This window comes from Geodermatophilus sp. SYSU D00965 (assembly GCF_054050075.1).
Map to the genome: position 1 here is coordinate 1 of NZ_JBJGYQ010000009.1, position 55618 is coordinate 55618.

55 protein-coding genes (1 of these 55 cut by a window edge) are annotated in these 55618 nt (G+C 74.5%); 35 read left to right on the forward strand and 20 right to left on the reverse strand.

From position 1 onward, the window contains the following. Nucleotides 1-235: 235 nt before the first annotated feature. The 5 genes from dnaK to ACI789_RS10060 are packed head-to-tail and all read left to right on the forward strand — an operon-like array spanning nucleotide 236 to nucleotide 4985. Nucleotides 236-2113 carry a molecular chaperone DnaK gene (gene dnaK, locus ACI789_RS10040; protein ID WP_457008539.1) on the forward strand — a complete coding sequence of 626 codons (1878 nt, stop codon included), beginning with the start codon at nucleotides 236-238 and terminating at the stop codon, nucleotides 2111-2113. Next, complete coding sequence (gene grpE, locus ACI789_RS10045; RefSeq protein WP_457008541.1) at nucleotides 2110-2823, forward strand: nucleotide exchange factor GrpE; 714 nt, start codon at nucleotides 2110-2112, stop codon at nucleotides 2821-2823. The genes dnaK and grpE overlap by 4 nt, the downstream gene beginning before the upstream one ends. A 19-nt stretch (nucleotides 2824-2842) precedes the next feature. Beyond that, nucleotides 2843-4042 (forward strand): molecular chaperone DnaJ, encoded by a 1200-nt coding sequence (gene dnaJ, locus ACI789_RS10050; protein WP_457008543.1) that lies wholly within the window; start codon nucleotides 2843-2845, stop codon nucleotides 4040-4042. Further along, complete coding sequence (locus ACI789_RS10055; RefSeq protein WP_457008545.1) at nucleotides 4039-4497, forward strand: heat shock protein transcriptional repressor HspR; 459 nt, start codon at nucleotides 4039-4041, stop codon at nucleotides 4495-4497. The genes dnaJ and ACI789_RS10055 overlap by 4 nt, the downstream gene beginning before the upstream one ends. Continuing rightward, complete coding sequence (locus ACI789_RS10060; protein WP_456916441.1) at nucleotides 4494-4985, forward strand: MarR family winged helix-turn-helix transcriptional regulator; 492 nt, start codon at nucleotides 4494-4496, stop codon at nucleotides 4983-4985. Before ACI789_RS10055 ends, ACI789_RS10060 begins: the two co-directional genes overlap by 4 nt. Nucleotides 4986-5062: 77 nt before the next feature. Here the strand turns inward: ACI789_RS10060 and glcF are convergent, their stop codons facing one another. From glcF to aceB, 4 genes are read right to left on the reverse strand one after another with little or no spacing between them, the layout of a single operon-like run. After that, nucleotides 5063-6421 carry a glycolate oxidase subunit GlcF gene (gene glcF / locus ACI789_RS10065; protein ID WP_457008547.1) on the reverse strand — a complete coding sequence of 453 codons (1359 nt, stop codon included), beginning with the start codon at nucleotides 6419-6421 and terminating at the stop codon, nucleotides 5063-5065. After that, nucleotides 6421-7692, reverse strand: a complete 1272-nt coding sequence (locus ACI789_RS10070; protein WP_457008549.1) for an FAD-binding oxidoreductase — start codon at nucleotides 7690-7692, stop codon at nucleotides 6421-6423. The genes glcF and ACI789_RS10070 overlap by 1 nt, the downstream gene beginning before the upstream one ends. Next, entirely contained in the window at nucleotides 7692-9251 is a 1560-nt protein-coding gene (locus ACI789_RS10075; protein WP_457008551.1) for an FAD-linked oxidase C-terminal domain-containing protein, read from the reverse strand. The genes ACI789_RS10070 and ACI789_RS10075 overlap by 1 nt, the downstream gene beginning before the upstream one ends. Before the next feature lie 30 nt (nucleotides 9252-9281). Further along, nucleotides 9282-10892: a malate synthase A gene (aceB, locus tag ACI789_RS10080; protein WP_457008553.1), complete on the reverse strand. Its 1611-nt coding sequence runs from the start codon at nucleotides 10890-10892 to the stop codon at nucleotides 9282-9284. Between the two features lie 231 nt (nucleotides 10893-11123). Between aceB and ACI789_RS10085 the strand changes: the two genes are divergently transcribed. Together ACI789_RS10085 and ACI789_RS10090 are read left to right on the forward strand one after the other, a co-directional pair. Beyond that, nucleotides 11124-11594 carry a MarR family winged helix-turn-helix transcriptional regulator gene (locus tag ACI789_RS10085; RefSeq protein ID WP_457008555.1) on the forward strand — a complete coding sequence of 157 codons (471 nt, stop codon included), beginning with the start codon at nucleotides 11124-11126 and terminating at the stop codon, nucleotides 11592-11594. 53 nt (nucleotides 11595-11647) lie between these two features. Next, the gene (locus ACI789_RS10090; RefSeq protein ID WP_457008557.1) at nucleotides 11648-13246 is read left to right on the forward strand and encodes an MDR family MFS transporter; all 1599 of its coding nucleotides are present in this window, start codon (nucleotides 11648-11650) and stop codon (nucleotides 13244-13246) included. An 85-nt stretch (nucleotides 13247-13331) separates the two neighbouring features. Here the strand turns inward: ACI789_RS10090 and ACI789_RS10095 are convergent, their stop codons facing one another. Next, a complete protein-coding gene (locus tag ACI789_RS10095) occupies nucleotides 13332-13772 on the reverse strand; it encodes an OsmC family protein (protein WP_456916434.1) in 441 nt (146 codons plus the stop codon). A 77-nt stretch (nucleotides 13773-13849) separates the two neighbouring features. After that, the gene (locus ACI789_RS10100) at nucleotides 13850-14293 is read right to left on the reverse strand and encodes a MarR family winged helix-turn-helix transcriptional regulator (RefSeq protein WP_457008560.1); all 444 of its coding nucleotides are present in this window, start codon (nucleotides 14291-14293) and stop codon (nucleotides 13850-13852) included. Between the two features lie 200 nt (nucleotides 14294-14493). On the opposite strand from ACI789_RS10100, the gene clpB reads away from it, so the two are divergent. The 3 genes from clpB (at nucleotide 14494) to ACI789_RS10115 (ending at nucleotide 18780) form a co-directional block, all read left to right on the forward strand. Then, nucleotides 14494-17079: an ATP-dependent chaperone ClpB gene (gene clpB / locus ACI789_RS10105; RefSeq protein WP_456916432.1), complete on the forward strand. Its 2586-nt coding sequence runs from the start codon at nucleotides 14494-14496 to the stop codon at nucleotides 17077-17079. A gap of 196 nt (nucleotides 17080-17275) precedes the next feature. Further along, nucleotides 17276-17905, forward strand: coding sequence for a hypothetical protein (locus tag ACI789_RS10110; RefSeq protein ID WP_456916431.1), 630 nt, complete (start codon nucleotides 17276-17278; stop codon nucleotides 17903-17905). 218 nt (nucleotides 17906-18123) lie between these two features. Next, entirely contained in the window at nucleotides 18124-18780 is a 657-nt protein-coding gene (locus tag ACI789_RS10115) for a fasciclin domain-containing protein (protein ID WP_457008563.1), read from the forward strand. On the opposite strand, the gene ACI789_RS10120 is transcribed toward ACI789_RS10115, so the two are convergent. Then, the gene (locus tag ACI789_RS10120; RefSeq protein WP_457008565.1) at nucleotides 18781-19245 is read right to left on the reverse strand and encodes a TspO/MBR family protein; all 465 of its coding nucleotides are present in this window, start codon (nucleotides 19243-19245) and stop codon (nucleotides 18781-18783) included. 33 nt (nucleotides 19246-19278) lie between these two features. Between ACI789_RS10120 and pyrE the strand changes: the two genes are divergently transcribed. The 6 genes from pyrE to ACI789_RS10150 all read left to right on the forward strand — a co-directional run bounded on the left by pyrE (nucleotide 19279) and on the right by ACI789_RS10150 (nucleotide 24839). Continuing rightward, a complete protein-coding gene (gene pyrE / locus ACI789_RS10125) occupies nucleotides 19279-19881 on the forward strand; it encodes an orotate phosphoribosyltransferase (protein ID WP_457008567.1) in 603 nt (200 codons plus the stop codon). A 49-nt stretch (nucleotides 19882-19930) separates the two neighbouring features. Continuing rightward, the gene (locus ACI789_RS10130) at nucleotides 19931-21322 is read left to right on the forward strand and encodes an FAD-binding oxidoreductase (RefSeq protein WP_457008569.1); all 1392 of its coding nucleotides are present in this window, start codon (nucleotides 19931-19933) and stop codon (nucleotides 21320-21322) included. Nucleotides 21323-21355: 33 nt separating this feature from the next. Further along, on the forward strand, nucleotides 21356-22708 hold the full coding sequence (locus tag ACI789_RS10135) for an FAD-dependent oxidoreductase (RefSeq protein ID WP_457008571.1): 1353 nt from the start codon (nucleotides 21356-21358) through the stop codon (nucleotides 22706-22708). Continuing rightward, nucleotides 22705-23304, forward strand: a complete 600-nt coding sequence (locus ACI789_RS10140; RefSeq protein ID WP_457008573.1) for a pentapeptide repeat-containing protein — start codon at nucleotides 22705-22707, stop codon at nucleotides 23302-23304. The genes ACI789_RS10135 and ACI789_RS10140 overlap by 4 nt, the downstream gene beginning before the upstream one ends. 78 nt (nucleotides 23305-23382) lie before the next feature. Then, on the forward strand, nucleotides 23383-24417 hold the full coding sequence (gene fbaA, locus ACI789_RS10145) for a class II fructose-bisphosphate aldolase (protein ID WP_457008575.1): 1035 nt from the start codon (nucleotides 23383-23385) through the stop codon (nucleotides 24415-24417). Beyond that, nucleotides 24417-24839, forward strand: a complete 423-nt coding sequence (locus ACI789_RS10150; protein ID WP_457008577.1) for a DUF3151 domain-containing protein — start codon at nucleotides 24417-24419, stop codon at nucleotides 24837-24839. Before fbaA ends, ACI789_RS10150 begins: the two co-directional genes overlap by 1 nt. A gap of 46 nt (nucleotides 24840-24885) precedes the next feature. Here ACI789_RS10150 and ACI789_RS10155 read toward each other — a convergent pair whose 3' ends face one another. Next, nucleotides 24886-25668 (reverse strand): TSUP family transporter, encoded by a 783-nt coding sequence (locus ACI789_RS10155; protein WP_457008579.1) that lies wholly within the window; start codon nucleotides 25666-25668, stop codon nucleotides 24886-24888. A 66-nt stretch (nucleotides 25669-25734) separates the two neighbouring features. Between ACI789_RS10155 and ACI789_RS10160 the strand changes: the two genes are divergently transcribed. Continuing rightward, a complete protein-coding gene (locus tag ACI789_RS10160; RefSeq protein WP_457008581.1) occupies nucleotides 25735-26340 on the forward strand; it encodes a hypothetical protein in 606 nt (201 codons plus the stop codon). Nucleotides 26341-26686: 346 nt separating this feature from the next. Then, the gene (locus tag ACI789_RS10165; protein WP_456916419.1) at nucleotides 26687-26830 is read left to right on the forward strand and encodes a GPGG-motif small membrane protein; all 144 of its coding nucleotides are present in this window, start codon (nucleotides 26687-26689) and stop codon (nucleotides 26828-26830) included. Between the two features lie 13 nt (nucleotides 26831-26843). Here the strand turns inward: ACI789_RS10165 and ACI789_RS10170 are convergent, their stop codons facing one another. The 3 genes from ACI789_RS10170 to ACI789_RS10180 form a co-directional block, all read right to left on the reverse strand. Next, nucleotides 26844-27653: an ATP-binding cassette domain-containing protein gene (locus ACI789_RS10170; protein ID WP_457008583.1), complete on the reverse strand. Its 810-nt coding sequence runs from the start codon at nucleotides 27651-27653 to the stop codon at nucleotides 26844-26846. After that, nucleotides 27650-28714 carry an ABC transporter permease gene (locus ACI789_RS10175; RefSeq protein ID WP_457008585.1) on the reverse strand — a complete coding sequence of 355 codons (1065 nt, stop codon included), beginning with the start codon at nucleotides 28712-28714 and terminating at the stop codon, nucleotides 27650-27652. The genes ACI789_RS10170 and ACI789_RS10175 overlap by 4 nt, the downstream gene beginning before the upstream one ends. A gap of 130 nt (nucleotides 28715-28844) precedes the next feature. After that, on the reverse strand, nucleotides 28845-29462 hold the full coding sequence (locus ACI789_RS10180) for a hypothetical protein (RefSeq protein ID WP_457008587.1): 618 nt from the start codon (nucleotides 29460-29462) through the stop codon (nucleotides 28845-28847). A gap of 67 nt (nucleotides 29463-29529) precedes the next feature. On the opposite strand from ACI789_RS10180, the gene ACI789_RS10185 reads away from it, so the two are divergent. After that, the gene (locus ACI789_RS10185) at nucleotides 29530-30819 is read left to right on the forward strand and encodes an adenylosuccinate synthase (RefSeq protein ID WP_457008589.1); all 1290 of its coding nucleotides are present in this window, start codon (nucleotides 29530-29532) and stop codon (nucleotides 30817-30819) included. 69 nt (nucleotides 30820-30888) lie between these two features. On the opposite strand, the gene ACI789_RS10190 is transcribed toward ACI789_RS10185, so the two are convergent. Then, complete coding sequence (locus ACI789_RS10190) at nucleotides 30889-31923, reverse strand: glycerophosphodiester phosphodiesterase family protein (protein ID WP_457008591.1); 1035 nt, start codon at nucleotides 31921-31923, stop codon at nucleotides 30889-30891. Between the two features lie 113 nt (nucleotides 31924-32036). Here ACI789_RS10190 and rsgA point away from each other — a divergent pair, with 113 nt between their 5' ends. Further along, a complete protein-coding gene (gene rsgA / locus ACI789_RS10195) occupies nucleotides 32037-33101 on the forward strand; it encodes a ribosome small subunit-dependent GTPase A (RefSeq protein ID WP_457008593.1) in 1065 nt (354 codons plus the stop codon). A 46-nt stretch (nucleotides 33102-33147) separates the two neighbouring features. Next, the gene (gene purD / locus ACI789_RS10200) at nucleotides 33148-34404 is read left to right on the forward strand and encodes a phosphoribosylamine--glycine ligase (protein ID WP_457008595.1); all 1257 of its coding nucleotides are present in this window, start codon (nucleotides 33148-33150) and stop codon (nucleotides 34402-34404) included. Nucleotide 34405: 1 nt separating this feature from the next. Here the strand turns inward: purD and ACI789_RS10205 are convergent, their stop codons facing one another. Then, nucleotides 34406-35815, reverse strand: a complete 1410-nt coding sequence (locus ACI789_RS10205) for an AI-2E family transporter (RefSeq protein WP_457008597.1) — start codon at nucleotides 35813-35815, stop codon at nucleotides 34406-34408. A gap of 104 nt (nucleotides 35816-35919) precedes the next feature. On the opposite strand from ACI789_RS10205, the gene purB reads away from it, so the two are divergent. The 7 genes from purB to ACI789_RS10240 all read left to right on the forward strand — a co-directional run bounded on the left by purB (nucleotide 35920) and on the right by ACI789_RS10240 (nucleotide 42660). Continuing rightward, nucleotides 35920-37227: an adenylosuccinate lyase gene (gene purB, locus ACI789_RS10210; protein ID WP_457008599.1), complete on the forward strand. Its 1308-nt coding sequence runs from the start codon at nucleotides 35920-35922 to the stop codon at nucleotides 37225-37227. A gap of 2 nt (nucleotides 37228-37229) precedes the next feature. Further along, entirely contained in the window at nucleotides 37230-38087 is an 858-nt protein-coding gene (locus ACI789_RS10215; RefSeq protein ID WP_457008601.1) for a phosphoribosylaminoimidazolesuccinocarboxamide synthase, read from the forward strand. Continuing rightward, on the forward strand, nucleotides 38087-38845 hold the full coding sequence (locus ACI789_RS10220; protein WP_457008603.1) for an alpha/beta fold hydrolase: 759 nt from the start codon (nucleotides 38087-38089) through the stop codon (nucleotides 38843-38845). Before ACI789_RS10215 ends, ACI789_RS10220 begins: the two co-directional genes overlap by 1 nt. Nucleotides 38846-38988: 143 nt before the next feature. Beyond that, on the forward strand, nucleotides 38989-39228 hold the full coding sequence (purS, locus tag ACI789_RS10225; RefSeq protein WP_456912457.1) for a phosphoribosylformylglycinamidine synthase subunit PurS: 240 nt from the start codon (nucleotides 38989-38991) through the stop codon (nucleotides 39226-39228). Nucleotides 39229-39242: 14 nt separating this feature from the next. Then, the gene (purQ, locus tag ACI789_RS10230) at nucleotides 39243-39914 is read left to right on the forward strand and encodes a phosphoribosylformylglycinamidine synthase subunit PurQ (RefSeq protein ID WP_457008605.1); all 672 of its coding nucleotides are present in this window, start codon (nucleotides 39243-39245) and stop codon (nucleotides 39912-39914) included. After that, a complete protein-coding gene (purL, locus tag ACI789_RS10235) occupies nucleotides 39911-42277 on the forward strand; it encodes a phosphoribosylformylglycinamidine synthase subunit PurL (protein WP_457008607.1) in 2367 nt (788 codons plus the stop codon). Before purQ ends, purL begins: the two co-directional genes overlap by 4 nt. Further along, a complete protein-coding gene (locus ACI789_RS10240) occupies nucleotides 42277-42660 on the forward strand; it encodes a sterol carrier family protein (RefSeq protein ID WP_456916405.1) in 384 nt (127 codons plus the stop codon). Before purL ends, ACI789_RS10240 begins: the two co-directional genes overlap by 1 nt. A 67-nt stretch (nucleotides 42661-42727) precedes the next feature. Here ACI789_RS10240 and ACI789_RS10245 read toward each other — a convergent pair whose 3' ends face one another. Beyond that, complete coding sequence (locus ACI789_RS10245) at nucleotides 42728-42865, reverse strand: MFS transporter small subunit (protein ID WP_457008610.1); 138 nt, start codon at nucleotides 42863-42865, stop codon at nucleotides 42728-42730. Further along, nucleotides 42865-44280, reverse strand: a complete 1416-nt coding sequence (locus ACI789_RS10250) for an OFA family MFS transporter (RefSeq protein ID WP_457008612.1) — start codon at nucleotides 44278-44280, stop codon at nucleotides 42865-42867. The genes ACI789_RS10245 and ACI789_RS10250 overlap by 1 nt, the downstream gene beginning before the upstream one ends. 208 nt (nucleotides 44281-44488) lie before the next feature. Between ACI789_RS10250 and ACI789_RS10255 the strand changes: the two genes are divergently transcribed. Beyond that, nucleotides 44489-45577: an S-(hydroxymethyl)mycothiol dehydrogenase gene (locus tag ACI789_RS10255; RefSeq protein ID WP_457008614.1), complete on the forward strand. Its 1089-nt coding sequence runs from the start codon at nucleotides 44489-44491 to the stop codon at nucleotides 45575-45577. Next, nucleotides 45574-46182 carry an MBL fold metallo-hydrolase gene (locus ACI789_RS10260; protein WP_457008616.1) on the forward strand — a complete coding sequence of 203 codons (609 nt, stop codon included), beginning with the start codon at nucleotides 45574-45576 and terminating at the stop codon, nucleotides 46180-46182. Before ACI789_RS10255 ends, ACI789_RS10260 begins: the two co-directional genes overlap by 4 nt. A 66-nt stretch (nucleotides 46183-46248) precedes the next feature. Here the strand turns inward: ACI789_RS10260 and ACI789_RS10265 are convergent, their stop codons facing one another. Continuing rightward, a complete protein-coding gene (locus tag ACI789_RS10265) occupies nucleotides 46249-46893 on the reverse strand; it encodes a DUF5701 family protein (protein WP_457008618.1) in 645 nt (214 codons plus the stop codon). 152 nt (nucleotides 46894-47045) lie between these two features. Between ACI789_RS10265 and purF the strand changes: the two genes are divergently transcribed. Together purF and purM are read left to right on the forward strand one after the other, a co-directional pair. Further along, nucleotides 47046-48599, forward strand: a complete 1554-nt coding sequence (gene purF / locus ACI789_RS10270; RefSeq protein ID WP_457008620.1) for an amidophosphoribosyltransferase — start codon at nucleotides 47046-47048, stop codon at nucleotides 48597-48599. Then, nucleotides 48596-49669, forward strand: a complete 1074-nt coding sequence (gene purM, locus ACI789_RS10275; RefSeq protein WP_457008622.1) for a phosphoribosylformylglycinamidine cyclo-ligase — start codon at nucleotides 48596-48598, stop codon at nucleotides 49667-49669. Before purF ends, purM begins: the two co-directional genes overlap by 4 nt. 104 nt (nucleotides 49670-49773) lie before the next feature. Here the strand turns inward: purM and ACI789_RS10280 are convergent, their stop codons facing one another. From ACI789_RS10280 to ACI789_RS10290, 3 genes are all read right to left on the reverse strand, one after another. Beyond that, nucleotides 49774-50001, reverse strand: coding sequence for a DUF3073 domain-containing protein (locus tag ACI789_RS10280; protein ID WP_456916397.1), 228 nt, complete (start codon nucleotides 49999-50001; stop codon nucleotides 49774-49776). A 188-nt stretch (nucleotides 50002-50189) separates the two neighbouring features. Next, on the reverse strand, nucleotides 50190-50678 hold the full coding sequence (locus ACI789_RS10285) for an ester cyclase (protein ID WP_457008624.1): 489 nt from the start codon (nucleotides 50676-50678) through the stop codon (nucleotides 50190-50192). Nucleotides 50679-50823: 145 nt separating this feature from the next. Then, a complete protein-coding gene (locus ACI789_RS10290; protein ID WP_457008626.1) occupies nucleotides 50824-51888 on the reverse strand; it encodes a Glu/Leu/Phe/Val family dehydrogenase in 1065 nt (354 codons plus the stop codon). Between the two features lie 111 nt (nucleotides 51889-51999). Here ACI789_RS10290 and ACI789_RS10295 point away from each other — a divergent pair, with 111 nt between their 5' ends. Further along, nucleotides 52000-52962, forward strand: coding sequence for a substrate-binding domain-containing protein (locus ACI789_RS10295; protein WP_457008628.1), 963 nt, complete (start codon nucleotides 52000-52002; stop codon nucleotides 52960-52962). Between the two features lie 292 nt (nucleotides 52963-53254). Further along, a complete protein-coding gene (locus ACI789_RS10300; RefSeq protein ID WP_457008630.1) occupies nucleotides 53255-54544 on the forward strand; it encodes a M23 family metallopeptidase in 1290 nt (429 codons plus the stop codon). Nucleotides 54545-54613: 69 nt separating this feature from the next. On the opposite strand, the gene ACI789_RS10305 is transcribed toward ACI789_RS10300, so the two are convergent. Then, on the reverse strand, nucleotides 54614-55147 hold the full coding sequence (locus ACI789_RS10305; protein ID WP_457008632.1) for a hypothetical protein: 534 nt from the start codon (nucleotides 55145-55147) through the stop codon (nucleotides 54614-54616). A gap of 52 nt (nucleotides 55148-55199) precedes the next feature. Between ACI789_RS10305 and ACI789_RS10310 the strand changes: the two genes are divergently transcribed. Next, nucleotides 55200-55618, forward strand: the 5' end (the start) of a protein-coding gene (locus ACI789_RS10310) for an MBL fold metallo-hydrolase (RefSeq protein WP_457008634.1). 448 nt of this gene lie beyond the right edge of the window; the window shows 419 of its 867 coding nt (coding positions 1-419); the start codon lies at nucleotides 55200-55202; its stop codon lies beyond the right edge, outside the window.

Consider the following 55618-nt stretch of genomic DNA (forward strand, 5'->3'; position numbering starts at 1 on the left):
GTCGTCGCCGTCCTCGCGGTGGGCGGCGTGGACGGCGACGACCGGGCGCGGGTCGTGGCGCTGCGGGACGACGGAGCCGAGGGGGCCGGGAAGTCGACGAGGGGGCCGGGAACACGGCCGCCGTGGCTGCCGTTAGGCTGGGCAGGAAAGTTGAGTGGACCCCGCGCAAGTCGGGTACTCGACTCCCAGGCACCCAGAGAACCACCCCGGTACACACGGAAGAGAGGCCAGCTCCATGGCTCGAGCGGTCGGTATCGACCTCGGCACCACCAACTCCGTCGTCACCGTCCTGGAGGGCGGCGAGCCGACGGTCATCGCCAACTCCGAGGGTTCGCGCACCACCCCGTCCGTCGTCGCCTTCGCCAAGAACGGCGAGGTCCTCGTCGGCCAGTCGGCGAAGAACCAGGCGGTCACCAACGTCGACCGCACCATCCGCTCCGTCAAGCGGCACATGGGCACCGACTGGAAGTCGCCGGAGATCGACGGCAAGCGCTACACGCCGCAGGAGATCAGCGCCCGCATCCTGCAGAAGCTCAAGCGGGACGCCGAGACCTACCTGGGCGAGACGGTGACCGACGCGGTCATCACCGTCCCTGCCTACTTCGAGGACGCCCAGCGCCAGGCCACCAAGGAGGCCGGTGAGATCGCGGGCCTCAACGTCCTGCGCATCGTCAACGAGCCGACCGCCGCGGCGCTGGCCTACGGGCTGGACAAGGGCGAGACCGAGCAGACGATCCTCGTCTTCGACCTCGGTGGTGGCACCTTCGACGTCTCCCTGCTGGAGATCGGCGAGGGCGTCATCGAGGTGAAGGCCACCGCCGGCGACAACCACCTCGGTGGTGACGACTGGGACGAGCGGATCGTCAAGCACCTGGTGCAGACGTTCAACGCCTCCAACGGCATCGACCTGTCCAAGGACAAGCTGGCCATGCAGCGCCTCCGGGAGGCTGCCGAGAAGGCCAAGATCGAGCTGTCCGGCGCGCAGTCGACCAACGTCAACCTGCCCTACATCACCGCCGGCGCCGAGGGCCCGCTGCACCTCGACGTCACGATGACCCGGGCGGAGTTCCAGCGGCTCACCCAGGACCTGCTCGACCGGACCAAGGCGCCGTTCAACCAGGCGATCCGGGACGCCGGCATCTCGGTGAGCGAGATCGACCACGTCGTCCTGGTGGGTGGCTCGACCCGCATGCCGGCCGTCACCGACCTGGTCCGCGAGCTGACCGGCGGCAAGGAGCCCAACAAGGGCGTCAACCCCGACGAGGTCGTCGCCATCGGCGCCGCCCTGCAGGCCGGCGTCCTCAAGGGCGAGGTCAAGGACGTCCTGCTGCTCGACGTCACCCCGCTGTCCCTCGGCATCGAGACCAAGGGCGGGATCATGACCAAGCTCATCGAGCGCAACACCACGATCCCGACCAAGCGCTCGGAGATCTTCACGACGGCCGACGACAACCAGCCGTCCGTGCAGATCCAGGTCTTCCAGGGTGAGCGCGAGATGGCCGCCTACAACAAGAAGCTCGGCATGTTCGAGCTGACCGGTCTGCCGCCGGCGCCGCGCGGCGTCCCGCAGATCGAGGTGGCCTTCGACATCGACGCGAACGGCATCGTGCACGTGTCCGCCAAGGACCTCGGCACGGGCAAGGAGCAGTCGATGACCATCACCGGTGGCTCGGCCCTCCCCAAGGACGACATCGAGCGGATGATGCGCGACGCCGAGGCCCACGCCGAGGAGGACAAGCGCCGCCGCGAGGAGGCCGAGACCCGCAACCTGGCCGAGTCGCTGCAGTACCAGACCGAGAAGTTCCTGGCCGAGAACGGCGAGAAGATCCCGGCCGACAAGAAGGAGGAGCTCGGCGAGGCCCTCACCGAGCTGCGCTCCGCCCTCGGCGGCTCGGACATCGCGGCGATCAAGGCCGCGCAGGAGAAGGTCGCCCGCATCTCGCAGGAGGTCGGCGGGGCGCTCTACGCCCAGCAGGCCGAGGCGCAGAACGCGGCCGGCGCGGCCGGCGCCGGCGCGGGAACCCCGGGTGACGCCGGTACGTCCGGTACGACGACGAGCGACGACGACGTCGTCGACGCCGAGATCGTCGACGAGGACAACGACCGCCGATGACGGGCAGGGAAGAGGAGCCGCGGGTCGTCATCCGCGACAAGCGGCGCATCGACCCGACCAGCGGTGCCGTGCGGGAGCCGGCCGGCGAGCAGCCGGCCGGCGCCCGCACGGGCGTACACGGACCGACCTCGACCGCGCCGGGCCCGGCGCAAGGGGAGCAGATGAGCGAGCAGGAGACCGTCGCCGGCCAGCCGGTGGCGGAGGACGACCTTCCCCGCCAGCTGGCGGAGCGGACGGAGGACCTCCAGCGGGTCACCGCCGAGTACGCCAACTACCGCCGCCGGGTGGACCGGGACCGCCAGCTCGTGGTCGACCAGGCCGCCGAGCGGTTCGCCGCGCAGCTGTTCCCGATCGTCGACGACATCGAGCGGGCGCGCGACCACGGCGACCTGACCGGTGCCTTCAAGGTGGTCGCCGACCGCGTCCTCGGCCTGCTCGACGGGCTGGGCGTCGAGGCGTTCGGCCGGTCGGGTGACGCGTTCGACCCCGCGCTGCACGAGGCGGTCATGCACGACACCTCGCCCGAGGTCGACGTCCCCACGGCCACCACCGTGCTGCGGCAGGGTTTCCGCCGCGGGGACCGCGTGCTGCGGACGGCGATGGTCGCGGTCACCGACCCGGAGACCCCGGCGCCGGCGGCCTCGCCGGACGGCGCGGCGGCCGAGACCGCCCCGGCGCAGCCGGGCGACGGCGCTCCGGCGTCCGACTGATGCAGAGAGGGGGCGCCCGATGAGCACCCGGGACTTCATCGAGAAGGACTACTACGCCGCTCTCGGCGTCTCCCAGGACGCCGACGCGGCCGCGATCAAGAAGGCCTACCGCCAGCTGGCGCGCGACCTCCACCCGGACAAGAACCCCGGCAACGCCGAGGCCGAGGCCCGGTTCAAGGAGGTCTCCGAGGCCTACGACGTGCTGTCCGACACCAAGCGGCGGGCCGAGTACGACGAGGCCCGCCGGCTGTTCGGTGCGGGCGGGGCCGGAGCGCGGGCCGGCTTCCCCGGCGGAGCCGGCGGCGGTCAGCCCTTCGACCTCGGCGACCTGTTCGGCGGCGCCACCGCCGGCAGCGGCGGACGCGCGGGCGCCGGCGGGCTGGGCGACCTGTTCGGCGGCCTGTTCGGCGGCGGCGGGGGAGCGGGCTCGGCGCGGGCCCGCAGCCAGGCCGCGTCCGGCCCGGCCCGCGGTCAGGACGTCGAGACCGAGGCGACGCTCTCGTTCGACGAGGCCGTCCTCGGCGTGACCGTGCCGCTGCGCATGCAGAGCCCCGGCACCTGCCCGACGTGCGCCGGCAGCGGCGCGCGCCCGGGCACCTCCCCGCGCACCTGCCCGGTGTGCCAGGGAGCCGGGGTGACCAGCCGCAGCCAGGGCGCGTTCGCCTTCTCCGAGCCGTGCCGCAACTGCCGCGGCACCGGCACGGTGATCGACGACCCGTGCCCGACCTGCGCCGGCAACGGGGTGACCACCCAGACCCGCACCATCACCGTGCGGATCCCGGCCGGGGTCAAGGACGGCCAGCGCATCCGGCTGGCCGGCAAGGGCGCACCGGGGCGGCGCGGCGGGCCGGCCGGCGACCTGTTCGTCGTCGTCCACGTCTCCGAGCACGAGCTGTTCGGCCGCAAGGGCAACGACCTCACGATCACCGTGCCGATCACCTTCTCCGAGGCCACGCTCGGCACCACGCTGACCGTGCCCACGCTCGACGGCAACGTCTCGCTGAAGGTGCCCCCGGGCACCGCCAGCGGTCAGACGCTGCGCGTGCGCGGCCGGGGGGTGCCCGGCAAGGGCCGGGCCGGCGACCTGCTGGTCACCGTCGAGGTGGCGGTGCCCAAGCGGCTGTCCCCGGCGGCCGAGGACGCCGTCAAGGTGCTCGACGCCGAGCTCGGTGACCCGCGGCCGCGGATCACCGCCGCGGTGAAGGGAGGTACCCGGTGACCGCACCTCCCGACGGGGGGCGTGAGCGGCAGCAGGCCGGCCGGTCCGTCGCCGAGGACGCCCCGGTGTTCGTCATCTCCGTGGCCGCCGAGCTCGCCGGCATGCACGCGCAGACCCTGCGCCAGTACGACCGGCTGGGGCTGGTCCGCCCGGGGCGCACGGCCGGTGGCGGCCGCCGGTACAGCCCCCGCGACGTCGCCCTCCTGCGGGAGGTCCAGCGCCTCTCGCAGGAGGACGGCGTCAACCTGGCCGGCATCAAGCGGATCATCGACCTCGAGTCGCAGGTGGAGGCGCTCCAGCAGCGGGTGCAGGAGCTGCTCACCGAGCTCGAGCTCGCCGAGGCCCGGCGGATCGCCGCCGAGGCCGCCGTCCAGGCCGGGTACGGCCGGGACCTGGTGCCGCTGCGGCCCTCGACCTCGGCGCTGGTCGTCTGGCGCCCCCGGGAGGAACGGTGACCTCGGTCGACCCGCACGAGGCGATCGTGCGCGTGGAGCGGGAGATCGGCCTGCTGCTGCGCCGCTCCCGTGCCATCTCCGCGCGGCTCTCCCGGGAGCTGCACCCCGACCTGGACGGCGCGGCCTACGGCCTGCTCGCCCTCCTCTACGACGCCGGCCCCCTGCGGGCCAGCGACCTGGTCGCCCGGCTCGGGTTGGACAAGAGCACCGTCAGCCGCCAGGTCGCCTCGCTGGTCGACCTGGGTCTGGTGACCCGGGAGGCCGACCCCGCCGACGGCCGCGCGCAGGTGCTGCGCACCTCGGAGGAGGGCACGGCGCGGCTCACCCGCATCCGGGAGGCGCGAAGGGCCCGCTGGGAGTCCGACCTGGCGCACTGGCCCAGCGAGGACGTCGCGGTGCTCGGCGACCTCCTCGCGCGCCTCAACCGGCTCGGCGAGGCGCGGGACAGCGCCGACGCCGAGAGCCGGGAGGACGTCGCCCGCCGGTGACCCCCGCCGACCGGGTCGATGACCTGCTCGGACACGGGGCTCCTTCCCTCGCTGCTGAGGGGCGGGCGGGATCGGCGTCAGGCGGCCCCGGGGACACCCAGCGCCGAGACCGGCAGCCCTCGGATGGAGGCGTCGAGGACCTCGACGGTGTGTGCCATGCCGATGCGGACGCCGCGGCGGTCGAGCGACGCGGCGACCTGCATGAGACAGCCGGGGTTGGCCGTCACCAGCAGGGACGCCCCGGTGGCCGCGATGTTGGCCGCCTTGCGGTCGCCGAGCTCGCGCGCCGGCTCGGGGTTGAGCACGTTCCAGATGCCGGCCGAGCCGCAGCAGAGGGCGGCCTCGGGGATCTCCCGCAGCTCCAGGCCGGGGATCTGCCGCAGCAGCGCCCGCGGCTGGGCCCGCACGCCCTGGGCGTGCCCCAGGTGGCAGGCGTCGTGGTAGGCGACGCTGACCTCCAGCGGGTGGCGCGGGGCGACCGGGCCGAGCTCGGCGAGGAACTCCGAGACGTCCCGTACCCGGCCCGCGAGCCGCTCGGCGCGCTCCGCGTAGTCCGGGTCGTCGGCCAGCAGCTCCGCGTACTCCTTCATGCTGGAGCCGCAGCCGGCGGCGTTGACCACGACGGTGTCCACCCCGGCGGCCTCGAAGGTGTCGATCGTCCGGCGGGCGAACCGCTGGGCCTCGTCCTCGCGGCCGTTGTGCACCGACAGCGCTCCGCAGCAGCCCTGCCGCCGCGGCACGATGACGTCGCAGCCCTCGGCCGCGAGCACCCGCGCCGTCGCGGCGTTGACGCCGGGGAAGAACTCGCCCTGCACGCACCCGGTGAGCAGGCCGACGACCGCCCGGCGGGTCCCGGTGGCCGGCACCCGCTCCGGCAGCCGCTCCCGCTTCTCCAGGGGCGGCGCCAGGCTCTCCATCACGGCCAGCCTGGGGGCCAGCCGCTCGAGCAGGCCGCTGCGGCGGATGGCCCGGGGCAGCCCGCTGCGCTGGTAGGCCCGCAACGGCCCGCGCAGGGCGCGCAGGCGCCGCGGGTACGGGAACAGCGCGAAGATCGCGTTCCGCACGGCGCGGTCCTGCGGGGTGCGCTCGTGGTTGCGCTCGACCTGTGCCCGGGTGGCCTCGATGAGCCGGTCGTACTGCACCCCCGAGGGGCAGGCCGTCACGCAGGCCATGCAGCCGAGGCAGGCGTCGAAGTGCTGCACCATCGAGTCCGTCATCGGCTCGCCCTCGAGCCCCGACTTCATCAGGTAGATGCGCCCGCGCGGCGAGTCCATCTCCTCGCCCCACAGGGCGTACGTGGGACAGGTGGGCAGGCAGAAGCCGCAGTGCACGCAGTCGCTGACCAGCTCGGCCGAGGGGGGGTGGTGCTCGTCGAAGGCGCCGGGGGTCGGCATCCCCAGGGGCACGGGGCCGGGGCGCTCCGGCGTCGTCGTCATCAGATCCCTCCCACGAACCGGCCCGGCGCCAGTCGTCGCTCCGGGTCGAACTGGTCCTTCACCCGCCACATCAGGTCGAGCGCCGGGACCGGCCCCCAGGTGTCCAGGGCCTCCTTGACCCCCGGCGGGGCGTCGAGGACCACCAGCGCCCCGCCCGCCCCGGTGCACTCGGCCCGCAGCCGCGCCACCACCGTGCCGACGGCGGCCGGTTCGGCGTCCGCGGGCAGGGAGCCGTACAGCACACCGGCGCCCCCGGAGCCGCGCAGGTCGAGGTCGAGCCCGGCGTCGGCGGCGGCCGCCCGTGCGGTCGCCAGCACGCGGGCCAGGGCGGAGAGGACGAAGGTCGCCTTGAGCGCGGTCGGACGGCCGGGGCCGCCGGCCCACGGGTACCGCGCCCAGGACGCCGGGAGGTCGGGGGTCGCGGTGGCGTCCGCGCCGAGCAGCTGCAGGGTCGTGTCGGTCCGTCCCGCGACGCCGGCCTCGATGCCCTCCAGCAGCACCGACACCGAGCCGGGGCCGCCTGCGGGCCACTCGACCTCGACGGCCGACGGGACGACCTGCGCCTGCACGACCTGCTGCACGAGGCGCTGCGCCTCCTCGGGTCGGTCGAACGGCGCGGTGACGACACTGCGGGCGGCGGGCAGCGGGTGCAGCCGGAACAGCGCCTCGGTGATCACGGCGAGGGTGCCGAACGACCCGATGAGCAGCTTGCCGAGGTCGTAGCCGGCCACGTTCTTCACGACCCGGCCGCCGGCCTTGGCGACCACGCCGTCGGCCCGGACGACGGTGATGCCGATCAGCAGGTCGCGGGCGGTGCCGAAGGCGACCCGCCCGGGGCCGCTGGTGGCGGTGGCGAGCGTCCCGCCCACGCTGGCGCCCTCCACGGTCTCGTCCAGGGCCAGGCGCTGGCCGGCCGCGGCGACGGTCCGCTGCACCGCGGACAGCGGCGTCCCCGCCTGGGCCTCGACGATCAGGTCACCGGCCGCGTGGTCCAGCACGGCGTCCATCCGGCTGACGTCGACCACGAGGTCGACCCGCTCCGGCGGCCGGCCCCAGGAGGTCTTCGTCCCCCGGCCCCGGGGGACGACGGCCAGGCGGTGCGCGGCCGCGGCCCGCAGCACCTCGGCGACCTCCGCGGTGGACGCCGCCCGGGCCACCAGGGTCGGCTGCACGCCGTCGACGGCGTCCGCGGCGGTGGCGTCGGCGACGTCCCCGCAGGCGGACGTCAGCGCGCTGCGGGCCGCCTCCAGGCCCAGTCCGACGGCGGTCATCAGAACGCCTCCGCCTTGCCGGCCGCCACCAGCGGGTGCGGGGCGCCCTTCTTCCTCCCGGGGACCTCGCCGCACAGCCGGGGCGTGGGGAAGACCTTGCCGGGGTTGGCGATGCCGTCCGGGTCGAAGGCGCAGCGGACCAGCTGCATCGTGTCGAGGTCGTCGTCGCTGAACATCCGCGGCATGTACGCGGCCTTGTCGATGCCGACGCCGTGCTCGCCGGTGATCGACCCACCGGAGTTGATGCAGAGGTCGAGGATCGCCCCGCTGACCTCCTCCGCGGCCTTCCCCGCACCCTCGACCGCGTCGTCGAAGAGCACCAGCGGGTGCAGGTTGCCGTCGCCGGCGTGGAAGACGTTGGCGACCCGGACGCCGGAGGACGCGGACAGCTCGGCGATCGCCCGCAGCACCCCGGGCAGCGCCGTCCGCGGGATGACGCCGTCCTGGACGATGTAGTCGGGGCTGATCCGGCCCACCGCGGCGAACGCGGACTTGCGGCCCTTCCAGATCAGCGCCCGTTCCTCGGCGTCGGTGGCCACCCGCATCGCGAAGGCGCCGTGCTCCCGGCACATCCGCTCGACCTCGGCGAACTCGTGCTCGACCTCCACCGCGGGGCCGTCGAGCTCGACGACGAGCACCGCGCCGGCGCCGGCGGGGTAGTCGCAGTGGGTCGCGGCCTCGGCCGCCTCGATGGCCAGGGCGTCCATCATCTCGATCGCCGCGGGCACGATCCCGGCGCCGATGATCGCCGAGGTGGCCGCGCCCGCGTCGTCGGTGGTGGCGAAGCCGGCGAGGACCGTGCGCACGTCCTGGGGCAGGCGGGTCAGCCGCACGGTGATCTGCGTCGCCACGCCGAGGGTGCCCTCGGAGCCCACCACCGCGCCGAGCAGGTCGTACCCCGGGGCGTCGGGGGCCGGCCCGCCGAGCTGCACCACCTCGCCCTGGGGCGTCACGAACTCCGCGCCGCGGACGTGGTTGGTGGTGAAGCCGTACTTCAGGCAGTGCGCGCCGCCGGAGTTCTCGGCCAGGTTGCCGCCGATCGAGCAGATCTGCTGACTGCTCGGGTCCGGCGCGTAGTAGTAGCCCTGGGGGGTGGTCGCCTGCGTCAGCGAGAGGTTGACGACGCCGGGGTCGACGACCGCCAGCTGGTCGTCGGGGCGGATCTCGTGGATGGCCCGCATCCGCGAGGTGACCACGAGGACGCCGTCGGCCCGCGGGAGGGCGCCGCCGGACAGCCCGGTGCCCGACCCGCGGGCGACGAAGGGCACGCCGTGCTCGGCACAGGCGCGGACGACGGCCGCGAGCTGCTCGGTCGTCGCGGGGATCGCGACCAGGGCGGGGGTGACGCGGTAGTGCGCCAGCCCGTCGCACTCGTAGGTGCGCAGCTCGGTGTGGTCGGTGATGAGGCCGTCCGGCGGCAGGGCGGCGCGCACCGCCCGGGTCACCGCGGCGACGGCCTCGGGGTCGCGACCGGTCTCCCCGGTGGCGCCGGTCTCCTCCGGGGCGACCGGCCCGAGGACCGGTCCCGCCGTGGTCTCCGTGCCGTGCGTGCCGCCCATGGTGGCCCTCCGCTCAGCCTGCGTCGGTGGTCAGGGCATCCGCTCGTAGGCGGGCAGGGTGAGGAAGTCGGGGTACTCGTCGGCGAGCGCCATCTCGGTGAACAGCGCGCGGGCGTCGTCCCACCGGCCGGCGGCGAACGCGTCGCCCCGGGCCTGGCGCAGCGCGTCCATCTCCTCGGCGATGACCTGCTCGACGTGCTCGCGGGTGACCTGGGTCCCGTCGGACAGCCGGACGCCGTTGTGCAGCCACTGCCAGACCTGGCTGCGCGAGATCTCGGCGGTCGCGGCGTCCTCCATGAGGTTGTTGATGCCGACGGCGCCGGAGCCGCGCAGCCAGGACTCCAGGTACTGGATGCCGACGCTGACGTTGCTGCGCAGCCCGGCCTCGGTGACCTCGCCCGGGGTGGCGCGGACGTCGAGCAGCTGCGCAGGCGTGACCTGCACGTCCTCGCGCTTCCTGTCCAGCTGGTTGGGCCGGTCGCCGAGAACGGCGGTGAACACCTCCTTGCAGAGCTCGACCATCCCCGGGTGGGCCACCCAGGAGCCGTCGAAGCCGTCGTTGGCCTCGCGCTCCTTGTCCGCCCGGACCTTCGCGAACGCCTGCTCGTTGACCGCGGGGTCCTTGGACGGGATGAACGCGGCCATGCCGCCGATGGCGTGCGCCCCGCGCTTGTGGCAGGTGCGGACCAGCAGCTCGGTGTAGGCCCGCATGAACGGGACGGTCATCGTCACCGAGTTGCGGTCGGGGAGGAGGAACTCCTCGCCCCGGGTCCGGAAGGACTTGATGACGCTGAACATGTAGTCCCACCGGCCGGCGTTGAGCCCCGCGGAGTGGTCGCGCAGCTCGTGGAGGATCTCCTCCATCTCGAACGCCGCGGGGTAGGTCTCGATGAGGACCGTCGCGCGGATCGTGCCGCGCGGGATGCCGAGGAAGTCCTGCGCCAGGTTGAAGGCGTCGTTCCAGAGCCGCGCCTCGAGGTGGCTCTCCATCTTCGGCAGGTAGAAGTAGGGGCCGCGGCCCTTGTCGATCTGCTTCTGGGCGCAGTTGACGAAGTAGAGGGCGAAGTCGACGAGGCTGCCGGAGGTCGGCTGACCGTCGACGGTGATGTGCTTCTCGGGCAGGTGCCATCCCCGGGGGCGGACGACGATGGTCGGCAGCTCCTCGTCGGGGCGCAGCGTGTAGCTCTTGCCCTCGGGTGAGGTGAAGTCGATCGTCCGGTCCAGCGCGTCCTTGAGGTTGAGCTGGCCGTTGACGACGTTCTCCCACAGCGGGGTGTTGGCGTCCTCGTGGTCGGCCAGCCACACCTTCGCGCCCGAGTTCAGCGCGTTGATCGTCATCTTCCGGTCGGTGGGGCCGGTCATCTCGACGCGGCGGTCGACCAGGCCGGGCGCGGGGTCGGCCACCTGCCACGAGTCGTCGTCGCGCACGTGGGCGGTCTCGGGCAGGAAGTCCAGGGTCCCGCCGGCGGCGAGGGCCTCGACCCGCGCCCGGCGGGCGTCGAGCAGCTCCAGTCGCCGGGCGTTGAGCTCCCGGTGGAGGAGGGCGACCAGTTCGAGCGCCCGCGGGGTGAGGACCTCGTCGAACCGCTCTCCCCACGGGCCGGTGACCTCGAGGCCGGACACGTCCGCGATGGTGCTCATGGCGCTCCCTGTGGGTCGCAGTCCTGGAGGCGGAGACCCCGCCCGGTACCGGGGGGACGGCCCCTCCCGCTGGGTGCCGGGAGCCCCGGCTCAACCGAACGTAGTGACGCGGCTCACGCCCGGTCAAGGAGCGGCGGTGCCGAGGGTGCGCGCCGTCACATCAAGTTGCAGGCTGCAACCATATAGATGTATGGTTGCCGTCTGCAAGCACCATCGTGGCGAGGAACTCCCGTGCCCATCACCCCCGATACCTGCGACCGGCTGACCGCCGGCGTGGCCCGCATCGTCCGCACCGGGCGTCACCTGAGCGCCCGGGCCGCCGACGCCGTCTACGGCGACCTGCCGTCCTTCGGCTGGGCGCTGCTCGTGCCCCTGGAGCAGGACGGCGAGCAGCGCTGCAGCGCCCTGGCCGCGCGCGCCGGCATCGACGTCTCCGTGGCCAGCCGGCAGCTGGCCGCCCTCGAGCGCTCGGGCTACGTCGAGCGCCGTCCCGACCCCGACGACGGGCGGGCGAGCCTGCTGCACCTCACCGAGGCCGGCGCCGCCGCCCTCGCCGGCACCCGGGCGGCGCGCTCGGAGTGGGCGACGACCGCCCTGGCCGCCTGGGACGAGGACGACGCGCAGCAGCTGAGCGCGTTCCTCGAGCGCCTCGCGGCCGACCTCGAGCGCTCGTCCGCGTCCCCCGGGCGGGTGGCGTCGTGACCACCGGCCCCGCCACCTGCCCGCCCCGCTCCCTCGAACCGTCCAGGAGAACCGTGACCAGCACCCTCGAGCCCCGCACCGCCGGAGCCGCGCCCGCCGTCGAGACGGCGCCCGCCGAGCAGCAGGGGCGGATGTCGCACCGGCAGATCCTCGAGGCGCTGTCGGGCATGTTGCTCGCGATGTTCGTGGCGTTCCTGTCCTCGACCGTCGTCTCCAACGCCCTGCCGACGATCATCACCGACCTGCGCGGCACCCAGGGGCAGTACACCTGGGTGGTCACCGCGACCCTGCTGGCGAGCACCGCCAGCACGCCCATCTGGGGCAAGCTCAGCGACCTGTTCAGCAAGAAGCTGCTGATCCAGATCTCGATCGTCGTCTTCATCGCCGGGTCGATGCTGGCCGGTCTCGCGCAGTCGGTGGACACGCTCATCGCCTGGCGGGTGCTCCAGGGTCTCGGGCTCGGCGGCATCCAGGCGCTCGTGCAGATCGCGATGGCGGCGATGATCAGCCCGCGGGAGCGCGGCCGGTACTCCGGCTTCATCGGCGCGGTCATGGCGGTGGCCACCGTCGGCGGCCCGCTGATCGGCGGCGTCCTGGTCGACACCGAGTGGCTCGGCTGGCGGTCGGTGTTCTACGTCGGCGTCCCCTTCGCCGTCGTCGCCCTGGTCCTGCTCCAGCGGACCCTGCACCTGCCGGTCACCAAGCGCCACGTCCGGATCGACTACCTCGGCGCGACGTTCCTGACCGCCGGCGTCTCCGCGCTGCTCATCTGGGTCACCCTGGCCGGCGGGACCTTCGCCTGGTGGTCGCTCGAGACGGCGCTGTTCGTGGCCGGCGGGCTGCTGGCCATCGCGGCCTTCGTCGTCACCGAGCTGCGGGCCGCCGAGCCGATCGTCCCGCTGCGGCTGTTCCGGGACCGGACGACGACGCTGGCGATCGTCGCCAGCATCTCGATCGGTGTGGCCATGTTCGGCTCGTCGGTCTTCCTCGGGCAGTACCTGCAGATCTCCCGCGGCTACTCGCCCACCGCGGCCGGCCTGCTCACCATCCCGATGGTGGCCGGGCTGCTGCTCTCCTCGACCGTCTCGGGCCTGCTCATCACCCGCTCCGGCCGGTGGAAGCGGTTCCTGGTCGCCGGCTCGTTCCTGGTGGTCGCCGGGTTCGGGCTGCTGGCGACGATCGACCACGAGACCGACATGGTGCTGCTCGGGGTCTTCCTGTTCGTCCTCGGCGTCGGTATCGGCATGACGATGCAGAACCTCGTGCTGGCCGTGCAGAACACCGTCGCGGCCCGCGACCTCGGTGCGGCCAGCTCGGCGGTGGCCTTCTTCCGCAGCCTGGGCGGCACGATCGGCGTCTCGGTCCTCGGCGCGGTGCTCAGCTCCCGCGTCGGCGACCTGATCGCGCAGGGCCTGGCCGGCGTCCCGGGTGCCGCGCAGGCGGCCGGTTCCGGGGACGTCGGGCTGGCCGACCTCGCCGACGCCCCGCCGGCGATCCGCTCGCTCATCGCGGTCTCCTACGGCGACGCGACGGGCCGGGTCTTCCTGATCTCCGCCGTCATCTCGGTCGTGGCCGTGCTGGCCGTCCTCGCCATCCGCGAGGTGGCGCTGCGGACCGAGAGCGGCGAGGAGCGCCTGCGCAGCGGCCGTTGAGCGACCGACGGACGGCGGCCCGGCCCCTGCGAGAGGGAGCGGGCCGCCGTCGTCTGCGCCGGCCCGGTGGCGGGGCCGGGGCCTCCTAACTCTCCAGGGTCGCGTCCAGCGTTACCTCGTCGACGCCGGCCAGGGCCTTGCTCACCGGGCAGCCGGCCTTGGCGGCCTGGGCGGCCTTCTCGAAGCCGGCGGCGTCGAGCCCCTCCACCTCACCGCGGACGGTGAGCGCGATCTTCGTGATGTGCGGGCCGCCGTCCTTCTGGCCGAGGGTGACGTCGGCGGTGATCTCCAGGGACTGCGGCGTGCCGCCGGCCTTGCCGATCTCGTTGGACAGGGCCATCGCGAAGCAGGACGAGTGGGCCGCCGCGATCAGCTCCTCGGGGCTGGTCGTGCCGCCGGCGTCGTCCGCCGCGCGCTTGGGGAACGAGACCTCGTAGGTGCCGACCTTCGAGCTGGACAGCTCGACCTGGCCGGACCCCTCCTGCAGCGTGCCGTTCCAGGCGGTGCGAGCAGTGCGGGTGGGCATGGCGTTCCTCCTCCTCGGACGGGTGTCGAGGAGCCGCTACCCGGGTCGGTTGTCGGCAACCACCCGGGTGCGCCGGGTCAGTTCCTGTTGACCCGCTCGGTGACCACGTTGAGCTTGGCCCGCAGGTCGGCGAACTCCTCGCGGTCGAGGTCGAGTGCGCAGATGATCTCCCCGGAGATCGACTCGGCCTTCTCCCGCAGCGCCCGGCCCGCGTCGGTGAGGGCGATGGACACCGAGCGCTCGTCCTCCACCCGCCGGTGACGGGTCACCAGGCCTGCGGCGGTGAGCCGCTTGAGCAGCGGCGAGAGCGTGCCGCTGTCCAGGGACAGACGCGCGCCGAGCTGCCCGACGGTCTGGTTGTCGGTCTCCCAGAGCAGCATCATCACGAGGTACTGCGGGTAGGTCAGCCCGATCGCGTCGAGGAGCGGGCGGTAGCGCGCCGTCATCGCGCGGGACGCGGCGTAGAGCGCGAAGCACAGCTGGTCCTCGAGGACAGCGCTCGGTGCCGGCAGTCGGGTCACGCGCAAGATTCTAGGCCGCTCACCCGGGGGCTACCGGGGGTTGCCCCCGCAGTGACCTCGGAGGAGGGGGTCGTCCGGCTCTTGCGGCGAGGACGCGCAGCCAGGTTGAGTGGAACAGACTCAACTCCGCGTACGTTGGATCAGGCGACAACCCCGGCCGGGTCCCCGGCCGCTCCCGGAGAGGACCGTCCCCACCGACCATGCAGAGCAAGCTCACCACCCGTTCGCAGGAGGCGATCGCGGCCGCCCAGCGGCTGGCGGTCGACCGCGGCCAGGCGGCCCTGGAGCCGCTGCACCTGCTCGTCGCCCTCCTCGAGCAGTCCGACGGCATCGCCGCCCCGCTGCTCAAGGCCGTGGGAGCCGATGCCGCCGACGTCCGCGCCAAGGCCGAGGCCGCCATCCGGCGGATGCCCAGCGTCAGCGGCGCGACCGTGCCCGCACCCTCCCCGTCCCGCGAGCTGCTGCGCGTGCTCAACGCCGCCGGTGAGCAGGCCAGCGCCCTGGGCGACGAGTACGTCTCCACCGAGCACCTCCTGGTCGGCCTCGCCGAGGTCGAGGGGGAGGCCGCCACGGTGCTGAAGAGCGCCGGCGCCACCCGCGACGCGCTCCTGGCCGCCTTCCGCACCGTGCGCGGCAACCGCAAGGTCACCAGCCCCGACCCGGAGGGCACCTTCCAGGCGCTGGAGAAGTACGCCGTCGACCTGACCGCGCGGGCGCGCGAGGGCAAGATCGACCCGGTCGTCGGCCGCGACACCGAGATCCGCCGGGTCGTGCAGGTGCTGTCGCGGCGCACCAAGAACAACCCGGTGCTCATCGGCGAGCCCGGCGTCGGCAAGACGGCGATCGTCGAGGGGCTGGCGCAGCGGATCGTGGCCGGCGACGTCCCGGAGAGCCTCAAGGGCAAGCGGCTCATGGCGCTGGACCTGGCCTCGATGGTGGCCGGCGCGAAGTACCGCGGTGAGTTCGAGGAGCGGCTCAAGGCCGTCCTGCAGGAGATCACCGAGTCCGAGGGCCAGGTCGTCACCTTCATCGACGAGCTGCACACCATCGTCGGTGCGGGCGCGACCGGGGACTCCGCGATGGACGCCGGCAACATGATCAAGCCGATGCTCGCCCGCGGCGAGCTCCGGATGGTCGGCGCGACCACCCTCGACGAGTACCGCGAGCACATCGAGAAGGACCCCGCCCTCGAGCGGCGCTTCCAGCAGGTCTTCGTCGGCGAGCCCAGCGTCGAGGACACCATCGGCATCCTCCGCGGCCTCAAGGAGCGCTACGAGGTGCACCACGGCGTCCGGATCACCGATGCCGCGATCGTCGCCGCCGCCACCCTGTCGGACCGGTACGTCACGGCCCGCTTCCTGCCGGACAAGGCCATCGACCTGGTCGACGAGGCCGCCAGTCGGCTGCGCATGGAGATCGACAGCCGGCCGGTCGAGGTCGACGAGGTCGAGCGCGCCGTCCGCCGGCTCGAGATCGAGGAGATGGCGCTGGCCAAGGAGGACGACCCGTCGTCGGTGGAGCGGCTGGCGGCGCTGCGCGCCGACCTGGCCGACAAGCGCCAGCAGCTCGACGAGCTGACCGCGCGCTGGCAGCAGGACAAGAACGCGATCGTCCGCATCCAGCAGATCAAGGAGGAGCTGGAGCGAGCCCGCCTGGAGGCCGACCGGGCCGAACGGGACGGCGAGCTGGCCAAGGCCGCCGAGCTGCGCTACGGCCGGCTGCCGCAGCTGGAGAAGGCGCTCGCGGACGCCGAGGCGTCGGTCGCGGGCGGCGACTCGATGCTCAAGGAGGAGGTCGGCCCCGACGACATCGCCGAGGTCGTCCAGGCCTGGACCGGCATCCCCGCGGGCCGGCTGCTCGAGGGCGAGACCCAGAAGCTGCTGCGGATGGAGGACGAGCTCGGCAAGCGGGTCGTCGGCCAGCCGGACGCCGTCCGCGCCGTCTCCGATGCCGTGCGCCGTGCGCGCTCCGGCGTGTCCGACCCCGACCGGCCCACCGGCTCGTTCCTGTTCCTGGGCCCCACCGGCGTGGGCAAGACCGAGCTGGCCAAGGCGCTGGCGGAGTTCCTGTTCGACGACGACCGGGCGATGGTCCGCATCGACATGAGCGAGTACTCCGAGAAGCACTCGGTGGCCCGGCTGGTCGGCGCCCCGCCCGGCTACGTCGGCTACGAGGCCGGCGGCCAGCTGACCGAGGCGGTGCGGCGGCGTCCGTACACGGTGGTCCTGCTCGACGAGGTGGAGAAGGCCCACCCGGACGTCTTCGACGTGCTGCTGCAGGTCCTCGACGACGGCCGGCTCACCGACGGCCAGGGCCGGACGGTGGACTTCCGCAACACCATCCTGATCCTGACGTCGAACCTCGGGTCGCAGATCATCGCCGACCAGTCGCTGCCCGAGGAGCGCCGCCGGGAGGGCGTGCTCGACGTCGTGCGCGTGCACTTCAAGCCCGAGTTCCTCAACCGGCTCGACGACGTCGTGGTCTTCCGCGCGCTGGGCAGCGAGGAGCTGGCCGGCATCGTCGACATCCAGGTGGGCGTGCTCGCCCGCCGGCTGGCGGCCCGCCGGCTGACCCTGCGGGTCACCGACGCCGCCCGGGAGTGGCTGGCCATCAACGGCTTCGACCCGGTCTACGGCGCCCGGCCGCTGCGCCGGCTGGTGCAGTCGGCCATCGGCGACCAGCTGGCCAAGGCGCTGCTCGCCGGCGACATCCGGGACGGCGACGAGGTCGTCGTCGACGCCCCGGAGGACCTCTCCGTCGACGGGCTGACCGTCTCCCGCGGCTGAAGAAGGACCCCCTGCCCCAACCCCTCGCGTCGCTCGGGGCGGGACCCTGCAGGGGGGCCGTCCGGGCCCGTCGTCCCTCCCCGGGACGGCGGGCCCGGCGTCGTTCCGGTATCGATGGGCGCCGGAGCCTGGCCTCCCTCCCGGCCGGTGGGTGATCATCGCCGCCGACGCACGGACCGGACAGGGAGCGCAGCAGATGACCTCAGGGCAGGGCGGCCAGGACCCCCAGGGCTGGCAGGGGCAGCCGCCACAGGGCTGGCAGACACCGCCGCAGGGCTGGCAGGCGCCGCCGCCACCCGGGCCGTACGGCTACGCCCCCGCGCCCTCGGCGCCGGGCTGGGAGCCGCCTCCCGCCCCGGAGCGGCCCACGACCGTGCGGGTCGGCGTCGGGGCGTTCATCGCCACGCTGATCCTCGGCCTCATCTCCTCGCTGGTGCAGTTCTCCGACGTCGACAGCCTGGTCGCGGAGACGGTGGCCGTCTCGAACGACCCCGCCCTGACCGAGGACGTCGTCCGGGCCGGGCTGGTCGTCGGCGCCGTGGTCGGCCTGCTGCTCGTGGCGCTCGAGGCGCTGTTCATCTGGTTCGCCTGGCAGGGGCGCAACTGGGCCCGCATCGTGCTCTGGGTGCTCGGTGGCCTGAGCGTGCTCTTCGGCCTGGTCGCCCTGGGCGGGGCCGCGGGCGGCGCCGCGGGCTCCGGGTTCCTCGACTCGCTGTCGGTGATCTCGCTGCTGCTGACCGTCGTCGGGATCGTCGCCCTGGGGATGAAGCCGTCCAACGAGTGGTACACCGCCGTGGGCCGGCGCCGGGCCGCGGGGCTGCGCTGACCGGCACCCCGTCGTCCGCCGGCTGAACCGATCGGGCGGTCCGGCCCGGTGACCTGCCGCAACCAGCACCGGCCGGGCCGCCCCCTCCGGCGCCACCGGACTGAGCTCCACCCGGGTGCTCGTCACCCGACCCGCGGCGCCGTGCGGGGCGTGGTGCCCGGCGGCCCCGGACCGGGCGGGGATGATGGCGGCGTCCAGGACGAAGGAGCTCCATCCCCGTGAAGCGCACCCCCTCCCGCCGCGCCCTGCTCGCCGCCGCCGCGGCCCTGGCGGTCCCGCTGGGCGCCTGCGGCTCGGGCGACCCCGCTCCGGCCGGCGACACCACCGCGGCGGAGCCGACCACCCCTCCGGCGGCCACCACGACGGCGCCGGCCGTGACCGGGCCGGTGGGGCCCGGCTGCGGCGCGCTGCCCGCCGAGGGGGAGGGCAGCACCGCCGGGATGGCCGACGACCCGCTGGCCACGGCGGCGGCCAACAACCCGCTGCTGACGCACTTCACGTTCTTCGTGCAGACCGCCACGCTGGTCGACTCGCTCAACACCACCGAGGACATCACCGTCCTGGCCCCGGTCAACCCGGCGTTCGAGGCGGTGCCGCGGGAGGGGCTCGACACCCTCGTCACCGACACCGCGCGGCTGACCGCCGTCCTCACCCACCACGTCATCGCCGGGCGGCTCGGTCCCGAGGAGCTGGCCGGCACCCACGCCACGCTGGCCGGGGACGAGGTGGCCATCGAGGGCTCGGGGCAGGACTTCACGATCGCCGCCGACCAGACCCTGCTCGGCGCCGCGGACGCCACGGTCACCTGCGGCAACATCCCGACGGCGAACGCCACGGTCTACCTCGTCGACCAGGTGCTCGCCCCGGCCGCCTGATCACCGGTTGCGGCGGGCGATGGCGGTGGTCAGCGCGGTGGCGAACGCCGTCCAGGCCGCGTAGGGAGCGAGGGCGGCCGCCGCCGGGCCGCTGACCGTGGCCGCGCGGCGGACCAGGTCCGCGGTGGAGGCGGTGAGGACGGCGGCCTCCGCGGCGGCCGCCCACGGCCGGTGGGCCCGGAAGAGCAGCGGCGTCCAGCCGGCGTTGAGGACCAGGTTCAGCGCGTAGGCCCGGGCGAACGGACGTCCTGCGTCCCCGGCGCGGGTGAGCACCTCGCCGGCGGCCCAGGCCATCCCGGCGTAGAGCGCGGTCCACACGATGCCGAAGGTCTGCGGCGGCGGGTACCAGGACGGCTTGTCCAGGCGGCGGAACCACCGGCTCCCCGGGTCGGTGGCCAGCCCGCCCAGCACGGCGGCCGCCAGCGGTCCGGCAGCGGCGGCGAGCCGGGTCCGGGGAAGCGCCATGTCCCATGGTGGCCCCTCAGTAGGGTCGGGCGCATGCAGAAGGACCCCGTCCCTCCCCACCCCTCGTCCCCCGGGGCGGGCCCCTGGGGCGGAGCCGCCACCCCGGACCGCGACCGGCTGCTCGAGCTCATCGTCGAGCTCGCCGTGGTGCACGGGCGGGTCACCCTCTCCTCGGGGCGCGAGGCCGACTGGTACATCGACATGCGCCGGCTGACCCTCCACCACGAGGGCGCGCCGCTGGTCGGCCGGGTGATGCGCCAGCTGACCGGCGACCTGCGCTACGACGCCGTGGGCGGGCTCACCCTCGGCGCCGACCCGGTCGCCACGGCGATGCTGCACGCGGCGGCCGCCGGGGAGGGGTTCCTCGACGCCTTCGTGGTCCGCAAGGCGGGCAAGGCGCACGGGCTGCAGCGGCGGATCGAGGGTCCCGACGTCGAGGGGCGCGCCGTCCTCGTGGTGGAGGACGTCTCCACCACCGGCTCCAGCCCGCTGACCGCGGTCGAGGCGCTCCAGGAGGCGGGAGCCGAGCCGGTGGCGGTCGCGGTGATCGTCGACCGGGGCGGGCGGGCCGCGGTGGAGGCCGCCGGCCTGGAGTACCGCGCCGCCTACACCCTCGCCGACCTCGGCCTCGAGTGAGCGCGCGCCCTCGACGAGGGCATCGGCGCTCGCGCCGTACGGTGTGGCGGTGACCACGGTGACGACGGCCTGGGTGGCCGAGCTGGTCGACGTCCTGGGCTCCGACAGCGTCCTGACCGACCCCGACGTCACCGCGTCCTACGCTCGGGACCAGGCCATGCTCGCCGAGTCCGGGACGCCTGCGGCGGTCGTCCTCCCCCGCAGCACCGCCGAGGTGGTCGCGGTTATGCAGGTGGCGTCGCGGCACGGCGTCCCGGTCGTCCCGCGCGGCGCCGGCTCGGGGCTCGCCGGGGCCAGCAACGCCGTCGACGGCGCGATCACCCTGGTCACCACCCGTATGGACGCCGTGCTGGAGGTGTCCCCGGCCGACCGGCTGGCCGTCGTCCAGCCCGGGGTGGTCAACAAGCAGCTGCGCGACGCCGTGGCCGGCGCGGGGCTGTTCTACCCGCCGGACCCCTCCAGCTACGACTGGTGCACCATCGGCGGCAACCTCTCCACGAACTCCGGCGGGCTGTGCTGCGTCAAGTACGGCGTCACCAGCGACTACGTGCTCGGCCTGGAGGTCGTGCTCGCCGACGGGCGGGTGCTGCGCACCGGGCGGCGCACCGTGAAGGGCGTCGCCGGGTACGACCTGGCCCGGCTGTTCGTCGGCTCGGAGGGCACCCTCGGCGTCATCACCGAGGCGACGCTGGCCCTGCGCCCGGCGCCGCAGCGGCCGGTCACGCTGGTCGCCACGTTCGCCACCACCGCGCAGACCGGGCAGGTCGTCGAGCGGGTGGTCACCAGCGGCCTGGTGCCCAGCCTGCTCGAGGTCATGGACAACACCTGCATCTGCGCCGTCGACGACCTGCTGCACGCCGACCTCGACCGCGACGCCCACGCCCTGCTGGTCGCGCAGTCCGACACCGGCGGGGAGGCCGCCGTCCGGGAGATCGAGGCGCTCGCGCAGCTGTGCCGCGACGCCGGGGCCGACCTCGTGCACACCACCGACGACCCGGCGGAGGGCGACCTGCTGCTGGCCGCCCGCCGCATGGCGCTGCCGGCGCTGGAGCGGCTGGGCACCCCGCTCGTCGACGACGTCGCCGTGCCGCGCTCGCGGGTCGCCGCATTCATCGACGGCTGCGAGGCCATCGCCGGGCAGCGCGGGCTCACCGTCGGCGTCGTCGGGCACGCCGGCGACGGCAACATGCACCCGACGATCTGCTTCGACCCGGCCGACGCCGACCAGCGCGACCGGGCCTTCACCGCGTTCGACGACATCCTCGAGCTCGGCCTCTCCCTCGGCGGCACGATCACCGGCGAGCACGGCGTCGGCTCGCTCAAGGTCGACTGGCTGGAGCGGGAGATCGGCCCGGTGTCGCTGGCGGTGCACCGCTCGATCAAGGACGCCCTCGACCCGGCCGGGCTGCTCAACCCCGGCACGGTGCTGCGGCGGCGCTGACCGGCGCCCGGGCCGGGGTGACACGCTGACCGCATGAGCGCAGAACGCCTGCTCGTCATCGGTGGGGACGCCGCGGGGATGTCCGCGGCCGCCCAGGCCCGGCGGCTGCGGGGTGCCGCCGACCTCGCGATCACCGTGCTGGAGCAGGGGGACGAGGTCTCGTACTCGGCGTGCGGCATCCCCTACTGGGTGGGCGACGTCGTCCCCGACCGCGACCGGCTGATCGCCCGCACGCCGCACGAGTTCGCCGCGCAGGACATCGACGTCCGCACCGGCACGCGGGCCGAGGCGATCGATCTGGACGCCGGCACCGTGCGGACCGGCACCGGCCAGACGCTCGGCTACGACGCGCTGGTCGTCGCCACCGGTGGCCGGCCGCTGCGGCCCCCTGTCCCGGGGCTGGACGCCGACGGCGTGCACGGCGTGCACCGCCTGGCCGACGGCGCCGCCATCCGGGCCGCGGTGGCCGCCGGGGCCCGCCGCGCGGTGGTGCTCGGCGGCGGCTACATCGGCCTGGAGATGGCCGACGTGCTCTCCGCCCGCGGCCTGGCGGTCACCGTCGTCCTGGCCGACCCGCTGCCGATGTCACTACTGGACGCCGACATGGGCGAGCGGGTCTGCAAGGCCATGGGGGACATGGGCATCGACGTCCAGCCGAACCAGCCGGTGCGCGAGATCGAGACCGACGCCGACGGGGTGGTCCGCGCGGTGCGCACCGACGCCGGCAGCTACCCCTGCGACCTCGTCGTCCTCGGCCTGGGCATGGGCCCGGAGGTGGAGCTGGCCCGGGACGCCGGGCTGGCCCTGGGGCCGACCGGGGCGATCGACGTCGACCGCACGCAGCGCAGCCGCTCGCACCCGGAGGTGTTCGCCGCGGGGGACTGCGTGCAGACGTTCTCGCGGCTCACCGGCGACCCGGTGCACGTCGCGCTCGGCACGCACGCCAACAAGCAGGGCCGCGTGGCCGGGTCGGTGATCGCCGGCCGGCCGGCCCGGTTCGCCGGCGTCCTCGGCACCGCGCTGACCGCGATCGGGGACCTGGAGATCGGCCGCACCGGGCTGTGCACGACCCAGGCCGAGCAGGCCGGCTACGACGTCCGGGCCGAGACGATCGAGAGCACCACCCGCGCCGGCTACCACCCCGGGGCGGAGGCCATCACGGTGAAGCTGGTCAGCGACCGCGACTCCGGCCAGCTGCTCGGCGGGCAGATCGTGGGCGGGGCCGGCAGCGGCAAGCGCATCGACGTCCTGGCCACGGCGATCTGGGCGGGGCTGACGGCGGAGGAGTTCGCCGGCTCCGACCTCTCCTACGCCCCGCCGTTCTCCCCGGTCCACGACCCCGTCCTGGTCGCCGCCCGGGTGGCCAGCCGGTCGGAGCGGGGATGACGGCCGCCGAGGACGTCCGGGGCGCCGACTGGTACGGCGAGGACCTCTCCGGGCAGGAGCGCACCGGCGTAGTCCTCGGTGACGTCGACCTGTCCGAGACCACTGCCGAGGGGCTGGTCTTCACCGACTGCGAGTTCCGCGACTGCCGGTTCACCGTCGCCCGGTACACCGGCGCGGCGTTCGTGAACTGCACGTTCACCGGCTGCTCGTTCTTCGACGCCGACCTCACCGACTGCAAGCTGGTCGGTTCGCGGTTCGAGCGGTGCACGTTCGACCTGCTCACCGTGACCGGCGGCGACTGGTCGTTCGTCGCCCTGCGGGAGGCGGACCTGCGCCGGGCGACGATCACCGGCGCCCGCATGCGGGAGGCCGACCTGACCGGTGTCCGTGCCGGCGGTGCGACGCTGACGCACCTGGACCTCTCCGCCGCCGACCTCGACGGCGCCGACCTGTCCGGCGCGGACCTGCGCGGCAGCGACCTCTCGGCGGTCGACCCGCGGCGGGTCGAGCTGGCCGGAGCGCGGGTCGACCTCGTCCAGGCCGTCACGCTGGTGACCGCGCTGGGCCTGCGCGTGGAGCCCGCCACAGGGGAGTAGCGGGTGTCGCCGCGCGGAGCGGCGGCGGGATACTGGCCGCCGAGCAAGCGCCGTCCCCGACGCAGAGGAGTGCCTCGCATGCCCATCGCGACCCCAGAGGTCTACGCCGACATGATCAGCCGGGCCAAGGAGGGGGGCTTCGCCTACCCGGCGATCAACTGCACCTCCTCGGAGACGGTCAACGCGGCCCTGCGCGGCTTCGCCGACGCCGGCAGCGACGGCATCATCCAGTTCTCCACCGGTGGCGCGGAGTTCGCCTCGGGCACCCGGGTGAAGGACATGGTGACCGGCGCCGTCGCGCTGGCCGAGTTCGCCCACGTCGTCGCCGAGAAGTACCCGGTCAACGTCGCGCTGCACACCGACCACTGCCCCAAGGACAAGCTGGACTCCTACGTGCGGCCGCTGATCGCGCTGTCGAAGGACCGGGTGGACGCCGGCCAGGCGCCGCTGTTCCAGTCGCACATGTGGGACGGCTCGGCCATCGACCTGGAGGAGAACCTCCAGATCGCCGAGGAGCTGCTCGAGAAGACCGCGGCGGCCAAGATCGTCCTCGAGCTGGAGATCGGTGTCGTCGGCGGCGAGGAGGACGGCGTCGCGCACGAGATCAACGAGAAGCTCTACACCGCCCCCGGCGACTTCGTGGCCACCGCCAAGGCGCTCGGCCTCGGGGAGCGCGGCGTCTACCTGCTGGCGGCGACCTTCGGCAACGTCCACGGCGTCTACAAGCCGGGCAACGTCAAGCTGCGCCCGGAGGTCCTCAAGCAGGGCCAGGACGTCGTGTCGCAGGACTTCGGCCTCGGCGACGGCGCCAAGCCGTTCAACTTCGTCTTCCACGGCGGGTCGGGGTCGCTGCAGTCGGAGATCCGCGAGGCGCTGTCCTACGGCGTGGTGAAGATGAACGTCGACACCGACACCCAGTACGCCTTCACCCGTCCCGTCGCCGGCCACATGTTCACCAACTACGACGGCGTCCTGAAGGTCGACGGCGAGGTCGGCAACAAGAAGACCTACGACCCGCGCACCTACATGAAGCTGGCAGAGACGAACATGGCCGCGCGCGTCGTCGAGGCGTGCGAGGACCTGCTGTCGGCCGGCCAGTCGCAGGGCGCCTGATGGGCCACCCGCACGTCAACCTGCTCGGCGAGCCCCCGGCGACGCTGCTGCCGGCGAACCCCGAGGCCGACGCCGAGCTGGCCGAGGGCACCCCGGCGGCCGAGGTCGCGGCCCGGCACCCGACGGTGAGCGCGGCGTGGGCGGCGCTGGGCGAGGAGGCCCTCGACCGCCCGGAGCGCCAGCTGCGGGACACGATCGAGGCCTACGCCTACGCCCGCACCGGCTACCACCGCGGGCTGGACGCGCTGCGCCGCAACGGCTGGAAGGGGTACGGCGCGGTGCCGTGGTCGCACGAGCCCAACCGCGGCTTCCTGCGCTGCGTGACGGTGCTGGCCCGGGCCGCGGAGGCCATCGGCGAGACCGCGGAGCAGGAGCGGCTCACCGAGCTGCTGCGCGACTGCGACCCGAACCTCGCACCCTGACGCCACGGAGGGGCGGAGACGGCCGTCTCCGCCCCTCCCGGGCGGCTCAGCCCCGCAGCAGCTGCCAGCCCAGGCGGAGGATCAGCACCCCGACGACGACGAGGAAGACCACCCGGACGAAGCGGCTGCCCCCACCGACGGCGGTCCGGGCCCCCAGGTAGCCGCCCGCGAGGTTGGCCGTCCCCATGACCAGGCCGAGCCCCCACAGCACCGACCCGTCGATCGCGAAGACCACCAGGGCGCCGACGTTGGTGGCCAGGTTGACGATCTTCGCGGTCGCGCTCGCCTCGAGGAACGCGAAGCCGAGCAGCCCCACCAGGGCGAAGACCAGGAACGCGCCGGTGCCGGGACCGGCGATGCCGTCGTAGAACCCGATCACCGCCCCCACCAGACCCGCGGCCACGGTGTGCCGGTGGCCGCTGAACCTCAGTTCGGTGACGCCGCCGACACTGGGACGCAGCAGGGTGTAGACGGCCACCACCACCAGGGCGACCAGCACGACGGGCTCGAGCACGCCGTCGGGCACCGCGGCGGCCGACAGCGCGCCTCCGGCGGAGCCGACCGCCGCCACCCCGGCCATGGGCAGCGCCGTCGCCAGCCCCGGCCGCACCCGCCGGTAGTAGGTGGCCGCGCTCGTCGCGGTGCCCATCGCGCTGGAGATCTTGTTGGTCGCGAGCGCCTGGACCGTCTCCATCCCGGGCACCAGCAGCAGCGCGGGCAGCTGGATCAGCCCGCCGCCGCCGACGACCGCGTCGACCCACCCGGCGGCGAACGCGGCGAGGACCAGGAGGACCACGGTGACCGCGCTCAGCGAGCCGAGGGTGGTCACCCCCGCAGCCTCTCATCCGGCGGCCCGCCGTCCCCGCGCGTGGGTGACGTCCGGTAGGACGACGGGGTGACCCCGGACCACTCGCCCCGCGCCGTCGTCGAGCGCCTGCGGCCGCTGCTGCTCGCCGTCCACCGGGCTCTGTCCGCCGGCGTCCGGGTCAGCGCGGCGATCCACGCCGATCGCGGCTGGAGCCCCTCGGCCGACCGCCACCTCGACCACCAGCTGGTCCGGCGCGAGGCGATGGAGCGGCTCAAGCCCTGGGGTGCCCGGCCCGAGGACGACGAGCCCTCCGACCCGCTGCTGGCCCAGCAGTTGGAGTTCGTCGACACCAGCACCGACAACCTGGGCCTGCCGATGAGCGGGCTGATCCTGCGCACCCCGACCGACGTCGTGCGCGTCTGGCGGTCCGACGACGGCGAGCTGCCCGCCGCGGCCACCGACGGGCTGCGCGCCTTCTACCGGCAGGCGCCCAGCCGGCAGCTGCAGCTCCACCTCGACGACCGGCCCGACGAACCCCGCCCGGCGCCCGGCCACCTGGCGCTGCTGTGGGCCGACGCCGGCGCCGTCCTCACCCGGTTCGACCTGGTCCGTCCCGGCGGGCACGCCGGCCGGCGGGTGCAGGTCGACTGGCACGTCGACCTGCTGCAGCGACTGGTCCACCCCGCCGCCTGACGGCAGCTCCGGGAGCATCGCAGCGAGGGACGAGCGATGGCGGCCCCGCTGCAGGGTCCCCGACGCGAGCCTGCGAGCGGTGGGGGGGCAGGGGGGTCCTTGCGCGGGGCGCGGAGTCGGGCCGGTGCGCACCGCCTGACGCGGCGGGGTGGACGGCGCGGTCGCCGCGGGCGAGGGCGCCACCGGGGTGCCGGCGTCGGCGGCCGGTCCGCCCCCAGTGCTGGGGGCTGCCGCGATCGTGGAGTCCGGGTCACGCAGAGTGACCGTTCGACGTGCGCGTTCCCGGTGCCGCGCTTACGCTCTGTTTCCGGCGTCCACGAGGGACGCCCGTTCCCGGAGGTGCTGCATGGCCACGCTTCTCTGGATCCTCGCCGTCGTCCTCGTCGTCGCCGGCATCGTCGCGATCCTGCGGCGGCAGTTGTTGTGGGGGATCGTGCTCATCGTCGTCGGCCTGCTCGTCGGGCCCGGTGGGGTGAGCGTCTTCACCTGACGCGCGGCGACCCTCAGCGGTCGCCGAGCTCGGGGTGCAGCTGGCGCAGTCGCGCGGTGAGCGAGTTCAGCTCGTCGCCGCCTGCCATCAGGCGCGTGAGGACGTCGGCGTCGACGTCCTCACGCGTCAGATCGCCGGCCACGTGACCGTGCGCCAGCAGCAGGAAGCGGTCGCCGATGAGGTGCGCGTAGCGGGGGTTGCTGGTCACCGCCACGATGGCCAGCCCCTGCGCGCGGGCCGACAGCACGGCCTGGCCGATCAGGGTGTGCTGCCCGATCGTCATGGGGGCGGTCGGCTCGTCGATCACCAGCACCCGCGCACCGAAGTGCAGTGCCCGGGCGATCGCCAGGGTCTGCCGCTCGCCGGCGCGCAGCGCGGCCGCCGGGAGGTCCGGGTCGACCCCCGGGACTCCGACCCGGGCCATCGCCCGCACCGTGGCCTCCCGCGCGGTCGCGACGTCCAGCCGGCGCAACGGCCACACCCCGCGCGTGGGCTCGACGCCGAGGAAGAAGTTGCGCCACACCGAGAGCAGCGGCGCGACGGCGAGGTCCTGCCAGACGGTGGCGATGCCGGCCGCGCGGGCGGCCTTGGGTGAGCGGAAGCGCACCGGCCGGCCGTCGAGCAGCAGCTGGCCCTCGTCGGGCCGCAGGAGCCCGGAGAGCACCGAGACCAGGGTGGACTTCCCCGAGCCGTTCTCCCCGAGCACGCAGGTGATCTCGCCGGGCCGGAAGGCGGCGGTCACCCGCGCCAGCGCCGCCACGCTGCCGTGGTGCACGCTCAGCGCCCGCAGCTCGAGCACCGGGGGTGCGGCGGCCTCGCTCACGACCGGGGCACCGCCCGCAGCCGCCCCCGCACGACGCTGTTGGCCAGCAGCGCCACGAGCAGCAGCACGCCGAGGAACGCCTCGAACCAGCGCGGGTCCCAGCCGGCCAGGTTGACCCCCTGCTCGGCCACGGCGTAGACCAGCGCGCCCACCGCGGCGCCGACGGCCGAACCGTAGCCACCGGTCAGCAGGCAGCCCCCGATCACCGCGACGACGACGAAGTCGACCGCCGTCCCCAGCCCGGTGGTGGCCTGCACGCCGCCGAGCCGGACCAGGCCCAGCGTGCCGATGAGCCAGCCGGCCGCGGCGGTGCAGCAGTAGAGGGCGATCGTCGTGCGCCGGTCGGCGACGCCGAGCTCCTGGGCCGCCCGCCGGGCTCCGCCGACGGCGAACACCCCGTTGCCGAACCGCGTGCGCCAGAGCACCCACGTCGCCCACGCGGTCAGCACCAGCCACCACACCAGCGAGACGCGGAAGCGGCCGTCGCCCAGCTGTGCGGTGGCGCCGAACACCGCCGTCACCGACGACCAGCCCGGTGCGGCGCCGAGCCCCTCGATGCGCACCGACCCGGTGAGCGTCCGCGTGCCGGCCAGGGCGACGCCCTGCAGCACGAGGAACGTCGCGAGGGTCACCAGGAAGCTGGGCAGCCTCGTCGCCGTGACCAGCCCGCCGTTGACCAGGCCCACCAGCAGCGCGGCGGCCAGCGAGACGGCGAGTGCCGGCCAGGCTCCCCAGCCGGCCTGGTCGACCAGCACGCCGGTGAGCAGGGCGCCGGCGACGGCGACCATGCCGATCGACAGGTCGAAGTGCCCCGAGACCAGCAGCATCGCGACGGCGACCCCACCGATGCCGAGCAGCGCCGCGGAGTCCAGCACGCTGGCCAGCCCGCCGGTGCTGAGCAGGCCGGGCGCCAGCGGGCCGAAGATCAGCAGCACGAGGGCCAGCCCGGCGAACGCCGCGAGGCTGGGGCGGGCCAGCGCCCGGCCCAGCAGCCGTCGTCCACGGGTCGGGACCGGCACGGCCGTCGAGGGGCCGAACGAGGGCAGGCCGGAGACGGTCACGATCGGGTGCGGGACGTCGGCAGCGCGGGCCTCCTCCGGGCGGGGTGGCCCCAGTGTCCACGATCGGCGGGCCCCGTCCCCCGTGCAGGCCCCGCTGCGGGCCTGCGAGCGGTGGGGGACGGGGGTCCTCCTAGGGGCGCAGCCGCCAGCGGACGCGGTCGTCGGCGTACCAGGTCCACCGGCTCACCGGCCGGGGGTAGGGGACGCCGTCCCGGGTGACGCGGGCCGGGTCGCAGGCGATCTGCACCGCCCGGCCGGTGGTGCGCCGGGCCGGCCGCAGCGGCAGCGTGACCACGACCACGCCGATGGTGTCCACGGCCCGCCAGTCCGGCCGGACCTCGATGCGGGTGATCTCGCCGTCGGCGACCTTCACCGCGTCGTGGTGGGCCTGCGCGCCCAGCCGCCGGCCGAGGAACCCGCGCCGGTCGTCGCCGGCCGCCTCGACCCGGCCGTGGTGCAGCAGGATCCCGCCGTGGTCGTCGCGGACCAGGCTCAGCTCCCGCTCGTCGCCGGTGCCGACGCCCAGCGCCCGGGCCAGCCCGACCGAGGCGGTGTCGTCGGCCGGCTCCCAGGACACCGGGACCACGCCGGTGCGGCCCGCCTTGTGCAGCGCCGCCAGCACCGCCGACAGCGCCGGCACCGGGCCGCGGACCAGCAGCGCCTCGGCCTCGGCGGCCGGCGCGACGGCGTCGCGGGCGGGTGCCTGGCCCGGTTCCAGGCCGCGCAGGTCGAACTCGACGAGCGACATGCGGATACCCTGCCACCTGCCAGCCGGTCATCCGCCGGTGCCGAGGCTTGAGGGGATCGACAGCGAGATGCCGGCAGTCGTGCTGATCGGGGCCCAGTGGGGCGACGAGGGCAAAGGGAAGGCCACCGACCTGCTCGGGGGCCGCGTGCCCTACGTGGTGCGCTACCAGGGCGGCAACAACGCCGGCCACACCGTGATCACCCCCGACGGGGAGCGGTACGCGCTGCACCTGATCCCCTCGGGGATCCTCACGCCCGGGTGCACGCCGGTCATCGGCAACGGCGTCGTGGTCGACCCCCAGGTGCTCATCGGGGAGCTCGCGGGCCTCGAGGAGCGCGGCGTGGACACCTCGCGCCTGGTGATCTCCGCCGACGCGCACCTGATCATGCCGCACCACCGGGCGCTGGACCGGGTCACCGAGCGGTTCCTGGGCAAGCGCCGGATCGGCACGACCGGCCGCGGCATCGGCCCCGCCTACGGCGACAAGGTCGCCCGCACCGGCATCCGGGTGGCCGACCTGCTGGACCTGTCGATCCTCCGGCAGAAGCTCGAGGGCACGCTCCAGGAGAAGAACCAGGTCCTGGTCAAGGTCTACAACCGCAAGGCGATCGACGTCGACGAGGTCGTCGAGGAGTACGCCGGGTACGCCCAGCAGCTCAAGGACCGCATCGCCGACACCCGGCTGCTGCTGGGCAACGCCCTCGACGCCGGCGAGTGGGTGCTGCTGGAGGGCTCGCAGGGCACGCTGCTCGACGTCGACCACGGCACGTATCCGTTCGTCACGTCGTCGAACCCGACCGCCGGCGGCGCGGCCACCGGTTCCGGCATCGGCCCGACGCGGATCGAGCGCGTGGTCGGGATCCTCAAGGCGTACACGACCCGCGTGGGGTCCGGCCCCTTCCCGACGGAGTTGTTCGACGCCGACGGCGAGTACCTGCGCAAGCAGGGCGGCGAGGTGGGCGTCACCACCGGCCGCGATCGTCGTTGCGGCTGGTTCGACGCCGTCGTCGCGCGCTACGCCAGCCGGGTCAACGGCATCACCGACTACTTCCTCACCAAGCTCGACGTGCTGTCCGGCCTGGCGACGGTCCCGATCTGCGTCGCGTACGACGTCGACGGCGTCCGGCACGAGGAGATGCCGATGACGCAGACCGACTTCCACCACGCCAAGCCGGTGTACGAGGAGATGCCCGGCTGGGCCGAGGACATCCGCTCCTGCCGCCGCTTCGACGAGCTCCCGGCCAACGCACAGGCCTACGTCCGCCGGCTGGAGGAGCTCTCCGGGGCGCGGATCAGCGTCATCGGCGTCGGCCCGGGCCGCGACGAGAACGTCGTCGTCCACGACCTCATCGAGTGAGGACCCCTCTGCCCCCCACCACTCGCAGGCTCGTGGCGGGACCCTGCAGAGGGGCCGGGGTGGAGGGCGCTACGGGCGGCGGACGGGGACGGCGGCGGTGGACTGCAGCTCGGCCCGGGCCCGGACGGCGATCTCGGGGGCGTCGGTGATGACGCCGTCCACGCCGAGGGCCAGCAGCAGGCGGGCCTCGGTCTGCGCGTCACCGAGGGCGGAGGGGCCCTCGCCGCGGCGCAGGTGCCGGGGCAGGAACGCGTTCTCCGGGCGCAGCGTCCACGGGACGACCAGCAGGCCGGCCCGGTGCGCCTGCGCGATCAGGTCCGAGACACCGGTGAGCGCCTGCTCCTCGTCGCGCAGCAGGATCCGGTGCCGGCTCGGGGCGATGCCCTGCGCGTAGGTGCTGACCTCGCGCAGGCCCACCGGGCTGACCAGCCGGTCGTCGGCGGCGCCGTCGTCCACCAGCTGCAGCATCGTCGGCCCCTGCGACCCGAGGTCGGCGCGCAGCCAGCGCAGCGCCGCGGCGTCGAAGGACTGCACCACGACGGTCCCGTCGGGGCCCGCCGACCCGAGGCGGCGCAGCTCGGCGGCGACCAGCTCGGTCATCGGCACGGCGTGCGCCTCGAACCAGCTCGGCTTCTTCAGCTCGGCCAGGACCCGGACCTGCCGCTCGGGGGTCGAGCGCCGGCGGGCGATCTCCACGACCTCGGCCAGGGTCAGGATGCCGAAGCGCCCGTCGTAGGTGGTGTTGAGCGGCCGCAGCGCCGGCATCCGCTCGACGGCGCGCAGGGTGCGCAACTCGGCGAGGGTGAAGTCCTCGGCGAACCAGCCGGTCCGCTCGCGGCCGTCCACCTCGCGAGTGGTCCGCCGGTCGGCGAACTCCGGCCGGGCGGCGACGTCGGTGGAGTGCGAGAGCTCGTTCTCGTGCCGGGCGATGAGCGCGCCGTCGCGGCTCACCACGACATCGGGCTCGATGAGGTCGGCACCGAGGTCGATGGCCAGCTCGTAGCTCGCCGCGGTGTGCTCGGGACGGTAGGTCGGGGCCCCGCGGTGCCCCACGACGACGGGACGGTGGGGGCCGGTCGCCGGACGGGTTGCCAGCGACTCCATCGCGTGCATGCCTCTTACAACACCGGAACGACCTGAAGAGAACGTGAACGTCGCCCGGTGGTTCGCCGACAATTCGGAGGACAGGCGGCTGACCTGCGCGGGACCATCCCACCGTGACGAAACTCTCACTCCTCGGCTGGACGCCGGAGCGGGCGGCCGAGCTGCCGCCGGACGCCGTCCCCGGCCGGGTGGCCCGGGTCGACCGCGGCCGCCTCACCGTGCTGACCGGCGACGGGGAGGTGCGCGCCGCCCTCGGGGCGCGGGTGCACGGGGACACCGGGCCGACCGTGGGGGACTGGGTGGCGCTGCGCGGGGAGCTGGCGGTGGCGGTGCTGCCCCGGCGGACGGCGTTCACCCGCGTCGTGGCCGGACGCGCCTCGGCCGAGCAGGTGGTCGCCGCGAACCTGGACACGGTCCTCGTGGTCGACGCCCTGGCCGGGGCCCCGCGGCTGCGCCGGGTCGAGCGGTACCTCGCCGTGGCGTGGGGGAGCGGGGCCACGCCGGTCGTCGTCCTCACCAAGGCCGACCTCTGCGACGACGTCCCGGCCGCGGTGCAGGCCGTGGCCGAGGACGCCCTCGGGGTCGCCGTCCTCGCGGTGAGCGCGGTGACCGGGGAGGGCGTCGAGGCGGTTCGCGCGCTGGTCGGCCCGGGGCGCACCGCGGCCATGGTCGGGCCCTCGGGCGTCGGGAAGTCCAGCCTGGCCAACGCGCTGCTCGGGCAGGAGCTGGTCGCCACCGGAGCGATCCGGGCGGGCGACGGGCGGGGCCGGCACACCACCACCGCCCGCGAGCTGCACCTGCTGCCCGGCGGGGGCCTGCTGGTGGACACCCCCGGCATGCGCGAGCTCGGACTGGTGGACGACGAGGGCATCGACACCGCCTACGCCGACGTGACCGAGCTGGCCGCCGGGTGCCGGTTCCGCGACTGCGGGCACCACGCCGAGCCCGGCTGCGCGGTCGCCGCCGCGATCACCGACGGCCGGCTCGACCCCGCCCGGTACACCGCCTGGCGCAAGCTGCAGGCCGAGGCGCGGCGGCAGGAGCTGCGCGCCGACGCCCGGGCGCGGGCCGCCGAGCACGCCCGGGTCCGGGCCTTCGCCCGCGCCGTCCGGGCCCAACCCAACCGTGGAAGGACCACCCTTCCCCCCACGCCTCGCACGCTCGGCGCGGGGCCCTGAAGGGTGGCCGTTCCATCCCGTCGCGGCATCGGTAGCGTCGCCGTCCGTGCGCGTGCTCGTGATCGGCTCCGGAGCCCGGGAGCACGCCCTGTGCGTCGCTCTGCAGAACGACCCGGCGGTCACCGCCCTGGCCTGCGCGCCGGGCAACGCCGGTACGCGGGCGGTCGCCGAGGCCCTGCCGGTCGACGCCGCCGACCCGGTCGCGGTGGCGGCCGCCGCGACCGGCTGGAGTGCCGACCTCGTCGTCGTCGGGCCGGAGGTGCCGCTGGTCGCGGGCGCCGCCGACGCGGTCCGCGACGCGGGGATCGCCTGCTTCGGCCCGTCGGCGCAGGCCGCGCAGATCGAGGGCAGCAAGTCCTTCGCCAAGCACGTCATGGCCGCCGCCGGTGTGCCGACCGCCCGCTCGTGGCCGGTCGGCGGCCCGGCCGAGCTGGAGACCGCACTCGACGAGGCGGGAGCGCCCTACGTCGTCAAGGACGACGGGCTGGCCGCCGGCAAGGGCGTCGTCGTCACCACCGACCGGGACGCCGCCGTCGCCCACGGCTCCCGGGTGCTCGACGCCGGCGGGGCGGTGCTGGTCGAGGAGTACCTCGACGGCCCGGAGGTGTCGCTGTTCGCCGTCACCGACGGGACGACGGTGCTGCCCCTGCTGCCGGCGCAGGACTTCAAGCGCCGCGACGACGGGGACGCCGGGCCCAACACCGGCGGCATGGGCGCGTACGCGCCGCTGCCGTGGGCGCCGCCGGACCTGGTGGACGAGGTGCTGGCCACGGTGCTGCAGCCGACGGTCGACGAGATGCGCCGCCGCGGCGAGCCGTTCGCGGGGCTGCTGTACGCGGGCCTGGCGCTGACCTCGCGCGGTGTGCGGGTCGTGGAGTTCAACGCCCGCTTCGGCGACCCGGAGACCCAGGTGGTGCTGCCGCTGCTGGCGACCCCGCTGGGCGGGCTGCTGCACGCGGCCGCCACCGGCACCCTGGCCGCGCACCCGCCGCTGCAGTGGCGTCCCGGCGCCGCGGTCACCGTCGTGGTCGCGGCCGAGGGCTATCCCGAGCGGCCCCGCACCGGCGACCCGATCACCGGCGCCGACGCCGAGGGCGTGCTGCACGCCGGCACCACCGTCGACGCCGACGGGACGGTCCGGTCGGCCGGCGGCCGGGTGCTGGCGGTGACCGCCGTCGGTGCGGACCTCGCGGCGGCCCGGCAGCGGGCCTACGAGCGGGTGGCCGGCGTCCGGCTGGCCGGCGCGCACTGGCGCAGCGACATCGCGCTGGCCGCCGTGGAGGGCCGGGTCGCCGCCGGCTGAGCTACTCCGCGGTGACGACCGGCCGCGCCCGCTCCAGGCGCGGCTCGGGCGGCCGCGGCCCGTCGTGCCGCCGTGCCAGGTAGGTGCCGGCGACGTTGGCGCAGGCCACCAGCGGGACGGCGATCAGCGCCCCGAAGATGCCGGCGACGAGCAGGCCCGCGGCGATGGCGAGGACGACGGCCAGCGGGTGCACCCGCACCGCCCGGCCGAGCAGCAACGGCTGCAGGACGTGCCCCTCCAGCTGCATGACGAGGATGACGACGGCCAGCGCGATCAGCGCGGTGACCGGCCCCTTGGTGACCAGCGCCACGAGCACCGCCACCGACCCGGCCAGGAACGACCCGATGATCGGGATGAACGCGCCGAGGAACACCAGCGCGGCCAGCGGGATGACGAAGTCCACGCCCAGGACCGCCAGCCCGATGCCGATGCCGATCGCGTCGACCAGGGCGACCGCGACCGTGGCCCGCACGTAGGAGATCAGCGTGCGCCACGAGCGGCGGGCGGCCTCGTCGATGTAGGCGCGGGCGTCGGCCGGGCACAGGCCGACCAGCCACAGCCAGATCGACCGGCCGTCCTTGAGGAAGAAGAACAGCGTGAACAGCGCCAGGACGATGCCGGTGAAGACCTCACCGACGGTCGCCGCCGTCGTCAGCGCGCCCGAGGTCAGCGTGTCCCGGTTGGCGACGAGCGCGTCCTGCGCGGCGGTCAGCGCCTCGTCGATCTGCCGCTCGGACACCGGGAAGGTGTCGACCACGAAGTCGCGGATCTGGGTGAGGCCCTGGCTGACCTGGTCGGCGAGGTCGGGGAAGCCGGCGATGAACTGGTTGACGACCAGCGTGATGATCCCGGCCACCACGCCCAGGCCCACGATCAGCATGGCCAGGGCGGAGAGCGACCGCGGCCACCCGTGCCGGACCAGCGCGGCGGCGCCGGGCTGCAGCAGCGCCGCCAGCAGCAGCGCCACGAACACCGGCACCACGACGACGGCGACGTAGGCGGCGGCGTAGAGCAGCGCGTAGAGGCCGGCGAGGACGACGATCAGCCGCCAGGACCAGGAGGCGGCGACGCGCAGCGCGGCGGGGACGGCGTCGTCGGCGGGACGGCGGCCGGCACCGGTGAGCCGGCGGGCGTGGGGACCGGTGCGGTGCGCCCGCCCACCGGCCGGTGGGCCGCTGACCCCGCCGGGCTGGATCGGGCCGTCCAGGTCCGGCGCACCCGGCTCCGGGCTCCCCAGCGGCGGCTCGCCGTCCTCGGCCGGTCCGAGGTCGGGCTCGGCGGGGACGTCGTCGTCGTGGACGAGGATCGCGCGGTCGTCGTCCCGCTCGGGCCAGCCGTGCGGGTCGGCCTCGGCAGCGGCCCGGATGCGCTCGCGCGCCCGGGTGACGAGGGCGCCGGCCCGTCGCAGCATCGCCCACCTCCGCTCGCGGCCTGGGGGCCGTCCATGATCACGCTAGCCCTGCGGGACACTGTTCCCGTGGTGCGACGAGCTGACCGGGTGCGGGCGGTACCCGCATGATCGAGCGGTACACCCTGCCCGAGATGGGGCGGGTCTGGAGCGACCAGCACAAGTACGAGCTGTGGTGCCGGGTCGAGACCCTCGTCCTCGAGGCGCACGCGGCGGCCGGCCGGGTGCCCGCCGACGTGGTGGAGCCGGTGCGCAACGCGCCGCCGCCGGCGCCCGAGCGGGTCGCCGAGATCGAGGAGACGACGCAGCACGACGTCATCGCCTTCCTCACCGCGTGGGCCGACAACACGACCCCGCGGTCGGCGGCGGCGTTCGTGCACCACGGCATGACGTCGTCGGACCTGCTCGACACCGCGCTGGCCGTCCAGCTGACCGAGGCCACCGACCTGCTGCTGGCCCGGCTCGACCGGTTCGTGGCGGTGCTGCGCGACCACGCGCTGGCCCACCGGCACACCATCAAGGTCGGCCGCACCCACGGCGTGCACGCCGAGCCCGACGTCTGGGGCCACCGGGTCGCCGACATCGCCTTCGCCGCCGCCCGCTGCCGCGACCGGCTCCGTGCCGCCCGCGAGCGGGTGGGCGTGGTGGCCATCTCCGGCGCCGTCGGCACCTACTCGCTGATCGACCCGTCGGTGGAGGTCGCGGTCGCCGAGGCCCTCGGCCTGCGGCCGGCCGACGCCTCCACCCAGGTCGTGCTGCGGGACTCGGTCAGCGAGTGGGTCGCCGCGCTGGCGATCATCGCGACGGTCTGCGAGACGGTCGCGCTCGAGGTGCGGCACGGGCAGCGGACCGAGGTGCGCGAGCTGTCGGAGGCCTTCGGCTCGGGTCAGAAGGGCTCGAGTGCGATGCCGCACAAGAAGAACCCGATCCGCTCCGAGCGGATCGCCGGGCTGGCTCGCGTCGTCCGCGCCGCCGTCGTCCCGGTGATGGAGGGCATCCCGCTGTGGCACGAGCGGGACATCTCGCACTCCTCGACCGAGCGGGTCTTCCTGCCCGACGCCGCGATCACCACCGACTACCTGCTGCACCTGACCACGGGCCTGGTGGAGAGCCTCGTGGTGGACGCCGACCGGATGCGGGCCAACCTGGAGTCCACCGGCGGGCTGATCTACACCTCCTCGGTGCTGCTCGAGGTGGTGGAGGGCGGCCTGTCCCGCGAGGACGCCTACGCGCTGGTGCAGTCCGCCGCGATGGAGACGTGGAACACCGGGACGCCGTTCCGGGAGACGCTGCGGGCGCGTGCCGCAGCGTCCGGCGTGGAGCTGGACGAGGCGCGCCTGGACGAGATCTGCCGGCCGGAGCGCTACGTGCAGAACCTCGACCCGCTGTTCGAGCGCGTGGCTGCCCTGAAGTGACCGTGGACCTGCCCCTGGTGGCCCGCGGCAAGGTGCGGGAGGTCTACGACGCCGGCGCCGACCGGCTGCTGCTCGTGGCCTCCGACCGGATCTCCGCCTACGACCACGTGCTGCCCACCCCGATCCCCGACAAGGGGCGGGTGCTCACCGCGCTGTCGGTGTGGTGGTTCGAGCAGCTGACGCCGGTGCTGGAGTCGTTCGGGGCGGCGCACCACCTGCTGTCGGCCACGGACGTGCCGGCCTCCGTGGCCGGGCGGGCGATGCTGGTCCGCCGGCTGTCGATGCTGCCGGTCGAGTGCGTGGCCCGTGGCTACCTGTCGGGGTCGGGCACTGCCGAGTACCGCCGCACCGGCTCCATCCGCGACGTCGCACTGCCGGCCGGCCTGGTCGAGGGCTCGCAGCTGCCCGAGCCGGTGTTCACGCCGTCCACCAAGGCCGAGGTGGGGGAGCACGACGAGGCGATCGAATTCGCCGCGGTCGAGGCGGCCGTGGGCGCCGAGCGCGCCGCGGAGCTGCGCGAGCTCACGCTGGCGCTGTACCGGCGCGGCGCGGAGCTGGCCCGGCAGGCCGGGATCATCCTCGCCGACACCAAGTTCGAGTTCGGGCTGGACGCCGAGGGGCGGCTGACCCTCGGCGACGAGGTGCTCACCCCCGACTCCTCGCGCTTCTGGCCGGCGATGACCTGGTCGCCGGGCGCGGCGCAGCCGTCGTTCGACAAGCAGTACGTGCGCGACTGGCTGACGTCGTCCGGCTGGGACCGCACCTCCCCGCCGCCGGAGCTGCCGGCCGACGTGGTCGAGGCCACCCGCGAGCGCTACGTGACCGCCTACGAGACGCTCACCGGCACTCCCTTCCGCTGATGCGACCGCACTCGGCCCTCGCGCACCGCTCCGGCGGATCCGGGGAGTCCCTGCTGCTCCTGCTGCACGGCCTCGGCGCCACCGGCGCGGTGTGGGACCGGCTGCTGCCGCTGGTCGAGCGGTCCTGGCCCGGGTCGTGGGCGGCGCCGGACCTGCGCGGCCACGGCCGGTCGCCCGCCGAGCCGCCGTACGGCTACGCCGTGCACGCCGCGGACGTCGCCGAGCTGGCCGTGGCGCTCGGCGCCGCGCGGGTGACCGTGCTCGGCCACTCGTTCGGCGGCGTGGTCGGCGCGGTGCTGGCCGGCGGCTGGTACGGGGTCGAGGTCGAGCGGGTGGTCGCGGTCGGCGTCAAGATCGACTGGACGGACGACGAGGTGGCCCGCGCCCGGTCGCTCGCGGTCCGCCCGCCCTCGGTGTTCGGCACCGCCGCCGAGGCCGCCGAGCGGCACCTGCGGCTGGCCGGGCTCACCGGCCTGGTGGCACCGGACGACCCGGTCGCGCTGGCCGGTGTCCGGGAGGAGGCGGGCGGGTTCACGCCGGCGCTGGACCCGCGGGCGTTCGGCGCCGTCGGACCGCCGGTCGAGGAGGTGCTGTCGCGGGCGGTGGCCCCGCTGCGGCTGGCGGCCGGCTCCGGCGACCCCATGGTCGGCCTGGCCGCGATGCGGCGCGTGGACCCGGGCGCGGTGCTCGTCGAGGGCGCCGGCCACAACGCCCACTGGGAGGCCCCCGAGGCGGTCTGGTCGCTCGTCACCGGCTGACCCCGCCGGTGATGTGCGCGGACGTCGCACTCCTGCGCCCGGGTGCGCCGCACCTGCACATCGCCGGGCCGGGGAGGCCGAGCGAGACCAGCATCACCGGCACCCCGGCCGGTGGGCCGCGTCACCCCGGTACCCTCGTCCGCGTGCCCCAGGTGGTCGTCGACGTCGTCCTGAAGCCGGAGATCTCCGACCCCCAGGGTCAGGCGGTGCTGGGAGCGCTGGGCCGGCTCGGCCACGGCAGCGTGACCAGTGTCCGCCAGGGCAAGCACTTCGTCCTGGAGGTCGAGGGCACCCCTGACGAGGCCGAGCTCAAGCAGATCGCGGAGACGCTCCTGGCCAACCCGGTCATCGAGGACGTCGAGCTCCACCTGCCGACCGACTGAGAGAGAACCCTCCCGTGCGCATCGGTGTCATCACCTTCCCGGGCTCCCTGGACGACGTCGACGCCGCGCGCGCGGTGCGCCTGGCCGGCGCCGAGCCGGTCGCGCTCTGGCACGCCGACCACGACCTGAAGGACGTCGACGCCGTCGTCCTCCCCGGTGGCTTCTCGTACGGGGACTACCTGCGGGCCGGCGCCATCGCCGCGCGGGCGCCGATGATGGCCGACGTCGTCGACCGGGCGCGCCAGGGCATGCCGGTCCTCGGCATCTGCAACGGCTTCCAGGTGCTCTGCGAGGCCGGCCTGCTGCCCGGCGCGCTGACCCGCAACAGCCACCTGCACTTCCGCAACCGTGACCAGGCGCTGCGCATCGAGCGCGCCGACACCGCCTGGACGGCGTCCTACGCGCCCGGCCAGCAGATCGTCGTCCCGGTGAAGAACGGTGAGGGCCGCTACGTCGCCGCCCCGGCCGACCTCGAGCGGCTGGAGGGCGAGGGGCGGGTGGCCGTCCGCTACGTCGAGGGCAACCCCAACGGCAGCTCCAACGACATCGCGGGCGTGACCAGCGCGGACGGTCGCGTCGTCGGGCTCATGCCGCACCCGGAGCACGCGGTCGAGGACCTCACCGGGCCGTCCACCGACGGGCTGGGCTTCTTCACCTCCGTGCTGAAGGCGGTCGTCGCAGCGTGAGCCAGGACAGCGCGACGCAGGGACACAGCGCGACGCAGGGACTCAGCGACCTCGACACCGGGCCCGGCCCGCTGCAGCACCGGCTCGACACCGTCGAGCTCGCCGCCCGGACGCCGGACGTCGAGCAGCCCTACAGCGAGCTCGGCCTCAAGTCCGACGAGTACGCCCGGATCACCGGCATCCTCGGCCGCCGGCCCACCACCGCCGAGCTGGCGATGTACTCGGTGATGTGGAGCGAGCACTGCTCCTACAAGTCCTCCAAGGTGCACCTGCGCCGCTTCGGCGACCTGCCGCGCAGCGAGGCGCTGCTGGTCGGCATCGGCGAGAACGCCGGCGTGGTCGACGTCGGTGACGGCTACGCGGTCACCTTCAAGGTCGAGTCGCACAACCACCCCAGCTACGTCGAGCCCTACCAGGGCGCGGCCACCGGGGTCGGCGGCATCGTCCGCGACATCCTGACGATGGGCGCGCGCCCGATCGCGGTCATGGACTCGCTCCGGTTCGGCCGCGCCGACGCCCCCGACACCGCGCGGGTGCTGCCCGGCGTCGTTGCCGGCGTCGGCGGCTACGGCAACTGCCTGGGCCTGCCCAACATCGGCGGCGAGCTCCTCTTCGACGACTGCTACGCCGGCAACCCGCTGGTCAACGCCCTGTGCGTCGGCGTCATGCGGCACGAGGACGTCCGGCTGGCCAAGGCCGAGGGCGTCGGCAACAAGGTCATCCTGTTCGGGGCGCGCACCGGCGGCGACGGCATCGGCGGCGTCAGCGTGCTGGCCAGCGAGACCTTCGACGCCGAGGGCCCGGCGAAGCGGCCCAGCGTGCAGGTCGGCGACCCGTTCACCGAGAAGCTGCTCATCGAGGCCTGCCTGGAGATCTTCGCCGCCGACCTGGTCACCGGCATCCAGGACCTCGGCGGCGCCGGCCTGTCCTGTGCCACCTCCGAGCTGGCCAGCGCCGGCACCGGCGGTATGCACATCGACCTCGACCGGGTGCCGCTGCGCGACAGCACGCTGACCCCCGCCGAGATCCTGATGAGCGAGTCGCAGGAGCGCATGTGCGCGATCGTCGAGCCCGGCAAGGTCGACGCCTTCCTCGCCGTCTGCCGCAAGTGGGACGTGCTGGCCACCGTCATCGGTGAGGTCACCGACGGCGACCGGCTCACCGTCGACTGGCACGGCGAGCGGATCGTGGACGTCCCGCCGCGGACGGTCGCCCACGAGGGCCCCGTCTACGACCGGCCCATGCAGCGCCCCTCCGACCTCGACGACCTGCAGGCCGACGACCCCGCCGCGCTGCCCCGCCCGCGGACGCCGGAGGAGATCGCCGCGCACTGGCTCGCAGTCGTCGCCAGCCCGGACGGCGCCGACAAGACCTGGGTCACCGAGCAGTACGACCGCTACGTGCGCGGCAACACCGTGCTCGCCCAGCCCGACGACGCCGGCGTGGTCCGCATCGACGAGGACACCTCCCGCGGGATCGCGCTGGCCCTCGACGGCAACGGCCGCTACGCCCGGCTGGACCCCTACACCGGCACGCAGCTCAACCTGGCCGAGGCCTACCGCAACGTCGCCGTCTCCGGCGCCCGCCCGCTGGCGGTCACCAACTGCCTGAACTTCGGCTCCCCGGAGGAGCCCGAGGTCATGTGGCAGTTCGCCGAGGCCGTCCGCGGCCTGGCCGACGCCTGCCGCGACCTGGGGCTGCCGGTCACCGGCGGCAACGTCAGCCTCTACAACCAGACCGGCGACGTCGCGATCAACCCGACCCCGGTCATCGGCGTCCTCGGCGTGCACGAGGACGTCCGCCGGCGGGTCCCGACCGGCTGGCGGACGGCGGGGGAGACGGTGCTCCTCCTCGGTGAGACGAGGCCGGAGTTCGGCGGCTCGGCATGGGCGTCCGTGGTGCACGGCCACCTCGGCGGCCGTCCGCCGGCGGTCGACCTGGCCGCGGAGCGGGCGCTCGGCGAGCTGCTGGCAGCGCTCGGCCGCGACGGTCTGGTCAGCTCCGCGCACGACCTCGCCGACGGGGGTCTCGCCCAGGCCCTGGCCGAGTCGGCGCTGCGCTACGGCACCGGTGCCCGCCTCGCGCTCGGGGACGACCCGTTCACCGCACTGTTCAGCGAGTCCGCCGCCCGGGCGGTGGTCACCACGGCCGACCCCGCGGGCGTGCGGCGGGCCGCCGAGGAGGCGGGGGTGGCGGTCACCGAGCTCGGGACGACGGGCGGTGAGGCGCTCACGGTGGACGGCGTCGCCGACCTGGCGCTGGCCGAGCTGCGGGCCGCCTGGAGCGCGACGCTGCCGGCGCTGTTCGGCACGCCCGAGGCCACGGTGGGCAGCGTGCCCGCGGGGACCGTCCCGACCAGCTGATGGCCGCGCCGATCTCCGCCGAGGAGCTGCGGGCGGCGGTCGAGCCGGTGCTGGCCTGGCTGGCCGGGGAGGACGAGCAGCCCGGCCGCTCGGTCGTCGGTGCCGCGGTGAAGACCAGCGCCCGGTGGCTGGCCCAGCAGGTGCCCGGGAAGTCGGTGGAACTGCGGGTGCCGCCGCACGTCGCCGTCCAGTGCGTGCCCGGGCCGCGGCACACCCGCGGCACGCCGCCCAACGTCGTCGAGACCGACGCCGCGACCTGGCTGCGGCTCGCCACCGGGGCGCTCACCTGGGACGAGGCGACCGCCGAGGGCGCGGTCAGCGCGAGCGGCAACCGCGCCGACCTCAGCGCCTTCCTGCCGATGGCGCCCCTGCGCCGGCGCTGACCGGCACCCCGGACGCGACAGGGCCCCGGCTGCGGGAGCAGCCGGGGCCCTGCGACGCGGCGGAGGGTCAGCCGGTGAACAGCGTGATCGCGGTCTTCACCGTCTGGTAGAGCCCGTAGAGCAACGGGACGCCGACGAGGGTCCAGGCGAGCGCGATCACGCCGGTCGGGGTGTGGGTGGGCTGCTCGTTGCGCGGGGTGGTCATCAGGCGGCGCTCCGTTCGCGGTCGGCTCGTGCGGTGGCGGGGGTGGTCCGCTTCGGCTCGTGCCACTTGCCGGCCACCGGCCGGACCAGCAGGTTCGCGACGAACCCGACGGCGAGCAGGCCGACCATGATGAACAGCGCGGGCCGGTAGTTGCCCGCGACCAGCGAGCCGGGGGTGCCCTGGGTGTCCAGGACGCTGTTGACGATCAGCGGCCCGGCGACGCCCGCCGCCGACCACGCGGTCAGCAGCCGGCCGTGGATCGCGCCCACCTGGTAGGTGCCGAACAGGTCGCGCAGGTAGGCCGGGACGGTCGCGAACCCGCCGCCGTAGAAGGAGATGATCACCGCGGCGAGCAGGACGAACACCCAGGTCGCGCTGCTGCCGATGGTCGCCAGCAGCACGTAGAGCACCAGCCCGACGCCCAGGTAGACCATGTAGATCGGCTTGCGACCGATGAAGTCCGACGTCGACGACCACACGAACCGGCCGGCCATGTTGAACAGCGACAGCACGCCGACGAAGCCGGCGGCCGCGGTCGCCGCCACGGTGGACGTCTCACCGGTCCGGAAGAAGTCCTGGATCATCGGGCTGGCCTGCTCGAGGATCCCGATGCCGGCGGTCACGTTGCAGAACAGCACGACCCACAGCAGCCAGAACTGCGGGGTCTTGATGGCGTTGGCCGCAGAGACGCTCTCGGTGGTGACCAGCGCCTTCTGCTTGACCGAGGAGGGGTCGAAGCCCGCCGGCCTCCAGTCGTCGGCCGGGACCCGGACGATGAACGCCCCGAACATCATGAAGACCAGGTAGACCGCGGCGAAGGTGAAGAACAGCGCCGAGACGGCGCCGCCGTTGGGCACCGAGCCGGAGACCGAGGGGTCGTAGCCCGGGTCGTACCAGCTCATCAGCTGGCGGGACAGCGGCGAGGCGATCAGCGCGCCGCCACCGAAGCCCATGATCGCCATCCCGGTGGCCAGGCCCGGACGGTCGGGAAACCACTTGATCAGCGTGGAGACCGGCGAGATGTAGCCGATGCCCAGGCCGATGCCGCCGATGACGCCGTAACCCAGGTACAGCAGCCACAGCTGGCGGGTCTCGATGCCCACCCCACCGACGACGAAGCCGGTGACCCAGAAGCACGCCGAGGTGAACATCGCCGCCCGCGGGCCGTTGCGGTCCACCCAGGTACCGAACAGGGCCGCGGACAGTCCCAGCATCACGATGGCGATGGAGAAGACGATGCCGATCGCCGTCTGGGAGGTGCCGAAGTCCTCGACCAGCGCGGTCTTGTACACGCTGGTGGCGTAGGCCTGGCCGATGCACAGGTGGACCGCCAGCGCCGCCGGTGGGATCAGCCACCGGTTGAAGCCGGGCCGGGCCACGATGCGCTCGCGGGCCAGGAAGCTCGGTACTGCCACGGGCGGACCTCCGGTTCGTGGGTGCCGGGTCGTCCCGGCGGGCAGGTCCGTGCCCCAGGTCACGGGCCAGCGGGAACGCTACGTCGGCCCGGTACGCACCGCGCGGCGAACGTGACCGTTTCGTTGCACGGTCAACCACCTCCGGGCGCCGCTTCCGCATGTCGGGAGCGGGCGTGGAGGTGTGGAGGGCCCGTTCTAGGCTCCCCGCATGGCCTATGAGGTGAAGGGCGTCGTCGCCCGCAGCAAGGGTGCTCCGGTCACCGTCGAGACGATCGTCGTCCCCGACCCCGGCCCGGGTGAGGCCGTCGTCGACATCCAGGCGTGCGGGGTCTGCCACACCGACCTGCACTACCGCGAGGGCGGGATCAACGACGAGTTCCCGTTCCTGCTCGGCCACGAGGCCGCCGGCGTCGTCTCCGCCGTCGGGGAGGGCGTCACGAACGTCGCGGTCGGCGACTTCGTGATCCTCAACTGGCGGGCGGTCTGCGGCCAGTGCCGCGCGTGTCTCAAGGGCGAGCTGCAGTACTGCTTCAACACCCACAACGCCACGCAGAAGATGACGCTCAAGGACGGCACCGAGCTGTCCCCGGCGCTGGGCATCGGCGCGTTCGTGGAGAAGACGCTGGTCCACTCCGGCCAGTGCACCAAGGTCAACCCCGAGGCCCCCGCCACCGCCGCGGGCCTGCTCGGCTGCGGCGTCATGGCCGGCGTCGGCGCGGCCATCAACACCGGCGGCGTCAAGCGCGGCGAGAGCGTCGCCGTGTTCGGCTGCGGCGGCGTGGGCGACGCCGCGATCGCCGGGGCCAAGCTGGCCGGCGCCACCACGATCGTCGCCGTCGACATCGACGACCGGAAGCTGGAGTGGGCCCGCAAGTTCGGCGCCACCCACACGGTCAACAGCAAGGAGACCGACGCCGTCGAGGCCATCAAGAGCCACACGAACGGCTTCGGCGTGGACGTCGCGATCGACGCCGTCGGCCACCCGGCGGTGTTCGAGCAGGCCTTCTACGCCCGCGACCTGGCCGGCCGCGTCGTGCTGGTCGGCGTCCCGACCCCGGACATGACGATCGAGCTGCCGCTCATCGAGGTCTTCGGCCGCGGCGGCGCGACGAAGTCCTCCTGGTACGGCGACTGCCTGCCCAGCCGCGACTTCCCCATGCTGATCGACCTGTACCTGCAGGGCCGCTTCGACCTCGACGCCTTCGTCTCCGAGACGATCGGCATCGACGACGTCGAGTCCGCCTTCGAGAAGATGCACCACGGCGAGGTGCTGCGGTCGGTCGTGGTGTTCAAGTGAGCGCGAGGATCGACAAGACCGTCGTCAGCGGCGTCTTCAGCCTCGACGGGCAGGACTTCGACGTCGACAACAACGTCTGGCTGGTCGGGGACGACAGCGAGGTGCTCGTCATCGACGCCCCGCACGACGCCGCCCCGATCCTCGAGGCGGTCGGCGGGCGGACGGTGAAGGCGATCGTGCTCACCCACGGGCACAACGACCACATCACCGCCGCGGTGGCGCTGCGGGAGGCCACCGGCGCGCCGATCTGGTTCAACCCCGAGGACCGGATGCTGTGGGACGTCGTGCACCCGGACTCCGCTCCTGACCACGAGCTCACCGAAGGCACCCGGTTCGAGGTCGCCGGGACGACGCTGACCGCGCTGCACACCCCCGGCCACTCGCCGGGCAGTACGTGCCTGCACGCGCCCGACCTCAACACGGTGTTCACCGGGGACACGCTGTTCTGCGGCGGCCCCGGTGCCACCGGGCGGTCCTACAGCGACAAGCCGACGATCCTCAACTCGATCCGGACGCGGCTGATGAGCCTGCACGGCGACACCGTCGTCAAGACCGGCCACGGCGACGACACCACCGTCGCCGCGGAGATGCAGAACATCAAGTAGGGGCCCCCTCCTCCCCGCCCCTCGCACGCTCGGGGCGGTGCCCCGGAGGGGGCCAGGGTGCGGGGTTCAGGGAACCGGCACACGTCGCTGGGCGGACGCGAAGCCCAGCCACGTGTGCCGGTTGCCGGCCCAGCACCAGCCGACCTTGGGCGCGTCGCGCCGCTCCCGGCCGTCGCGCCCGGTCCCGTTGCTGATCCACAGCGCCGGCGTCCGGGTGTCGAGCCGCCCGTCGGGCTTGCGCCGCCGCGAGCCGATCGTCATGAAGCAGTGGTTGCGGTCGAGGACCTCCGGACACTGCAGCATCCAGTGGATGCCCTCGGTCAGGGTCAGCGGCGTCCGGCCGGCGCCGGTGACGGCCGGCAGCGCCTCGTCGGGGCTCCAGTTCGCCATCGCGTCGCCGCGGTCGAGGCCCTCGACGAAGTAGACGTCCCCGCCCGGCAGCTCGACCGGCTCGATCGGGGAGAAGGCGTCGACGTCGGTCATGTCGGCCACCACGAACCCCCGCTTGCCCCGCAGCTCGAGCAGCGGAGCGAGCGCGGAGGCCGGCGCCCGGTCGGGCGAGAGCACCAGCAACGCCCCCGGCTCGGACACCTGTGCGGCGGTCTCCCGCAGGTCGGCAGCGGGCAGCCCGGCGACCTCGTGCGCGCCGAGGGCGATCAGCCGCTCGGCCTGCTCGGCGGCGGACGGGAGGACGGACAGGACGGCGGTCACGGGCACCTCCGGGAGGCGGACGACGCAGCCGGGGGCCAACGCGCCGGACGCCGTCCCGGTTCCCGGCGGACGACCTGCGCAGCGGCCGGCGACGTGGGCACGGTCACCCCGCAGCTGGCGGGCAGCGGCGGCCGCCCCGGTACCGTGGACACGTGCCTCGCGGTGATGGACGGCTGACGCACGACCTCGATCCCCAGTCCCCCGGTCCCCAGGACGCCTGTGGCGTCTTCGGTGTCTGGGCGCCGGGGGAGGAGGTCGCCAAGCTCGCCTACTTCGGTCTGTACGCCCTGCAGCACCGTGGCCAGGAGGCCGCGGGCATCGCGGTCTCCGACGGCGCCTCGGTCGTCGTCTACAAGGACCTCGGGCTGGTCAGCCAGGTCTTCGACGAGGCCACGCTGGGCAGCCTGCGCGGCCACCTCGCCGTCGGCCACACCCGGTACTCGACCACCGGCGCCTCCACGTGGGAGAACGCGCAGCCGACGTTCCGGACGACGGAGGCCGGCACCGGGTTGGCCCTGTGCCACAACGGCAACCTGGTGAACACCGCCGAGCTGGCCACCAAGGCCGCCGACGCCGGCGTCCCGGGCGCCTTCGCCTCCACCACCGACTCCGACCTGGTGACCGCGCTGATCGCGGCGCACCAGGACCTCTCGGTCGAGGCCGCGGCGATGCAGGTGCTGCCGCAGCTGCGCGGCGCGTTCAGCTTCGCGTTCATGGACGAGACCACCCTCTACGCCGCCCGGGACCCGCAGGGCGTCCGCCCGCTGGTGCTCGGCCGGCTGGAGCGCGGCTGGGTCGTGGCCAGCGAGACGGCGGCGCTGGACATCGTCGGCGCGTCCTTCGTGCGCGAGGTGGAGCCCGGTGAGCTCCTGGCCATCGACGAGGACGGGCTGCGCAGCCAGCACTTCGCCCCCGCCGAGCCGAAGGGCTGCATCTTCGAGTACGTCTACCTCGCCCGCCCCGACACGACGATCGCCGGGCGCGGCGTGCACGCCGCGCGGGTGGAGATCGGCCGGCGGCTGGCCAAGGAGCACCCCGCCGACGCCGACCTGGTGATCCCGGTGCCCGAGTCCGGCACCCCGGCCGCGGTCGGGTACGCCGAGGCCTCCGGCATCCCCTACGGGCTGGGCCTGGTCAAGAACTCCTACGTGGGCCGCACCTTCATCCAGCCGAGCCAGACCATCCGGCAGCTGGGCATCCGGCTCAAGCTCAACCCGCTGCGCGACGTCATCCGCGGCAAGCGGCTGGTCGTCGTCGACGACTCGATCGTGCGGGGCAACACCCAGCGGGCGCTGATCCGGATGCTGCGCGAGGCCGGTGCCGTCGAGGTGCACGTGCGGATCTCCTCGCCGCCGGTGAAGTGGCCCTGCTTCTACGGCATCGACTTCGCCAGCCGCGCCGAGCTGATCGCCAACGGCCTCGACGTGGACGGCGTGCGGGCCTCGATCAACGCCGACTCCCTCGGCTACGTCTCCGAGCAGGGCCTGATCGCCGCCACCGAGCAGCCGGTCACCCGGCTGTGCACCGCCTGCTTCACCGGCCAGTACCCGATCGCGCTGGGGGAGAGCGAGGTCCTCGGCAAGCACGTCCTCGAGGGCATCGAGCGCCGGGTCGACGAGTCCCGGGCGGTGACCGGGTGGACCGGCCAGCAGGCCGGCAGCGCCACCGTGCCCGGCGGCGCGGACGACGCCCTGACCCGACCGTGAGCACCCCAGGCTCCGCCGGCCCGCAGTTCACCTACGCCGACTCCGGCGTCGACATCGACGCCGGCGAGCGGGCCGTGACGCTCATGCGCTCGGCGGTCGAGAAGACGAACCGCCCGGAGGTCGTGGGCGGCCTCGGGGGCTTCGCCGGGCTGTTCGCGCTGGACACGACGCGCTACCGCAAGCCCCTGCTCGCCTCCTCCACCGACGGCGTGGGCACCAAGATCGCGCTGGCCCGTGCGCTGGACCGGCACGACACGGTCGGCATCGACCTGGTCGCCATGGTCGTCGACGACCTCGTGGCCTGCGGTGCCGAGCCGCTGTTCCTCCAGGACTACGTCGCCTGCGGGCGGGTCGTCCCGGAGCGGATCGCGGCGATCGTCACCGGCATCGCCACCGGCTGCACGCTGGCCGGCGCGGCCCTGGTCGGCGGTGAGACCGCCGAGCACGGCGACCTGATGGCCCCCGACGACTACGACCTGGCCGCGACCGCCGTGGGCGTCGTGGAGGCCGACGCGGTGCTGGGCCCCGAGCGGGTGCGCGACGGCGACGTCGTCGTCGCGATGGCGTCGAGCGGGTTCCACTCCAACGGCTACTCGCTGGTGCGCCGCGTGGTCGCCGCCGCAGGTCTCGACCTCACCGCCACCCCGGACGGGCTGTCCCGGCCCCTGGGCGAGGAGCTGCTGGAGCCGACGCGCATCTACGCGCTGGACTGCCTCGCGCTGGTGCAGGAGTACGGCGTCGAGGGCGTGCACGCCTATGCGCACATCACCGGGGGCGGGCTCGCCGGCAACACCGCCCGCGTCGTCCCCGACGGCCTGGCCGCCGTGCTCGACCGCGGCACGTGGGCGCTGCCGGCGGCCGTCGCGCTGCTCGAGGAGCACGGCGTGCCGCGCAGCGAGTCCGAGCGCGCGTTCAACTGCGGCGTCGGCATGGTCGCCGTCGTCGCACCGGACGTCGCCGACGGCGTCGTGGGCACGCTGAGCGACCGGGGCGTCCCCGCCTGGGTCGCCGGCACCGTGGGCGCGCGCACGGACGACGACGCCGCCCGCCTGGTGGGCTCCTACCGCTGAGAGGACCCCGTCCGCCTCGAGGAGGCAGGACGGCACGCCACGACACCGCGACTCCCCGTGGGGAGGCGGTGTCGTCGCGTCAGACCCGAGGCGTCAGGCGTCGGTCAACGGCTGGCTGCCCAGTCGTCGTCCGTGTCGTCGTCCGCCGCCCATCGGTCGACGAACTCGTCGTCCTCGTCGTCGTCGTCGGTCGCCCGGTGAGGAGCGGTGTACGACGACGACGGTGAACCGGCCAGCTCGCGCTGAAGCGCGGAGAGGTCGGTGTTCGGTGAGCTGTACTTGAGCTCACGGGCCACGCGTGTCTGCTTGGCCTTCGCTCGGCCGCGCCCCATCGGCTCGACCCCCTCGTTACGGAGTACGGGAGCCCAGCTCCGGGCTGGACGGCCCGCGTGGCGACCCCGACTGAGTGACTGTGTCTGTTCCGAGCTTACGACACGGATCGACGGCGGGCACGGGTCTCCCCCCGCTGTCCCTCGACCGGGGCGCACCCGGACGGGACGGACCGTCCCCGGACGGTCGATCAGCGCGTCCTCGTGCGAGCGGACTGCTCGGCGGAGGGCCGCGGTCCCGGCACCGCTGCCTCCTCCGCGCCGGCCCCGGTCAGCCCCAGCTGGACGGCGAACTCCAGTTGGTCGTAGTAGAAGCGGTGCGACACGCCCTGGCCGCCGCGCACGGTCAGGACGTCGCACTCGCGCAGGCGGATCGACCGGCCCGTGGCCGGGATCTCACCGTCCGGCGAGGTCAGCGGCTGGGTGTGGGTCCCGACGAGCCAGCCCTCGTCGATGGCGGTGTCGTCGGTCTCGTACTGGTGCCGGGCCTCCCACGTCAGGTCCGGCACCGCGCGCCGCAGTGCCATGACGTACTCGACGATGGCGGGGCCGCCCTCGAGCCGCCCCGCGTCGGGGGAGTCGCCGACGGCGTCGGCCGCGTACAGCCGGCGGAGCGCGTCGGCGTCCCCGGCCGTGATCGCGTCGGTGATGCGGTCCATGACCTCACGAGCTTGTCCCATGGCGAGCTCCCGTGTCGTCGGCCGGCGAGCGACGCGTCCCGGACCGGCTCCGGGGCCTGTGGGACGCCGGCACCCCACGATCGGGCCGCCCCGCGGCGCCGGACAGGGCCGAACGGCCCGGCGGCGGGGCCGGGCCGCGCGGCGCTCAGCGGGGGAGCCGGATGGTGGCCAGCCGGCCCACCGAGGCCATGCGCTCCTCGGCCAGACGGTCGGCGGCCACCGCGGGGGAGACGCCCTGCTCGTCGGCGGCGCGGAAGACCCGCAGCGCGACGTCGAAGATCCCGGCGGCCTTGGCCTCGGCCCGCGCGAAGGAGAAGCCGTGCCGCTCGTCCTCCACCTGGATCACCCCGCCGGCGTTGACCAGGTAGTCGGGGGCGTAGAGGACCCCGCGGCGCACGAGCTGATCGGCGATCCCGTCGTGGGCGAGCTGGTTGTTGGCGCCGCCGCAGACGATCTCGGCCTCCAGCACCGAGACCGTCTCGTCGTCGAGGGCGCCGCCCAGGGCGCAGGGGGCGTACACGTCGGACGCGGTGCGGACCAGCGTCGCGGTGTCGGGCACGGCGTCCACGGCCGGGTGGCGGGCGAGCACCCGCTCCACGGCCCCGGCGTCGACGTCGGTGACGACCACGTCGGCGCCGTCCTCGACCAGCCGGTCGACCAGCCAGCTGCCCACCTTGCCCACGCCGGCCACGGCCACGGTGCGCCCGGCCAGGGACGGCTTGCCCCACCGGTGCTGGGCCGCCGCACGCATGCCCTGGAAGACGCCGTACGCGGTGAGCACCGAGGAGTCGCCGCAGCCGCCGTAGGCCTCCGACCGGCCGTGCGCGAACCGGGTCTCCCGGGCCACGACGTCGAGGTCGGCGTTGTAGGTCCCCACGTCGCAGGCGGTCAGGTACCGGCCGCCCAGTGACTCGACGAACCGGCCGTAGGCCCGCAGCAGGGCCTCGGTCTTGTCCCGGCGCGGGTCCCCGATGATGACCGCCTTGCCGCCGCCGAGGTCCAGGCCGGCCAGGCTGTTCTTGTAGGCCATGGCCTTGGACAGGGCCAGCGCGTCGGCGACGGCGGCCTCCTCGCTGGGATAGGGGTAGAACCGCGTGCCGCCCAGCGCCGGCCCCAGCGCCGTCGAGTAGATCGCGATGACCGCCCGCAGGCCGGAGCCCGGGTCGGAGCAGAAGACGACCTGTTCGTGACCGGAGCCGAGAACGTCCACGTCGCGAGGGTAGAACGCCCCCAGTGGCCCGACCGGCGGCCCGTGGGGCGTCCCTCCCCGGCGCGGGGCATGATCGGGAGGGTCGGACACTGCACGGAGGACGACCCGCCCTTGGCCGCACGTCAGCGACTGCTCGCGCTCACCTCGTCCCTGCTGCTGGCCGCCTGCACCACCGGCGGGTCCGGCGCAGGGGGCGCGGGCGGGGGTGCCGACGGCGACCGCACCGTCGCGGTGGTCACCCACGGTTCCGCGGGCGACGCCTTCTGGGACGTCGTCCGGAACGGCGCCGAGGCGGCGGGGCGCGACCTCGGGGTGTCGGTGGACTACCGGGGCGACGGCGACCCGCAGCGCCAGGCGCAGCTCCTCGACGCCGCGGTCAACCAGCAGGTCGACGGGATCGTGGTCTCGATGGCCAACCCCGACGCGCTGCGGGACTCGGTCGAGGCGGCCGTCGCGGCGGGCGTCCCGGTGGTCACCATCAACTCCGGCGGGGACCGCTCGGCCGAGTTCGGCGCCATCGGGCACGTCGGGCAGGACGAGACGGTCGCCGGGCGGGGTGCCGGGGAGCGGCTGGCCGCCGACGGGCGGCGCAACGTGCTGTGCGTGCTCCACGAGGTCGGCAACACCGGTCTCGAGCAGCGCTGCGCCGGCGCGGCCGAGGGGCTGGGGGCGGCGCTGACCCCCGTGCAGGTGGACGTCGGCGACCTGCAGGCGGCGCAGTCGGCGATCACCGCCCAGTTGCAGAGCGACCCGACCGTCGACGGCGTCCTCACGCTGAACTCGGCGGTCGCCGCGGTGGCGGTGGCCGCCGTCTCCGACGCCGGGTCGGCGGCGGAGGTGGCCACCTTCGACCTCAACGAGGACGTCCTCCGCGGCATCCAGGCCGGCGACGTCGCCTTCGCCGTCGACCAGCAGCCCTACGAGCAGGGCTACCTGCCGATCGTGATGCTCCGGCTCTACGCGGAGAACCTGAACACCGTCGGCGGTGGCCGGCCGGTCCTCACCGGCCCGGGAATCGTCGACGCGACCAACGTCGACGCGATCGCCGAGCTCGCCGAGGCCGGCACGCGCTGACGCCGACTCAGGCCGGCGTGGGGCTCATCACCCCGGGCGCGCGGAAAAGACCGCGCGCAGCCCTCAAGGTCACCCCTGAGAGTGACGACAACCAGAGGGACAGGAGGGGAACCGGTGTCGTCGTGAGCACAGTGTGACGACTGTGCCGCGTGTTGCCTTTGTCGCCGCGTGCGGCACTGCGACGCTGCCCCGGTTCCTCCGCCCCCCTCTTCCCCAGGGAGCGTCAGTGCCGCACAGCCGTCCTCGCCGGTGCACGTCCGGACCGCGCCGCCCGCGGACGCGCACCGGCGTCGTGCGGGTGCTGATGGCCGGCGTGGTCACCGGTGCGGTGCTCCTGGGCGGCGCGCTGCCGGCCGGTGCCGTGCCGGAGCCGCCGCCCAACCCCACCGACGCCGAGCTCGGGGCCGCCCAGTCCGCCCAGGACGCCGCCGCCGCGGAGGTGGGCCGCATCGCCGGCCTGGTAGCCGAGGCCGAGGCCGAGCTCGAGCGCTACGCCGTCCAGGCCGAGGCCGCCGGCGCCGCCTACCTCGCTGCGGAGGAGGCGCTGACCGAGGCCCAGGAGGAGGCCGAGCGCACGGCCGCGCAGCTGGAGGAGGCCACCGAGGCCGTCGAGGCAGCCGAGGCCCGCATCGCGGGCTTCTCCCGGGACAGCTACATGAACGGCAGCACGCTCACCGGCGCGGCCGCCCTGCTCGACGCCGACGGCCCCGCCGAGCTGGTGGAGCGGGCCGCGATGCTCGACTACGTCTCGGACAACCAGCTCGACGTCCTCGGTCAGCTCGAGGTCGCCCAGGTGCGGCAGGCCAACGCCGACTCCCAGGCCCGCGCCGCCCGTGACCGGATGGCCGAGCTGGAGGAGGCCGCCGCGGCGGCCAAGGCCACCGCCGACAGCCAGCTGGCCGCCCAGAAGAGCGCCTACGAGCAGGTCTCCGCGCAGAAGGCCGACTACGACGAGCAGCTGCAGGCCGCCCAGATCGAGCTGCTGCGGCTGCAGGGAGCCCGGGACGCCTACCAGGAGTGGCAGGACCAGAAGGCGGCCGAGGAGGCCGCCGCCGCCGAGGCCGCCCGACGTGCCGAGCGGGAGGCCGCCGCGCAGGCCGCCGAGGCGCGGCGGCAGGCCAGCAGCTCGTCGGGGGGCGGGAGCTCCTCGGGTGGTGGGAGCTCCTCGGGCGGCTCGGGGCCCTACGTGAAGCCGACGTCCGGCCGGACGTCCAGTTGCTTCGGCTGGCGCTGGGGCGCCCTGCACGGCGGCGTGGACCTCGCCGCGCCCATCGGCACGCCGATCTACGCGGCCCACTCCGGCATCGTCCAGCGCGCCGGCACCGCGACCGGCTTCGGCTACGCGGTCTACATCCGCGGGGACGACGGCGCGGTCACCGTCTACGGCCACGTCAACCGCTACTTCGTGCGCGCCGGTGAGCGCGTGGTGGCCGGCGAGCAGATCGCCGAGGTCGGCAACCGCGGCCAGTCCACCGGCCCGCACCTGCACTTCGAGGTGCACCCCAGCGGTGCCATGTACGGCGCCCAGGTCGACCCGGTGCCGTGGATGCGCGCCCGCGGGGTCTCCATCAGCGGCTGCTGACGGCTCTCCTGTGGACGACGGCGGCCCGCCCCCTCGGTCGAGGGAGCGGGCCGTCGTGGCGTGGGAGCGTCAGCTCGACGGCGCGGGGCTGGACGAGGCCACGTCGCAGTTCTGCGTGACGTAGGTGGTCAGGTCGGCCTGGGCGGCGCTGAGCTCCTGGGTGAGCTGCTGCTCGGCCGCGTTGAACTGCGCCTGCCCCTCGGGGGTGCTCAGGTCCAGCGTGCTCGCGGTCGCCCCGAGCTGGCGCAGGCCGTCGAGCATCGCGTTCCAGGACGGCGCGATGTCGGCGGGGGCCTCGACCGCCTCCAGCCGGGAGACCACCTCGGGCAGCCGTCCGGCCACCTCGGCGGGGCCGGCGGTGCCCAGGGTCGCCTGCAGGTCGCTGAACGCCGCCTCCACCTGGTCGCAGAACTCCGCGGCGGCCGGGTCCGGCGTCGCGGTGCCACTGGGCCCGGGCTCGGCGGAGGCGCTGGTCGAGCTCGGGGAGGCGGAGCTCGACGAGGCGGCCGGCTCGTCGTCCCCCGACCCGCCGCAGGCGGTGAGCAGGACGACGGCGGCGGCCGTCGCGACGGCGGAGCGGAGCAGGGTGGCGGGGGAACGCATGGGCGGCACGCTAGCCGCGCCCGGTCGGCGAGGCGCGGCTACCGTGCCGGTCGTGCCCATCCCGGTCGACCCGCGCGCGACGTGGGACCTCCCCGCGCCCGGCGCCATGCCCCGTACGGCGGAGCTCGAGCCGCTGGTGACCCGCGTGCTCGCGCCGAACCCCTCGCCGATGACCCTCGACGGCACCAACACCTACGTGGTGGGCGCTCCCGGCAGCGGGCAGGCGGTGCTCGTCGACCCCGGCCCCGACGACCCGGCGCACCTGGCCGCGGTCGAGTCGGCGCTGGCCGACCGGGACGCGCGGTGCGTGGCCGTCCTCGTCACCCACCACCACGGCGACCACGCCGAGGCGGCGCTGCCCTGGGGCGCGCGGTTCGACGCCCCGGTCGCGGCCGCCGACGCCCGCGTGGCCGGGCCGGGGGGACGGGTCCTGGCGCCCGGGGAGCGGCTGTCGCTGGCCGGGACGGCGAT

Bases quoted from the DNA above. Each gene is read 5' to 3' on its own strand.
- dnaK (WP_457008539.1), top strand. From the start codon at position 236: ATGGCTCGAGCGGTCGGTATCGACCTCGGCACCACCAACTCCGTCGTC.
- grpE (WP_457008541.1), top strand. From the start codon at position 2,110: ATGACGGGCAGGGAAGAGGAGCCGCGGGTCGTCATCCGCGACAAGCGG.
- dnaJ (WP_457008543.1), top strand. From the start codon at position 2,843: ATGAGCACCCGGGACTTCATCGAGAAGGACTACTACGCCGCTCTCGGC.
- glcF (WP_457008547.1), bottom strand. From the start codon at position 6,421: ATGACGACGACGCCGGAGCGCCCCGGCCCCGTGCCCCTGGGGATGCCG.
- ACI789_RS10070 (WP_457008549.1), bottom strand. From the start codon at position 7,692: ATGACCGCCGTCGGACTGGGCCTGGAGGCGGCCCGCAGCGCGCTGACG.
- ACI789_RS10075 (WP_457008551.1), bottom strand. From the start codon at position 9,251: ATGGGCGGCACGCACGGCACGGAGACCACGGCGGGACCGGTCCTCGGG.
- aceB (WP_457008553.1), bottom strand. From the start codon at position 10,892: ATGAGCACCATCGCGGACGTGTCCGGCCTCGAGGTCACCGGCCCGTGG.
- ACI789_RS10095 (WP_456916434.1), bottom strand. From the start codon at position 13,772: ATGCCCACCCGCACTGCTCGCACCGCCTGGAACGGCACGCTGCAGGAG.
- clpB (WP_456916432.1), top strand. From the start codon at position 14,494: ATGCAGAGCAAGCTCACCACCCGTTCGCAGGAGGCGATCGCGGCCGCC.
- ACI789_RS10110 (WP_456916431.1), top strand. From the start codon at position 17,276: ATGACCTCAGGGCAGGGCGGCCAGGACCCCCAGGGCTGGCAGGGGCAG.
- ACI789_RS10120 (WP_457008565.1), bottom strand. From the start codon at position 19,245: ATGGCGCTTCCCCGGACCCGGCTCGCCGCCGCTGCCGGACCGCTGGCG.
- pyrE (WP_457008567.1), top strand. From the start codon at position 19,279: ATGCAGAAGGACCCCGTCCCTCCCCACCCCTCGTCCCCCGGGGCGGGC.
- ACI789_RS10135 (WP_457008571.1), top strand. From the start codon at position 21,356: ATGAGCGCAGAACGCCTGCTCGTCATCGGTGGGGACGCCGCGGGGATG.
- ACI789_RS10140 (WP_457008573.1), top strand. From the start codon at position 22,705: ATGACGGCCGCCGAGGACGTCCGGGGCGCCGACTGGTACGGCGAGGAC.
- fbaA (WP_457008575.1), top strand. From the start codon at position 23,383: ATGCCCATCGCGACCCCAGAGGTCTACGCCGACATGATCAGCCGGGCC.
- ACI789_RS10150 (WP_457008577.1), top strand. From the start codon at position 24,417: ATGGGCCACCCGCACGTCAACCTGCTCGGCGAGCCCCCGGCGACGCTG.
- ACI789_RS10165 (WP_456916419.1), top strand. From the start codon at position 26,687: ATGGCCACGCTTCTCTGGATCCTCGCCGTCGTCCTCGTCGTCGCCGGC.
- ACI789_RS10180 (WP_457008587.1), bottom strand. From the start codon at position 29,462: ATGTCGCTCGTCGAGTTCGACCTGCGCGGCCTGGAACCGGGCCAGGCA.
- ACI789_RS10185 (WP_457008589.1), top strand. From the start codon at position 29,530: ATGCCGGCAGTCGTGCTGATCGGGGCCCAGTGGGGCGACGAGGGCAAA.
- ACI789_RS10190 (WP_457008591.1), bottom strand. From the start codon at position 31,923: ATGGAGTCGCTGGCAACCCGTCCGGCGACCGGCCCCCACCGTCCCGTC.
- ACI789_RS10205 (WP_457008597.1), bottom strand. From the start codon at position 35,815: ATGCTGCGACGGGCCGGCGCCCTCGTCACCCGGGCGCGCGAGCGCATC.
- purB (WP_457008599.1), top strand. From the start codon at position 35,920: ATGATCGAGCGGTACACCCTGCCCGAGATGGGGCGGGTCTGGAGCGAC.
- ACI789_RS10220 (WP_457008603.1), top strand. From the start codon at position 38,087: ATGCGACCGCACTCGGCCCTCGCGCACCGCTCCGGCGGATCCGGGGAG.
- ACI789_RS10240 (WP_456916405.1), top strand. From the start codon at position 42,277: ATGGCCGCGCCGATCTCCGCCGAGGAGCTGCGGGCGGCGGTCGAGCCG.
- ACI789_RS10245 (WP_457008610.1), bottom strand. From the start codon at position 42,865: ATGACCACCCCGCGCAACGAGCAGCCCACCCACACCCCGACCGGCGTG.
- ACI789_RS10255 (WP_457008614.1), top strand. From the start codon at position 44,489: ATGGCCTATGAGGTGAAGGGCGTCGTCGCCCGCAGCAAGGGTGCTCCG.
- ACI789_RS10280 (WP_456916397.1), bottom strand. From the start codon at position 50,001: ATGGGGCGCGGCCGAGCGAAGGCCAAGCAGACACGCGTGGCCCGTGAG.
- ACI789_RS10285 (WP_457008624.1), bottom strand. From the start codon at position 50,678: ATGGGACAAGCTCGTGAGGTCATGGACCGCATCACCGACGCGATCACG.
- ACI789_RS10305 (WP_457008632.1), bottom strand. From the start codon at position 55,147: ATGCGTTCCCCCGCCACCCTGCTCCGCTCCGCCGTCGCGACGGCCGCC.